Here is a 48176-nt window from a genome sequence, read left to right on the forward strand (position 1 = left end):
ATATCTTACTCTTTCATAGAGTTCTACAAGACGAAAATCAAGAAAATGATTTCTACTTAGCCATTCTGTCACACTTTCATGATGGTAGCGACCTAGACCACGCTGAGCAGAAAGCACCTCTAATTCAAGGATAAGTCTCCTAACCTTTGCTTGTGGGGCTTGTCTTTTCGGTCTTCTCCATTTTGTAGAAGGTGCATGGATCTCTTCAGTAACTGTTGCATATTGATAGACATCCCCAACTACTGCGACTTCCTTTACAAACCTCTTTCTAGCTAAAAAGAATAGGATTACTGCTAAAACAATAGCCCCTAGAATCGCTAAATAAAACCAGTTATCAGAACTTCCAATCATCCCTAAAAAGGGATTTTTATTATCGGTGTCCTCCATGTTCAAGGCTCCGACATTTTCTCCACTCGAGCCTCTAAACGAATCAATATCTTCGACGGCATTAAAAAGTGGCCTTGAAACCCAATAAAGACTAGTTCCTATAATTGATGACACAAAGGCCAATCCCTTAACAAAAAGTATTGGAAAAATAACCGAAACACCAATTGCCCCTACAAATAGCCCACTAAATAAACCTACTACAGACCAGGAGTTGTTTTTAGTGGCGACATTTTTCATAATTAGTGAACTCGTACTTACACTGTTTAAGATCTTCCCAATCATGAAGAAAATCAACCCAGTCACTAGTAAATACAACACGAGATCACTATAGATATATCCTTGGACTTTTGCCGCAAAATAAATAAGTCCACCAAAAAGTAAGCTCCCATTTAAAACAAAAGCCTCTGTTAGTTTTGGATTTTTATGAAAATGAACAATTATTCTGTAACAAACGATAGCCCCAATAACTAGACTCTGCCCGAATGGCAGTCCTATCTCACTGCTAACAAGGGCAAGCAATGGTACAACTAACATAATAAATACATAAGGTGTATTTGATTTCATTAGCGATAACAAGAACGCAATCACGCAAGCCCCAACACCTGTAAGAAACAGAAATGGTAAAATTGGCGGTAGCTGTTCAGTGTGAATATAAAGCAACATTAACAAAATATAGAGAAGGATGACTTCCATTACATATTGGTACGACTTAAGTAAAGATTGACTAAATCGCATGGGAATTCCCCCTCTTCACCGAAAAGGAAGCTTTGTGTAAATAGATCGCATCCTCATTTTCAATAACTTTAAAACAATCGATACCTTTTCTTGCGAAACTTCTTAAAATCAATTGCTCATTTTCTTCAATCTCACCTAACACAATCACATAAGGTGAAAGCTGCTGTTGTCTTTCAATAGCATGGATCATGTAATGAAACGGAATCGTAACACTATGTTTACTTAGTCTCGCAATCAATTCGAGAGCTTTCGCTAAATGCTCCTTCCCCTTTCCAAGAGGTAGATGGATAAATGGCGTTTTACCTGCCCTTCTCACATTGACAAAAACCTCGAACGGAATATTTTTTACGGTTGCTGATTCTAGCAAATACGTTAACCCACTTAAATATTGCTCTAGTTTTCGTTCACGGACATTGATGATAATCGTCCATGAAAACTGAGCCGTTTTATCAAAAAGCTTTGTTTGTAATTGATTGGTACGAGCGCTCGCCTTCCAATGGACGCGGTTAAAAGAATCCGTTGGTACATAACCCCTCGTCCCGACAATCGCAGTCATATCTTCAAAAAATGAACTCCGGATGGGGTACTCTCCTTGATTTTTCGGGACGATTTTTTCAATTCCTCCTACCGTTTCTGGTGAAGAATAAATGATCGTCTCAAAGCTAACCGGCTTCATATATTTGAGATAAGCCTCACCAAAGCCAAATAAATGTGGGATTCTTAACTCGATAGTACGGATTTTCGCAACTCCCCTTTGCTTCCCTTCAAATGGTAGCCTTGTCGTATGAGCTTGTCTCGCGAATAGAGTAAGTGGTAGCGTTAGTTCAATCTGTTCAGTTTCTAATACTTTTCTTTCATTCTTAAATCCTACTACATGATCAATCGTCATCCGGATGTGACCATTAAAGATTGGTAATAACCCTTCTTGACGTAAAGCAAGCGAAAAATCACTTTCTTCACCTTTAAAGAGTCTAACAGTTTCCTTATCAACTGAAACGATGATTTTATTTCCAACGTGCTTTAAATAATATTTGTTAAGGATGACAAATAAAAGAAAAAGCACCCCAACAAACACAAGCAAAAACACCTGTGAAACTATCCCAACTAATATAAATGCGGAAGAAAGAAATATCATATATGACATTTCATTTCCAATCGATATTTGTCGCTGCCAATTCATTATTTCACAGCTCCAGCTTCAACCGGAACAGTTACCGATGAAAGTAGCTCCTGAACAATTTGGCGATTCGTCTTCTTCAATGATCCCTCCATCGTTAGCACAAGGCGGTGTGAAATCACATATGGAGCCATAAACTTAATATCCTCTGGAGTTACAAACATACGTCCTTCTAAATACGCCTTACCTTGGGCTGCCTTCATCAATGCTAGCGTACCCCTTGGGCTCACCCCAACCTCAACATCTGAATGCTTCCTACTGGCATGAACGATTCGTAATAGATATTCCTCAACCTCAACGGAGAGTCTTACTTGCCCGACTTCTGCTTGCATTGCTTGTATTTCTTCTTTTGTAAGTACATCAAAAATTTCCTCAATAGGATTGTTTTGTCGATACGTTCTCATGATTTGCTTTTCCTCTTCAAAGCTTGGGTAGCCAAGATCAATTTGCACAAAGAAACGGTCCATTTGTGCCTCTGGAAGCGGAAAAGTTCCCTGTTGTGATTCGATTGGGTTTTGCGTTGCAATTACGACAAATGGTGAAGGTAGTTTTAATGTTTCGCCATCAATCGTTACCTGGCGTTCCTCCATTACCTCTAGTAAACTTGATTGAGTCCTTGGAGTCGCACGGTTAATTTCATCAGCTAACAAGATATTAGTCATAACCGGACCTGGACGAAGCTGGAATTCTTGCTCCTTCGGGTTAAAAAATTGAATCCCGGTAATATCACTTGGTAGCACATCTGGTGTAAATTGAATACGCTTAAAATCTCCACTAATAGATTTCGCAAAGCTCTTTGCTAGCATTGTTTTTCCTGTACCAGGAACACTTTCTAGTAAAATATGACCTTTATTAATAAGGGAATTTAGTACTAATTCTATTGTCTCATCCTTTCCGATGATGACTTTCCCAATATTCTCTTTAATTTTAATTACATTCTCTTTTGCAGACATAATCGTCCCCCATTTATCAAATTATGTAATTCTATGACAATTTAAATTTATCAAAAATATGAGTATTTTCCAACATAATTCTTTCAAATGGAAAAAAGGAGAGTTTTTAGCTCTCCCTTAGTGATGTCTAACTGGCAAAGTGATGGTTACTTTCGTTCCTAGCCCGACCTTGCTCATAATTTTAAATGTTCCTTTATGGTCTTGAATAATCTTGTTACTCATTGTAAGACCAAGTCCCATTCCTTTTTCTTTTAATGTAAAAAATGGCTCTCCTATCTTTCGAAGTCTTTCTTTCGGAATGCCGATTCCAGTGTCAATTACTTCAATTTTGACTTTGTCACCCGCAACATCCGTACGAATTTTTGTTTTACCACCATTAGGCATTGCATCCATAGAATTTTTGATGACATTGACAAATACCTGAATGAGTTCATTCTTATCCCCATAAAGAATCGCTTCTGCAGCGTGATTCTCAACGATTACTTCGACATTATAAAGGATTGCTTCGTGTGAAGTGAGCTTAATGACATAATCAATGAGTTCTTTAACTAAAAATTCCTTTAAAATTTTACTTTGCGGTTTTGAAAAAACGAGTAACTCACTGACGATTTGATTTATGCGATCAAGCTCAGAAAGGATAATATCTGATATTTGTGAGGTTGCCTCGCTTTTTTCCTTTTGAAGTTGAACAAAGCCTTTAATGGTTGTAAGTGGATTTCGAATTTCATGAGCAATTCCAGCAGCCAATTCTCCAACGACAGAGAGTTTCTCCCTTCTAAGGGCAAGCTCTTCAGCGGCCTTTACATTTGATATATCCCTTCCAATTGTGACAAGACCCGATCTTTTTCCATCTTCGAATAAAGGTACTCGTATGACATCAAAGGTTCTCTGTTCTCCACTTGGAATCGTGATCGTTTGTTCAGTTCGAGTCTTCTTAGTCTTTTTCCATGTTTCTTCATCCAATTGGACATTTTTAATCAAATATTCTTCATATTCTGGATACATCTTCGCAATTTCAAAATCGGTTTTATTTTTAATCATATCCGAATTGAGGTTGTAAAGTTCTTTTGCATACCGATTGATCCGTATCCACCTGCCTTCTCCGTCTTTAAAACAGACGAAGTCAGGCATTGCATTGATTAGTGTCGTCAGCTCATTTTGCTCATCTAATGCTTGAATATAAGCATCATTTTTCTTAATGATAAGATGGATAAGGACGGTTGTAAAAATGACAAAAACGAGTCCTTTTCCAATCTGAAAAAAAGTATCATTCACAGATGGAAATACATCGATGACATATTCAGAAAACGTAATCCAAAACAGGCTTGCCAAAAAATAGATGAGCCACAATCTCTTTTTAAAAACTACTTTAAACAAACAAGCACCCCGTTACGATTTGACAAATAGTATAATTTGATGTATAGTAATCATTTGCTCCCTTAAAACTTTAAACATAATTTTTTATATAGATAAAGTAAGTAAGTTCGTTTTATCTTTTACATTTGAGAAAGACTTATTCAAACTGGACCGGCTTCGGAGCCGAAAGGACGAAAGAGAGGTAGGGCTTTCGTTGTTTAAGATTTTCAAATCTACCGCGGCAATTAAATTATGAAAAGTGAATTACGCTCAAGAAAGTACCAACCGTGCAATTACGGTTGGTTCTTTTTTTATAATTGATAATTTGCTCCGTGAAGGCTTATTTTCTTTCCCAGACTTGGTTCAATACCAATTATGAAGGGTCGTTCTCCTCTTGGTTGATCCCCATTGCAAAAATACACATCAATTGAGTCAAATTGTACTTTTGAAGCCTTTTGTTCAGTGCCTGGTAGACTGGTCTCTGAAACAGTTCCTTTGAATAAATCAGCCCAAAGCTTTGCTGTAATTTCGGGTTCCTTCACCGAGTAACCAATATAAGAAATGCCTTTTGTATCCGGAACATAAATTCCTTTTGAAATAAGGTCATTTTCTCTTACCTCATCCCCTTCTCCCCATTCAATAAAAAATGGCATTGGGTGAGTGTGACTGATAAAAAGCATCGACCATTCAATCGATGTGCCATCTGGTCGATTACGTGATCCTGGAAATGGTCCGAGTGTCTTTGTTACTTTTTTAGTTAGATACTTTTGCACATCTTTAATAGATGAAGTTCGAAACGCAATTTGAGAAAGCCCTTCTCCTAGCTGGAAGTCTTTGTATAGGTGGCGACTAAAAGGATGACTTTCTTCCATTGTGACGTCTAAATTGTTGATTCCGATCCATTCTATATAGGTTAGATTTTTAAAATAACATAATGTATTGTAGGTCCCCCAAATGTCATGGTTTCCACCATTTACGGTATGATAACCTAGCAATTGAAAGGCTACCCTTGTTTCATTTGGATCTTTTACATAATGCACAACATGGTCAAAACGTATATCCAACTCATCATCTCCAAACCCGTTTTTCATTTGATTTTAACATAAAGTGAAACTTCAATCAGTGGGGGTTTCCTCCATCCTCCACTGATTGTCAGCCTGCGGCCCACACGATGTGGGTCACAAAGACGTTGCGACAGGACGTGGCGTTCTTAGTCTTTGTTCTCTTAATCGGGCTTTTACGGGCAGATAGTCCCCCTATGGGGATTTACTGCCCGTTAAATACGGGATAAAAAAAATAAGACCCATTGTGTCGGGTCTTATTTTTGTAATTATGCACCTAGTTGTTGAGTTGGACTTGAATATGTTTCAGTATCCAGTTCGTTTGTGATTCTACTTGTAAGAACACCAGCTGTCATACTGCCGCTTACGTTAAGAGCTGTACGACCCATATCAATTAAAGGTTCAACAGAAATCAATAAACCAGCTAATGCAACAGGTAAATCGAGAGCTGATAGTACAAGGATTGCAGCAAATGTAGCTCCTCCACCAACACCAGCAACACCAAATGAGCTAATTGCGACAATCACTACTAATGTTAAAATAAAGGATGGATCCAATGGATTAATACCAACTGTAGGAGCAATCATCACAGCTAGCATTGCTGGATATACACCTGCACAACCGTTCTGTCCAATGGATAGCCCAAATGAACCGGCAAAGTTGGCAACTCCTTCTGAAACACCTAAATCATTTGTTTGTGACTTGATGTTCAGTGGTAAGGTTCCCGCACTAGAGCGTGATGTGAAGGCGAATGCTAACACAGGGAATGCCTTCTTAAGATAGGTTATTGGATTTAGCCCAGCGAATGTAATCAACAATAAATGGATCGCAAACACAATCAATAACGCAACATAGGATGCAACCACAAATTTTCCAAGCTTATAAATTGCACCATAATCACTAGTAGCTGTTACACGTGTCATAATCGCAAGAACACCATAAGGAGTTAAACGTAAGATGATCGTTACAACGCGCATAATAACTGAATAAAGTGCATCAATAATTTTCGCGAACATTTGAGCATTCTCAGGATCTTTACGACGAACTCCAAGAAAAGCCATCCCGATAAAGGCAGCAAAAATAACAACAGCAATTGTTGAAGTTGAACGAGCACCAGTAAAGTCTAAGAATGGGTTTGCAGGCAGTAAATCAACAATCTGTTCAGGGAACGTTTTATCTTGAATACCCGCATACCGTTCTTCTATTGCTGCCCCTCTAGCTGTTTCTGCTTCTCCAGCCTCAATTTGAATTGATTCTAAATCAAATGCAACTGTTGTACCAATCCCAACTAGTGCCGAGATAGCAGTTGTACCGACTAAAATCCCAAGAATTAGAAAACTAATTTTTCCGATATTATTTGCTAATTTCATTTTCGTAAATGCTGATACGATTGAAATGAAAACTAGTGGCATAACTATCATTTGTAAAAACTTCACATACCCATTACCTACGATGTTATACCAACTAATTGACTCGGAAATAACTTCTGAATCAGCACCATAGATGAGCTGCAGGACAAGACCAAATACAATCCCTAAGCCAAGTGCTGCAAATACTCGTTTTGAAAAAGAAACATGCTTTTTTTGCATATAAACTAATAATAATAGTAATAAGACCATCAATACGATATTTACAATTCCAAGTAAACTCATATGATTTAACCCCCTTTTTTTATGTCAATGTATTAAAATATAATTCAGGTTATACCAATCCGTCAAGTAAGAAATATCCCATTTTAAAATTAAAACGCTTCCAATAAAAATGCCTAGAATCCGATTCATTCTAGGCGTTTTTAAACCATCCTTATGCAACTTTTATCGCCTTTCCAAATGGTACTTTCGGTACATAGTCATCTGGAACAAGCCAAAACACTTCAGCTTGAACATTTAACTCATCGTAAAAATAGCCTGTGACATCTGTTATATAAAACAAGGTGTCAATCTTCTCTTCATCTGCCCACTCCAGCACTTCCGTATAGGAGGACTTTCCATGCGTATAATATTTAATAGTAGGGTTTTGTATGGGTGTGATGCTTCTTATTTTGAAATCAGCTTGGACTAGCTGTGCTTCTGGAACCATTTCACCAAAGAACTTTATGATATTGTTTATCAAAATAGACCGCACCTGGTTTGTCGAAGTGTCAATTGCTAGTGCAATCTTCTTATCTTTTCGATCCTTAAGTAAGCCCATTAGTGACCTTTGCCATCTCACGCAGCACTCAACTCCTCATACTTAATCACCAAAGGCAGAATACCTTGGCTACTCTATTTTGTCACGTTTATTGTCCAATTATTAACCATTCAACTAACAATACTTGGATAGCGTATTCGCATGTTCAAAGGCAAAACTATCAATAATTGGGGGAATGAAAATGTATATTTCAAAGCAAGAATTACTCACAAAACTTAAAGCAAATAACGATATAGGATTTGTTGAGTTAAATGGTGTTCTTCATGAAATCAGACTTCTTCAGGATAATCTAATCGCTTTTTCAGGTGCGTGCTGGAAGTGGGAGCAAACGGAAATGCCTTCTGCGCATGGGGACTATAATGTGTTAACCGATGTTCTAGTTGAAGAAGACCCGATTATACCAAGATTTCCAACACAGGATTCATATGAATTTTACGAAACGGTTCATGATTTTTCATAAGCATCTTAGTGGTATGATTTTCCTTTATCATTTATATTAAAGGCAGGTACAAATTTAGAGGAGGAATACATAATGGCAAACTTAAAACCATGGTTTGATAAAGGCATGAATCAATACGAATACATTAATAGCATGCAAGTTCACAAAGAAAACCTCTTAAAAGTATATAATCAGTTTCGTTTAGACGAATCTGATAAAGAATTACTCCAAGTACTTCAAGAAAAAGAGTTAAAAGCAATCATTTTAGCGGCTGATTGGTGTGGAGATGCAATGGTGAATCTTCCGATCCTCATGAGAATTGCGGACGAGGCATTGCTAGAAACTCGTTATTTAATTCGCGATGAAAATTTAGATCTGATGGATCAATACCTTACAAATGGAAAAGCTCGTTCTATACCTATTATTATTTTTGTGAATAAAGACTTTGAAGAAGTAGGCAAATGGGGGCCAAGAGCACCTGAAGCTCAAGCGATTGCTGATGAATTAAAGGCAAGTGTTCCAGATAAAGAGTCTCCTGAATATGAGGCTGCATTCAAGGCATTTATTAAATCCTTTACTGAACGTATCACAACAGACGAAGCGCTTTGGAATGACATTAAAAATAGCATCATTTCAACTTTGAAGAACGCATAATATCTTGACCCAATAACATATACTATTTCTAAGACCGTCCACCACTTCCAACATCGCTTGTTGCGGGACTAACCAGACCGGAAAGGTGGGCGGTCTTTTTTTGTCATTTATAGAGGTAGAAATAAATGTACAAGGAAAACAAAGGTGAATAGAAAAGCAGTAGTATAATGAAATTTCCGTCGAAACCCAGAGGCCTTTTTATGGCGTAGATACCCAGCAAAGAGAGTCACCGCTAAACAAAGAATAGCTAAAACCCCACTTATGATCTTTGGATTTGTATATCCTACGATTTCTCCGAGTTTTACAAGCATAATTCCCCCATGAAACACAATTAATATCGTTCCAACAATAGCAAGCTTAATATGAGATTTCATCATATGGCGTGACATCTTTGCAAGTGCTATTTTCAGCTTGCGAACCTTCGTCCTGCGGATCACAAGAAAGATAAAATACATATTTACATTTACGATAAAGAGGATGATTGCAAGTTGGGCGAAAACCTGCCCTAAAGTAACAATATGTGAGTCGTGGGTTCTAAAAACCCATATGTAAATAAACGTGCTAATCACAAGTAGTCCATTTAATAATACCCAAATATAATAGGCCATCTCATCCCTACCCTTCTATCTTTTACCTATTTTACCAAATGGGTTTGGAATCTGTAGTGTGGGTTATCACATGGGGTATATTGCAACGTTTTTGTGTAATAGATGGGTTGTGCTACAGGTTACCCTTTTCCTAATATTATCCAAGTGTGAGGATGATACCGCAGTTTGCAGGTTCACTTTTTCCTAATTTCATCCAAATGAGAGAATGATAAAATAGTTTACTGGTTTCATTTTCCCTAAATTTATCCAAATGAAGGCGCGATAACACGGTTTGCTGGTTTACTTCCACCTAATATTATCCAAGTGCAGGCACGATAACACGGTTTACCGGTTTACTTCCTCCTAATATTATCCAAATGAAGGCGCAATAACACGGTTTGCTGGTTTACCTCCTCCTAATATTATCCAAGTGCAGGCTTAGTATCACGGTTTCCTGCCTAAAAATAACCTAAAAAACCAACAATTAAGTACATTATAAATTGTCCCTCCACCTATTCCATATTCATCCTCCTCCAAACATGCTAGAATTGAAGATAGGATCATGAAATGGGGTAATCAAATGTCTACTTGTAATATCGATCACTCAAAAGAGGATGTGGTCAAAAAGCTTCAAAGTCAAGAAAGCTTTTTACCGGAAGAACTTTACAGCAATGCAGTCCAATTTTTAGAAACAGAACGTACCCAGCTTACACTAAACGAATTATTTCACCTCTTAAAAAAGTATGATTTAGCATCTGAAGAAGAACAACAAAAACGTAATCTAGCAATGGAAGAACTCTTCAAAGCATAAGTAAAGGCACCACAAAAAATGTGGTGCCTTTAGCTTTCTATTCTACAACTGCACTTTTTTCCTCTACATAGTTTCGAATGGCGGTTAAAAAGTCATCTCCGTACCGCTCTAGCTTCATCTGGGCAACCCCTTTAATTTCGAGCAACTCTTTTTCATCTGTCGGAGCCACTTCACTCATTTCCCGTAAGGTACTATCTGAGAAGACAATATACGGTGGCACTCCATCACGGGTAGAAATTTGTTTGCGTACCTCGCGAAGGATTTCAAATAATGTATTGTCAGTAACAACTTGCTTTTTCTTCACCTGTTCCTTCTTATAAATTTTGATTTCACCTTTTAGAACAGGTAATGCTTTTGCATCAAGAATGAGCACTGGATATTGAGAGTTTGTCAGTTTGACATACCCTTCTGCAGCCAAAAAGTCGATTAAACCGACAATTTGTTTTTCCGAATACTGCTTTAATAAGCCATATGTGGACAAGGACGTAAATCCAAACTCTTGGATCTTTTTATTTCTTGACCCCTTTAACACCTGAGCAACCAATGTCTTCCCAAAGCGCTCCTTCATCCTCTTGATACAGGAAAACACCATGAGTGCTTCTGTTGTCACATCGGTTTTTTCACGGTCGTCTTTACAGTTGAAACAACGACCACATTCATCGTTTTCCTTTTCTCCGAAATATTCCAAGATGTAGCTTTGCAAGCATTTCTCTGTGTGACAGTAGTCAATCATTTGCTGAAGCTTGTGATATTCCTGCTCTTTTTTCCCTTCATCCATCGTGGATTGCTCGATTAGGAATTTTTGGAGCTGGATATCTTGTGATGCAAATAAAAGATAACAATCACTTTTTTCCCCGTCCCTACCTGCTCGTCCTGCTTCCTGGTAGTACGCTTCAATATTTTTTGGTAAGTTATAGTGAATGACATATCTCACATTACTTTTATCTATCCCCATACCGAATGCATTTGTCGCAACCATAATATTTACTGTGTCAAATAGGAAATCCTCCTGTGCCCTTTTTCGTTCTTCATCCGAAAGACCTGCATGGTATTTTCCTACTAAAAAGCCTTCCCTTTCTAATAATGAATGAAGCTCGTTTACCTCCTTCCGAGTTGCTGCATACACAATTCCCGATTGATTCTTATTCTCTAATAAAAAGCTTTTGACAAAATCGCGCTTGTTTTCACCTTTTAAAATATTAAAAGTTAAATTATCTCTAGCAAACCCTGTAATAAATACAGCATAAGGGTCAATCTGTAGCTGGTTGCATATATCTTCTTTTACCTCAATTGTAGCAGTTGCAGTTAATGCAGCAACAACCGGCTTTGATGGCAGTTCCCCAATCATAAAATGGATATTTCTGTAGCTTGGCCTAAAATCATGTCCCCATTGTGAAATACAATGCGCTTCATCAACAGCAATCATTGAAATGGGTATGGAAGATAAAAGGGATCGAAATTGAGAAGATTCGAGTCGTTCAGGTGCAATATAAATGATTTTATAGCGACCTGCGCGGGCATCCTGCAGTCTTTCCTGAATTTCCTGCATTGAAATACTACTATTAATATAGGTTGCTGAAATACCAACACTGAGCAATGTGTCTACCTGATCCTTCATTAATGAAATTAATGGAGAAATGACAATCGTTGTTCCTTCAAATATCAGTGCTGGGATTTGATAGCATAACGACTTTCCGCCACCAGTAGGCATAATTGCGAGTGTATCATTTCCTTGTAAAATATTCTCGATAATGGATTCCTGTCCCGGTCTGAAGGACGGATAACCAAAATACGACTGTAAAACTTGCTTTGCTTGTTCAATCATAAAAAACACCTTTATCAATTATTTTACTAAATTTGGCAAAAATGTGTGTTTGACGTAGTGTACTACCCCACATGTCCGAGTTACTTCGTGCATACTATACAGTGTGGTGTTAGCTCCTTATTCTTTATCTGTTCGTGTTTGGAAGTGAGAAATCACTTCCTCTTTTTTTGGCCCACACGATGTGGGTCACAAAGACGTTGCCACTCTGATGTGGCGTTCTTAGTCTTCGATCTCTATAGTTAAGTTAATTATAAAGGAAGAAGTTAATGGTGGGAAGGGTGTCCACCTTGTGTTAATATAAATTTAGAAAACTATGTTGAGGATGAAGCAAGTGAGGAACGCAAATCTACAAGTATCACAAACTTATGAAAAAAAATCATTTTTATTCGATTATTCGCTGTCATTTCGAAATAAGCTGCCTGGTGTGGCTCTTGTATTTATTATAGGTGTTTTGGCAAACTCGTTAGGGAAAGATTTCCCATTAATCGGTGGGGCTGTGATTGCCATTATCATCGGTATCCTTGTCCGAAACTTTTTACGCATTCCTGCTGTCTATTCGGAAGGTATCTCCTATACATTAAAGACCTTGTTGAAAACGGCCATTGTGCTTCTCGGTTTTGGTCTTAGTTATGCTAGTATTTTTCAACTCGGTTATGAAGCGATTCTTTTAGTAATAGTCGCAGTTTTAGCGGGAATTCTTTTTACTTTTATTTTGGCCAAACTGTTTAGGCTGGGTGGAAATATTCCTATTCTCGTTTCACTTGGAACCGCGATTTGCGGAGCAACTGCAATCGTGACATCAAGTCCAATTGTTCGTGCTAAAGAGGAAGAAACAGCTTATGCGATCAATACAATCTTTGCTTTTAATGTGTTAGCTGTTTTATTCTACCCTCTAATAGGACAACTTTTTTCGATGCCGGATGATATTTTTGGAATGTGGGCAGGTGTCGCGATACATGATACTTCGTCAGTAGTTGCTGCGGGGTATAGTTATAGCAGTACTGCCGGAGAAACATCCGTGATAATCAAATTAATTCGAACACTCATGCTTGTGCCGGTGGCTCTTATTCTCTCAATCTTTATTTCAATGAAAACAAAAGGTATCACAACAAACAAGGTGAAAATGAGCAAGGTATTTCCAACCTTTATTCTATTTTTTGCTGGAGCCGTAGCAGTAAATACTATTTTCTCACTTCCAACCTCGCTTACGAGTGTAACAGACGGAGTAGCGAAATTCTTAATCCTCATGGTAATGGCGAGCGTTGGACTTGGTACAGATTTTAAAAAGATTAGATCCGTCGGTCTACGCCCTTTATTTGTCGGGTTACTTTCATCTATAATGATGGGACTGTTAACGTTATGCATTATTCTTCTACTGTATTAAAAAGAAGAAGTTGGGAGCTCATTTCCCAACTTCTTTTCGTTCCTCCAAAATATCGCAAATCATTTGAATATGGAATGATGCCCATGCTTTTTCACGAAAGTGTAGTATAACGGTAAAAAAAAGGAGAAAAAAATAAAGGACGGTAAAAAGAATTAAATAAAGATAACCTCTTCCAAATAGAAATTTTTGCACTTGGTTTGCAAAAAGAAACAAAAACCATGGAATGGCTGTGATTAAAATAGGAATGATACCAGATCCATTTTGTTCCTTTAACATGCGGTAATAGATGATTTTTAAGGTTTGTGAGTCAAGCCCTTCATAAAAGCGCTGGATTTTCCGAACTTCTTCCATATCCTTCAGATGTTTAAAGGTTCGATCCTTGCGCGCATGACTTTTTAGCTTTAAATATATTTTATGTGCATCTCCACGAAACGAAAACAAATGTAACACCTCAGAAATTAGACATTATTCTTATCAGTTCCCTTTTTTTGCATAAAAATGCCCCCAAATTTAGATTTGGAGGCAAAGTGTTTATGCTGGAGGATTAATGTCTAAATCATCCTCAATCTCTTTTTCTTGATATTGCGTGTCTTTTCGTGCATTGAAACGTTCGGCTTTTTCAACGTAAACGGCAATGTTGTAATCAGGTATTCCTGCGAATTTTTCATAACGACCTTTTGGTAACAAGAAATTGCCTTCTGGGAAGAATACGCCAAGATTTTGTCTTGCGATATCCGCAAATTTCGCTTTTCCTTGGAAAACACCAAAACCATTGTGAACAACGATTGCTTCACCTTCTGTAATCCGAAGGTCTGCAGCGTCCTGAGGATTGATTAGAACATCATAGCGACCTGCGCCATTAAATGGATCAACCTCATTATAAACCATCGAGTTAAATTGCTTACCGCGACGGGTGGTTAACACAAATTGCTCTTCTTTTTTACCTAGGTCAGGAATTTCAACTGGTATTAAGCTGCCTCTCCCATCTGGAGTCGGACAAATTCCACCTTCACAAAGCCATGCTCCACCCCATTGGAACACATCCCCTTTTTTCTTGAGATGTTGAATTCCATTGTAGTTTGGATTCGCAATTGCAATTTCATCGCGAATTTCCTGGCCACTCTTAAAATCAATTAAATGGGCCGTTTCAGGCTTAACCCGCTTGGCGAGATCAACATAAATTTTCCACTCCGCACGTGCTTCTTTAATTTCATTTTTATTTCCTTCAATTTCTGGTGAAAAATAAACCATACGCTCAGTAGAGGTTGAAGTTCCTCCACCCTCTTGTTCGTAACGTGTTTTCGCAGGTAAGACAATGACAGCTTCTTTCGCATCTACAAGTGTTGATGTATTTAGAATAATGTCCTGATGTACGCGAATATCAAGCTCTGACAATGCTTTTTCAACAAAATCAGGATCTGGCATTGTTTCTAGAAAATTCCCACCGGACATATAATAGAGCTTTACTTTTCGTTCATGGTCTTCTGGAAGCACGATATTTTCAAGTGTAACTCCGACAATATCCCCCTGCCATTTTTCAATCTCAAAGCCCCATACCTTTTCCATGCGCTTGATATTGCTTTCATCAAATTCCCCACCGGGTAGAACAAATGGATCTGCTCCCATTTCTCCTGAGCCTTGTACAGAAGAGTGGCCACGGAATGGCATTAATCCGTTGTGTTTACGACCTAAGTGGCCACGTAGAAGTGCAAGATTTGCTACCTGTGAAATATTATCGGTTGCAAATGAATGCATCGTTAAGCCCATAGCCCATGTGTACACTACATTTTTACTCTTTGCTAAAAGCTCCGCAAGCTCAATGATTCTCTCTTTTGACACTCCGGATGATTTCACAATTTCATCCCAGTTTTGCGCTCTAGCATGTGTCATTAACTCTTCGTACCCATTCACATGTTCCTTCACGAACTTGTGATTGATTGCAGAACCATGTTGTTTTTCTTCCATGTCAAACCAGTGTTTCATAATTCCAAACATGAAGGCGATATCTCCACCGATGCTTACCTGGTAAAAATCATCCGCAACCTTTGTTCCAAATAGTGCAGATTCCAGATTAGACGGAATCCAATATTCATCCATTGCCGGTTCTCTATGTGGGTTAATCACGATAATCTTTGTACCGCGTTTTTTCGCTTCAAGCATATATTTTGTTGAAACAGGTGAGCTGTTAGATGCCACACTACCCCAAAATAATAAAACGTCTGCTCCCATCCAATCCTGGTAATTTGCAGTTGAAGCTCCAACACCAACAGAGCGCTTCATGGCTGTTTTACTAGGGGAGTGACATATACGGGAAGCGTTATCAATATGGTTCGTTCCTAAGAAACGAGAAACCTTGGCAGCTACATAATACGATTCATTCGTAATTCCACGAGAAGTTAGATAAAATGCATATTGCTTCGGATTTAACTTCTTCATCTTATTAGCAATCATATCCATCGCTTCATCCCAGGAGATTTTAGAGAACTTTCTTTCCCCTTTACGGCGTATCATCGGATACGGAATTCTTCCTAGCTTTCGTAGCTCTGTACTGTTATATTTACGCAATTCATCAATGTCAGCATGAAGAATCTCTGAGTCGATCTCTGGCATCGTACTTAGACGAAGCACATTGAGACGAGTTGTACACATATGTGGCCCCTTCAAGGTTTGATCATAAAGACCAGAAACTCCTAGGGCACAGCCGTCACAAACACCCTGTGTTAAAATACGCGTTGCATATCCGATATTGTCCTTATTTTCCCAAGCAACTTTCATCGTGTCTCGAATATGCTTTGGCTTCACCTTTCCTAAACCAAAGGGAATCGGACTGACCCAGTGCTTTGGTTGTGGCATTTTCGTAGATTTAATTGGTCCCTGATGTTTTGTTTCTCCCATGATTAATCCCCCTCTTCCTACTCGTTATTATTATGTGTATGGTAAAAGTCAACTTATATTCAATTACGCCTTGGCGTATTTGTGCCCGATTTTTTTCGAGCTTTCCTCGAAAAATTTCCTTTGAAAAATCGTGGCATCCGCCGGAGGCTTTAACTTTGATTAGCAGAAGCGCTGGCTTCTGCTAAATAAAGTTAACTATGCTTTCAGTATTCAAACTGCTGATTCCTTCTAAAATATCCTGAATTATAGAAAAAACCACCGAAACATGATTCTATGATGTTAGAAAAATGAAACGGTGGTTAGTCTTTAGCAGGGTCGCTACCAAGTGCCAACACGGCGTATTGTTATTTAATTGAGAACTTTTTTTCTAGATTTTGATCAAAAACAAAGACGGACATACCAAAATCTCGATCAATATCAATATCAACAAAAAGGTCTACTAGCGTTGAACCTAGAAATTCTTCCATTTCAACAGGCTTGTTTCTTCGATACATTTCTTTTACCATTTCAGTTCTTGCCGCACGAAGCATTTGTTTTCCTTCATCCGCACCGGCAATAAACTTTTCCACTGGAGATAGGTTTCCTTCCATCTCACAAATGGCCCAATTTTTACAAAAGGTTGTTGTGATTTTACTAGGTCCTTTCCCCATATGTTTTTTGCGAAAAGACCTTACTAGATTGCTAAACTCTGCTTCGTATTTATTCATTTGACGTCTACCTCTTGACTTGATACTTCATTACCTTTAAGTTAATCAAGATTACCAATGAATGTCAACTAGCAAGCTCAGCACCTTCAGATTGTTGCTTTCGCAGTCTCTTAATATCCAAGCGGATAAGAAGTGAAATTGCCAATGCGACTGCAAATAGTGCTGTAAATACAGTTAGGCTTTGTGTATAGCTTCCAGTTGTGTCACGGATCCATGATGCAAACATTGGACCTGCAAGACCAGCAGCCGCCCATGCTGTTAAAATATAACCGTGGATTGCACCAAGCTGTTTTGTTCCAAACAAGTCCCCGATATAAGCTGGGATTGCAGCGAACCCACCACCATAACATGTGTAAATAAGTGCTAATAATACCTGGAATAATAATGGATTTGATATATACGGTAGCATTGGAAACGCGATGACTTGGATGGCAAAGAATACCGTATATGTATTAGGTCTCCCTAAGTAATCTGACACTGATGCCCAACCGATACGACCAAGGCCGTTAAATGCCCCTAAAACTCCGACTAATGCTGCAGCTGCAACTGGAGTTAAACCGACACTTTCTTGTGCCAGCGGAGAAGCAGCAGAGATAATTGCTATGCCACATGTAACGTTAATAAAGAGCATGAGCCATAAATAATAAAAGCGTTTTGTTTTTACTGCTTGATTCGCTGTTAATTGTGATAAATCCTGCTTTACCTGCTTAGCTCCACTCGCAACCTTTTCTTTAAATCCTGCTGGTAACCAGCCTTCTTTTGGCGGTGCAAGATAAAGCGATGCGGCAATCATGATCACAAAATAGCAGACTCCTAGAATATAAAACGTATTTGCAATCCCAACAGATACAATCAAATTTTGCATGATTGGGCTACTAATTAATGCAGCAAACCCAAACCCCATGATTGCAAGCCCCGTTGCCATTCCGCGTCTATCCGGAAACCATTTTACAAGGGTAGAAACCGGAGCAATGTATCCAACGCCTAGACCAATTCCACCTAAAACACCATAGAATAAATATAATAATGGCAGTGATTCTAACGTGATAGCAAGTCCCGAACCTGTGATTCCGATACCAAAGAAAATGGCTGCAAGAATACCAGATGCACGAGGGCCGTATTTCTCAACGAAATGCCCTAGGAAGGCTGCAGATAATCCTAAGAAAAGAATCGCGATACTAAAGGTCAAGCTAATGTCGGTTAAATCCCAACCAAACTCCGTTTGAAGTGGCTTTGTAAATACACTCCATGCGTAAACAGAACCGATTGATAAGTGAATCCCTACTGCCGAGGCTGCAATAAGCCAGCGATTTTTAGTCTTTTCCATTTCATCTCTCCTTTATTTTGAAGTTGTGGTGTTCCTTTTGCAGTAACCTTATTAAAAACAAAAAACCGCCAGCAGCCTCATGCTTGAATAAGCATAAAAAGGATGATGACGGTTAATTTACCTAGCAGGATCGCTACTACAAAATTAACAGTAATCGCTTCCATCATTTCACCTTTTGTACCAGAGACAGGTTCGCTATCCTGTAACAAAAATGTGGCAATAATGTGAACTATTTGTTACGATAGTATCAAAACTAGCAAAATAATACAATAGTTTTTTGTAAAATTGTTTCGAATTGTGAAAATTTTAAATGTTGTTTTACCAATAAAAGTATGATTATATATTAGTAATCAATTAAGGATTAACGTCATTGTTCAGTTTAAAAGAAAAGTGAGGTGTATAGATTGTGGATTCTATTACCGTTCGAAAAGATATTATCAAATTTGAAGATGGTCAATTAATTGACGAAGAAGATCAGATCGTCGTCGAATTTCCTTTGACCATTATCTTGAACCAACAGGAATTTGCGACTATGGTTTGTACCCCATCAGAGCTAGATGAACTTGTGATTGGCTTTTTGGCTTCGGAAGGTGTCATTCGCTTCCGAGACGAAATAAAGAGTATCCATATTGACGAGGGACAAGGTTATGCATATGTTGATACGACCACAGAAGTAACAACAAGCCAGGAATATTATTCGAAGCGTTTTATCGGTTCCTGCTGTGGGAAAGGTAGACAATTTTACTTTGTGAATGATGCAAAAACGGCCAAAACATCAACATCGGCCATTACCCTTACACCTGAAGAATGCATCACCTTAATGAATGAAATGCAGCAAAATAGTCTTGTCTTTAAAGATACGGGCGGTGTGCACAATGCTGCACTTTGTACGCCAAAGGAAATGATTGTGAACCGGACCGATATTGGCAGACATAATGCCCTTGATAAAATATACGGACATTGCTTAATCAATAAAATTCCTGTTCGAGATAAAGTGATTGTCTTTAGCGGAAGAATTTCTTCAGAGGTCTTGTTAAAGGCCGCTAAAATCGGAGTCGGCATTGTACTATCAAAATCAGCACCTACCGATTTAGCAATCAAAATGGCGGAAGAACTCAATATTACTGCAGTTGGCTTTATCCGCGGTGGCAAACTTAATGTCTATTCACATCCGGAGCGAATCGTGCAGGAGTCGTTTGAAAGCTCTTTCTAAAATGAAAGAGATTAGTAGAATTTTGTCTACTAATCTCTTTTTTTGTAACCTGTGATTTTTGCCTATGGCCGTATAATTTATAAGCAGTAACGTTCTTTTTTACATTTTCTGAAACAGATCTTGAACGTTTTTCATAAATTCATCTGATTGTTTATTGCTCGAGCCCTTCATAAAAATCTCTCCAACCTTAGCTAATTTGCCGGTCATTTCAAAATCCATTTCATATTCGACTAGGGTTTTCTCAGGTTCAATGGTCTTTAGGTTCGCCGTAAGCGTATTTGTAAAGGAGCCAGCAAGTGAAACAGGTTTCCCCTTCATTTCAACGACAATTTTTTCATTTTCAATCGACTCTTTTAGCTCCCCTACCCCTTGAATTTTAATTGGGACAAATTGAACCTTAACCTCAACCAATGTTTCATATTTAGTTGGACTTAATTGTTTGACTTCTTTACAGCCAGGGAAACATGGCCCTAATTTTATTGGGTCCGTAAAAACAGAATATACACTTGCTCGGTCTGCATGTACGATAAATTGATCAGCCTTTTTCAAAATCCCACTCCTAACGAATTTTTCTAAGATGATGTTACAAGTTTATTAGGGTATTTTGAATGTAGAACAACAAGTTGTTATAATTAGTCCTTAATTGTACTATAGCTTCTCACTATAATCGATTTCGAAAATGTATTGGCATATTGCCCTGGCAACCCCATCTTTTTCGTTTGAGGATGTAATCACATCTGCAGCATTTTTGACCTCAGTAGCCGCATTCTCCATTGCGACTCCTAACCCAGCAGATGTTATTAACTGCAAGTCATTAAAACTATCCCCGATAGCCATTACATTCTCTAATTCTATATCTAACAAACTGCATACCTTTCGAATACCATACTCCTTTGTAATCCCTTTTGTTGAAATCTCCAGATTATTATCCTCGGACTGAGTAACTTCAAGATGGCCCCAACTTTCTAATTCAAGCTTTAGTTTTTCGATTAAAGTTACATTATTATTTAATAAACTAAATTTCATCCATTTTTCATTTACGTCTTCATCCTGCCAGTCAGGTTTTCGAATGAAGCGATCTTCAGTATGGCCCCAAAACCAGGAATCGGTTTCGGTAGCAAGTCGGTGAAGTTCAAGGATGTCTCGAGTCTTTAAATAATGTCTTTCAAATAGATCATCCTGTGTTTTCCATATCTCTGCACCATTTAAAAACACCATCGGTGAACTAAGGGCTAATTCATTTCTAATCACCTCTGCAGTTAGTCGACCCCTACCAGTTGCAATAGAAACAATAACCCCATTCTCGACTGCTTTTTTTACCCAGTATTTAGTTAAAGGTGTGATTTCCTTGTTATCATTTAAAGTTGTTCCGTCTAGATCTAAAGCAAGTAAACGATATGGAAGCAAAATTCAAACTCCTTTCGTTATAATATTCACTCATTAGGTCTAAATTGCAATTCAAACCCTACCTCAAACATGCGTTTCCATGGGGAATACACATTATTCAAGATGATTTTCCCTTCAGATAGATTAGATAAGTGATTCTCAATAAAAACGGAAAGCTGTTTTGCTATAAGGTTTTGGATTTCGTCTAATTGGTTTGAAATATCAAAATAGGTTCCCCCAAGACGAGTTACATCATGAGTAGATACATACTTTCTAGCAATTGTTTGGTAACCCCAGTCCTCTACAAGCCTAGAATAATAGAATTCTCTACTCATGCTTTTTCTAGCTTTATATACTAGACTTTGCTTATTAAAATAAGATTCAATAATCGTATGGGAAATGACAGTTCCTAATGTATTTCCTGATGTATTCCATCCTGCATAGGCATGAACTCGTTCAAGTAATCCTACTTTTTTTATATAATTCATCAGGGTTTGGTCACTTCCATTACACGTCGCAACATCTGCTAATCCTATAACTTTTCCTTTTTGCACATAATATTTTAAAGCATGAACAAATTCACGATAGTTAACCTCTGAAAAATAAGATTTATGCCTTTCATGAAATGCTTGATTCGGTTCGGCGATACCTGATTGACTTACTGAAGGTGAATGTGTAAATAAGATTGCATCAGCATCATTTGAATTGTCAGCCACTATCCCCCCCATTGCGGTTATATGAGACTTTATACTTTCATTTAAACTTCGATCCTCGTATTTTGGAATGATAAACGGTCCCTTTGTGGAGGAATATCTAATGTAAATGGATGGTGTATAATTATGAATTTCACAAAAAACCTTTGCAAACAAATTACAGCCTATTTCATCTGCACCCGGGTAAATCGCGATCTTATCAAATAAATTCAATTGTTCTACTTTGGATACGAGTTCATTCTGTTCAATCGAACTAAAACCAAATTCGGCATTATCATCAAGTGGAATAATTAATGAATCAATCAACCCTTCATCAACTAATTCGATTGAAGCATTATTGATTAAGGAATTTATCTTTCTTCTCTCGATAAAATCGTTTAATACTTCAGGTGGAATCACTGCTTTTAGTTCAGTTATCCTCTGCACATCTGTGTCAAGCAGACCTCTAGCCTCTTTATCAATTAACTTTCCATAGGTAGAGATATTTTCACCGTAAAACTCATAATAATCAGGTTCTTCATCGCTACTATTATAATTTGGAACTCTCATTATTAAATTAAATGCATATATCGTAAGGTTTTTATTCAGTTGTTTTAATTCTCGAATAAGGTCAAGCCTACTCTGACATTCTTCTCTAGATAAGTTGTGTAATCTAGAAGGGACAATACCACCATAGACAAGCATATCCAATGAAATAATTAAGTAATTAGCATCCTTCGTTTCTCGAATTAACCAATTTCGAATATCACTATATGCTGCAGGTAATTTCTTTTTCCCTAAAATTTCTTTATTCGGTACATAAAGGGTAAGATCAGCAGCAGCAGCTAATTGCTGTGGATATACGAGGTTACACGGTCTCTCATCAAGCGGTAAATACACTATTTTCATAAGCAAACTCCTTTGTTTTTATCAAATACGCCTTGGCGTATTTGCGCCCGATTTTTTTTGGCCCACAGGAAGTGGGTCATAAAGACGTTGTCACAGGATGTGGTGTTTTTAGTCTTTGATCTTACTGCGAGATACAGTGAAACTACAATCTGTGAATGCATTTCCCACAGATTGATAGTTAAACCAATCAGTCTTTTACTGGCAATTGCCCTCCATGAGGGCTTAGTGCCAGTTAATGCTGGAAAATTTCCTCTGAAAAATCGTGGCATCCGCCGGAGGCTTTAACTTTATTCAGCCTGGGTTTGAACCCATACTCTTTTTGCATTCATCTCTCTAATATAAGTAGAGAATTCTGCTGAAAAGTTAAATAGCAAAATTATGAAACTTGGATATGGTTCGTTTACAAATATAGTAATTTATGAAACTAATCATACTAAATGCACATAATATAGGTAAGAATGGGACGAATGTACAAATAAAAACAATGATACTGATAAAAAGTAATATGATGATCGGAGTAGCAGGCCGAGTGATAGACAAATAAAAAGATTTTTTTATTAATTCCTTATATGACATCTCGAAATCCACTATCAATGGATAGATATAAAAAGACATAAATAAAAACATCAAAACAAATAATCCAAATATGGAAAGGGTGATATATCGTATTATCCCCTCCAAATTCCACATCACTAGAAGGTCCACTACCAAAACAATTCCAATTAGAAATTGAAACACCCCAACTATACTTGCCTGTTTAAAATGTTTCTTAAAATAACGGTAAAATACTTTTGCTAAAGACGGTTCATTTCCCTCTGATAATTCCTTCATTACTCCAAGCATGGCAGAGGTTGAAGCTGGGATTGTGATGATAGGAAGCGAGAAGATTAGCCATATTATGTTTAAGAAACAGAAGTTTCCGATTACCTCCATTACTTTGAATATCTTTCCATCATAGGAGAACATCTTTACCACCTCTTTCGTGAAGCATGGAATTATTCGCAGGATAAGAACTCTAATCTAAGTATTTATCTTGTAATATTTGTTTTAGATTATAGATAGACTTCTCTGATCCTACCTTTGGATCATCTGTTCCTTCATATTCTACAGATAGCCAGCCATTGTAATTAACACTTTCTAATTCTTCAATTACGTGTTGGAGATCTACACGTCCTTCACCTGCTACTGTTCCTAAAAATTTATCTCCAGAAAGTGAACGAAATGCATGACCTTCGTACTCTTTCCCCATATTAATGAAATCCTTAAAGTGTACATGTGAAACATATTGTTTGAGTGCAGACACAGCGTGCTTTGGATCCTCATCCACTAAAAGGAAATTACCTGTATCAAGAGTGCTTCTCACATGGGTAGACCCAACAGCTTCAATTAATTCAATCACTTGTTCACTTCGACCGGCGAAGTAACCGTGATTTTCAATGGCAAGGATAATCCCTTTTTCTTCTGCATAACTTGCAACTTGCTTTAAGCATTCAATTATCCAAGACTTACCTTGTTCAAAGGAAACGTTTTCAGCTAAATCACCACTAAAAATTCGAATGACATTTGTGTTCAGTTTTTTGGCAACATCTATCCCTTTATTTACTTTTTGAATTTCAATATTTCGTTCCTCTTGACTGGTCTTGACAAAATTATTTGACAGATCATAGGCACTGACCATGAGATTTCTTTCTGATAGCAATAGCTGTACCTTTGGTATTTCTTGCTCCATGTCTTTCCAATACATATCTAAAAGTTCTACTCCATCCAGACCAATGGAAGAAGCATAATCAATAAATCCAAACACATCCAAATCTTCATTCACTGTGTACTTATGTAAACTATACATACTCAAGCTTGTTTTCATTCATTTCACCTCAACACGTTATTTGTTTATATCAACTTATAAAAGAAGATGCAGCAAAAAACTGCATCTATTTTATAGAAGATTTAGTACATTTTATCCAGTACAGCTTTAGCTGTTTGCTCAATTGATTTGAATGTTTGCCCCTTATCCTTTAAGGCAATAACAGTTGTTAAAATATCAAGTAAATGTAGCTGTGCAATCTTAGAAGCAAATGCCCCACCTTGGAGTGGCGATTCCTTAGAGGCGGCTAATAAAATGACGTCTGCATACTTAGTAATTGGCGAACGTGCATGATTTGTTAAGCAAATGACAAAAGCATTATTTTCCTTAGCAATTCGAATTGCGTCGACAACGTCTTTAGTACTTCCAGAGGTGGAGATGCCGAAAACAACATCATCACACGTTGCGAGAGCCGCGTTCATTGCCATAACATGCGAATCGGAAGAATGGATTACATTATAACCGAAACGCATGAACCGGTGATTCGCATCCATTGCAGTAATACCAGATGAACCAATACCAAAGCAAAACAATCGATTTGCCGAGACAATTGCATCGGCAGCTTTATCGAGTGCTTGCGTTTGTAATAAGTTTAGCGTATTTTCTAATGCATGTGTGTTTTGAGTTGTTATTTTTCTTAAAATTACTTCTAGTGTGTCATTTTCTTCTATTTTCCCATGAACATGTTCTTCAGGGCTAACAAGGTTTTGTGCAACAGCCAACTTAAACTCCTGATACCCGCGAAAACCAAGCTTCCGACAAAATCGAATAACGGTTGTCTCTCCTACTCCTGACTTTTCGGCAAGATCTGTTACGGAGGAATATACAGCTTCTTCTGCATCGATCATTACGAAATCTGCTACCTTTTGTTCTGCCTTTGTTAGTGATTTATATATACTAGTAATCATGATAATGGGGTTCGATTTCGTCATCGTATTCATTTCTTACTCCTTTCTTTCACGATTTGGAGGAAAGTATAACATACTTTTTCCTAAGGATTAATCAATTTATTTTCTAAATTAAACTTTAAAAGTGAATTTCTTCACCCTTTTTACTAGATTCATAAATCCCACATAAGATTTTCATCATCTCAACCCCATCCTCCACAGGGCTGATTGTTTCTTTCCCAGTACGGCAGCATTCAATAAAATAATCAATTTCTGATTGAAAGGCCTTAACAAAATCAAATGACAAATTATCGATTTGAGGATTCAGATTGATTATTGTATCGTACTTTTCAGAAACGATTAGAAGTTCTGGTTCAATTTCTGCTCCTCCCTTTTCTCCAAATAATTTAACAGAGATTTCATCCTTCTTTGCATGAAGAGAAAAGCTTACATCAACAAACAATGATGCACCGTTTTCAAAACGAATAAGAGCATTTGCAAGGTCCTCTACTGTATTTTTAGTAGCATCGAAATCTGATGCCTTGTAATAGGATAAATTTTCCACATTTGATCTGTTCCCGAGTTTTTGATATGTGTTGCCACTTATAGACTTTACCTTTGGTCTTCCCATTAGATACCAGCAGATATCAATCATGTGGACACCTAAATCAATCAATGGTCCACCACCTGAACGTTCCATGTCAGAGAACCAACCGCCGGGATTACCTAATCTTCGAATACAAGAGGCCTTAGCATAATAAATATCTCCTAATTCATCGTTTTGAATAAATTTTTGGAGAATGGCAGTGTTACTTGCATACCGTCGGACAAACCCAACCTGGAGAAGCTTACCCTTTTCCTTAACCGTTTTTTCGATTTCCAATGCCTCGTCAACAGTTTTGCACAAAGGCTTTTCTACGAGTACGTTTTTGCCAGCCTTAAGTGCAGCGATGCTAATTTCTGCATGGCTATTATTCCATGTACAAATGCTTACTGCATCAATATCGGGATTAGCTAAAAGCTCACGATAATCAGTGTAAACAAATTCTGCACCATAAGTCTTTGCTTTTTCTTTCGCCCTTGCTATATTAAGGTCACAAACAGCGACTATTTTGGCATGATCATTCTTGTCATAAGAGCCAAAATGAAGATCTGAAATACTTCCTGCACCGATAACTCCAATCCTGATCTTTTTCATTTTCATCACCCCTCGATTTTAGAATCAATTTGTAATTCAGGCTTCTGTTCAGACATATTCTTAGTTACTTCGTCTCCATACACCCACGGTTGAATAGCTGCACCTATAAGCCCTGCATCATTACCAAGCTGGGTCCCTTTAATATCGACTGGATCAACAAGGGAACGGATTCCTATAGTAGCTACCCTTTCTCTTATCTTTTGGATAAACCATTCACCATCACGTAAAACGCCACCACCAAGTATGATCATCGAAGGATTGAAAGTGTGGACCATGCTAACAATCGCATAGGAAAGAGCATTGATAGCGGTATCCACCACTTTCTCCGCTACTTCATTCCCTGAGTTCAGTAATTCAAACACAAGTCTGCTTGACACTTCTTCGGGATGTTTTTGATAATATAATAGTTCACTATTTCTTACACTTTCACTATAAGAATCTAATTCTTCTCTCATCATTCTTGCGATTCCAGTTCCTGACGAATACACCTCAACACAGCCCTGAAACCCGCAGTTACATAATGGCCCATTCATATCAACTGTTATGTGACCTAACTCAGCACCGCCACCCCATGCACCACGCAATAACTTACCTCCTGTGATGACACCGCCACCAACACCAGTACCTAGGGCCAGGCATATAAGATTTTCCACATTTCTTCCTGCACCAAACTGCTGTTCAGCTAGTGCAAGTACATTGACATCATTTTCAATATAGATTGGCAAATTTGTTTTCTTTGAAAGAATATCCCTTAGAGCGACATCATTCCAATCCTTAATATTTGCTGTTCCTGAAAGAACTTTTCCTTTTTCAAAATCGATTTGTCCTGCAGTACCTATTCCTATTCCAACCAGCCTTTTCCCTTCAGTCTTAGCAGTCTCTGATAAAGAAAAAATTATATTTTCAAGTAAGTGAATGATGGAATCTTTTGTTTCTTGTGGCGTGGAAAATACCTTCTTCAATAAGACATTACCTTCTCTGTTGATAATTCCCGCTGCTATCTTTGTACCGCCGATATCGATTCCGATTGAATATTCCATTGTTAAATCACCCCTACACCTTAAGCTAATGTTAATCGAGTGAAATGTTGAGGTTGCTCTTAATTACAATGCTAATGAAAGGACCTCAAGAAGTTTGTCACTCGTATATGCAGCTGTCAAACCGTTAATACGTTTACTTCGTGTACCATCAAAATACCTCTGATCTGCCTGATCTGTACTTAAAAACTTTACTATTAGTTCATAAGGTCCATCTATCTTAACCGGTAGCTTATTATGCCGATTCTCGATTGCTTCTTTTATCAACTCTTTTATTTCTCTATGTACAAGTTTTGGTGGTTTAATGAGTGCTGCATGCCTTCCAAAACCCTCTTTTGTTTCATATGTGTGAACGTTTGGTACTTCTTTCATTGCTTCTGTACATGTTTTTTGATCCCCCGTTACCAAAAGGACGGGTACATTATATAAGCCAAATAATAGGCTATCAATTCCAATCTCACCAATAGGTCTTCCATTAAGGTGAATCGATTGCCAACCTACCGATGTCATCGTATGATCCCTAATTGCGCTTTCAGTTCCACCCATTGCGTGATAACCGATCAACATGGCACCGTCAAATGTAGAATCCAACTTAGGGAAACGCTTGGAAACATTTATTGCTCCCATGCAGTATCTTGCTCCGGGATGTAGTTCTGAAGCAATAAAATTGTACCCTGTACCATGAGCATCCTTCACATAAATGTCGTTTACTCCTGCTTCAATTAATCCTTCTATTACTACATTTACTTCATTTGTTAAAAGCTTTCTAGCCTCTTCATACATTAATTCACCTTTTTTAAGCTGTTCAGGTAGTATTATACCTGAGATTCCCTCCATATCTACACTCACATAGATCTTCATAACAATGCCTACCTTATAAGTAAACTTCTTTTTGTTTTGTAGAAGACTCGTAGATTGCCAGAATTAGATCAACAGCCTTTCTTGCTTCCTCACCAGATACCATTGGGTCTCGATCTTCGATAATGGCTTTAGCCATATCTTCAATAAAATAATAATGGCCAATTGACCTAGCTCCTTCAATTTTTTCCTGGTCAATTTCAATAGTTTTCGTAATATCCCCTTTATCCATGGTAATCCATTCCTGGATTCCATTATCGTCAAAAATAATCGTGCCCTTTTCCCCATATAATTCAATCCTAGTGTTCCTCTCTGGAAAAACGGAGGTGGTACCTTCAATTACTCCAAAAGCACCATTTTTACATTCGAGAACAGAAACAGCTGTATCTTCTACCTCAATCTTTCTCGATAAAGCAGCAGCTCTTGCAAACACTTTTGAGACACCGCCTGTTAACCATAAAAACAAATCAATCCCATGGACTCCTTGGTTCATCAGTGCCCCGCCACCGTCCATTTCCCAAGTACCACGCCACCCTGCACTATCATAATAAGCTTGGTCTCGATGGTATTTTAAGTAGGCATCACATAGTATCAACTTACCAATCTCATCATTAGAGATAGCCTCTTTTACTCTTTTTACAATACCCGTGGCTCTTCGTTGGTAAACACAACCTAACTTTACCCCTTGTTCCCTAGAGGTCTGTATCATTTGCGTCATCCGATCAACCTTTATTTCAAGGGGTTTTTCACAAAGGATATGTTTATTAGCTAAAGCTGCATCAATGGCAATTTGACCATGTGTCCCACTAGGTGTACAGATTGAAACGACATCAATCTCTTCCATCGCGAGAAGCTCCTTATAGTCAGAAACATAGGTTGAGACATGAAAGGCTTCTGCAAACTTCCTTGCTGACTCCAATCGCAAATCCGAAACCGCTACAAGTTCAGTATATGGACATGCATTAATCGCTTCAGCGTGTAGAGGAGAGATTACTCCACATCCTATGATTCCAAACCTAATTTTTCGGGCCATAATTTCCTCCTATAGTTGAATTTTATAGGCTTCAAGTTTTTTACTATTTATTTTACACCCAATGCCTTCTCCTGTAGGTAGTAAAATAGAACCTCTTTCAATAACTCCTTTGTTTTGAATCGGATCATCCGCTAGGAAAAACGGGCCATTCAAATCTGACGGAAGATTGATACCCAAATAATTAAACAAATGGGCACTACTTGTTAGTCCTAATGAAGATTCTGTTAATCCGCCACCGAGTAAACCAAGATTCGCTTCCTTCGCCATTTCTCCGGCTAATTTTGCCCCAGTAATTCCTCCCATTTTGGTGAGTTTTATTACTGCATAATCACATGCTTCAAGTCGAACGGCTTGCAGAACGTCACTTGGACTCCAAATACTTTCGTCTAAAGCTATCGGTAATGAAGTTTTTCTTCTCAATTCTCTATGTCCTAGCAAATCGTTTGCCTTTATGGGCTGTTCAAAAACGTCCACACCGATTTTTTCCATTTTCTTCGCTGCCATTATTGCTTCCGGAAGTGTATAACCTTGATTTGCATCAACCCTAAAAAAGAGATTTGGTGCTTCCGCCTTCACTGTTTCCAAAACTTCCATATCGAGATCAACATTGAAACCGATTTTTACATCAACTGCTTTATAACCATTCTCACTTGCATATTTTGCTTTTTTAGCAGCTTCATCAAGGTTTCTTGTACTAATTAGATACGATAGATCAATTTTTTCATTTGACCTACCAAGCAATATTTCAGACAAAGATTTGTTAGAACTTTTTCCGATCAGATCATAAAGTGCCATATCAACAGCCGCTTTACAAATTGGCTGTCCCTTGGAGAATCCTGAGGAGATTTCCTTGTCAATTATTTCATGAATCGTAGTGAGGTCATCACCCTTCTTTCCAATAATTGCAGGTTTGATATAGTACTGAATGGTTGAAACAACAGTCTCAATTGTTTCATAACTCCACCTATGGCTAGGTCTAGCCTCGCCCCATCCCTCAATTCCGTCTTCAGACACAATTTTCACATAAACATGTGGTGCACCTTGACTACTGTCCCCTACCGTCCCCCCTGAAATTTGAAAGCTTTGTTTCATTGGCAATGATAATGGAAAGACTTCGATGTCCTTAATAATCATTTGCAACACCTCATACATTCTTCATTTCTGCTTTTTTGATTCCATCTACAAATTTTTTCGTTATTTCCTGTGGTCTAGTAATCGCAGATCCTACTACGATTGAATATGCACCATTTTCAAAGGCCATCAGTGCCTCTTCCGGGGTCGCTATTCTCCCTTCAGCAATTATTGGCACTTTACAGTTAGAGGAAAGCTCCTTGATGAGCTCAAAATCAGGTCCTTCAATTTGTGGACTATATGGTGTATATCCCGAGAGTGTTGTAGAAATTAGTTCACACCCTGCTTCAACTGCTGCAAGACCTTCTGCAACTGTAGATACATCAGCCATGATTAGACTAGAACTATGATTTCTTATATACCAAATCAAATCCTTAAAAGTAACCCCGTTTGGTCGCTCACGTAACGTTGCATCAAGTGTAATAACATCTGTTCCAGACTCTATTAGCTCATTTACTTCCTTTAATGTAGGTGTTATAAACACATCGCTTTCCGGATAATCTCTTTTTATAATTCCAATCGTAGGTAACCCAGTAGCTTTTCGAATGGCAATGATATCTTCTTTTCCATTTGCCCGTATCGCTACAGCTCCACCGATTTTTGCAGCAAGAGCCATTTTGGCCATGTACATGGAACCATGTAAGGGCTCATCCTCTAAAGCTTGACACGAAACAATTAATTGTTTATATATTAAGTCCAAAAACTCCTGTTTCTTCATCATTTCCCCTCTTTTTTAATCGCACCAATCCACTGAAAGATTAATCCACCCTCAAAACACCTAAAAGGATTTTTTCTTCACTCTTTTTCAAAAAAAATTAGTGGGTGGAATATTTACATAAAGCTCATTTGGCGCTTGGATACGAATAGAATTTTTTCCAAGGTAAAATTTATCCTTTAACGGCACTACTATAGGCACCTTTAATAAAGTAATTTTGAAATGCAACAAAAACAATTAGTATCGGAATCAAAGCAATTATTGCACCTGCTGATACAAGACGAGTATCCGTTACGAAGGTTCCTTTTAAGTCATATAAGCCTACTGTTAACGGATATGTGTTTGGATCTTGTAAAACAAGTAGTGGCCATAAGAAATTATTCCAAGAACCAATGAAACTTAAGATAGCTAATGTTGCCAACATCGGCTTTACCATAGGGATCATGATATACCACCATATTTGCCAAGGCTTTGCACCATCAATAATGGCGGATTCGTCAATTTCCTTAGGGATCCCCATAAATGCTTGCCTCATCAAAAAAATACCAAATGCCGACACTGCTCCAGGTAATATAACACCGGAAAATGAACCGATTAGGTGGAGTTTTTCCAGAATTAAATAGATTGGAATCATCGTGACCTCACCAGGAATCATCATCGTAGATAGGATCACTAAAAACACAAGATTCTTTCCTTTGAAATTCATACGAGCTAAAGGAAAGGCTGCTAATGAACAGAATAATAATGGTAAAATAACTCCCCAAAAGGCTAAAATCGTACTATTCCATAAATAAAGAGGTATTGGGAGTGTATCCCATACCTTAATAAAGTTATCTAAAGTAATATTTTCAGGAATAAACTGCGGAGGAAATGAAAAGATTGCTTCATTTTGTCCCTTTAATGCTGTTGAAACTGACCATAAAAAAGGAACAATCATACCGACCATTACGACTATCAAAAAGAAATAGGAGATAATCAGGCGAACAATCTTCCTTTTATTAGGTAGATTCCGTAACTGCCCTTTTGGTTTAATTTCTGGTACTGTGTTGTTGTTTGTTTGTGTTGTAGGCTGCATATACTACTCTACCTCCTTAAGACGGGTTATCCAGTGTCCGTTTATTTAACAAGGTCAAAATTAATATGATTATAAATAGAATAAAAGAAATCGCACTCGCATATCCCATTTCCAATTGCCTAAATGCTTTTTCAAAAACGAGGAACACAACGGTTTTTGATGCTCCTATTGGTCCACCATCAGTCATTGTTAACATTAATGTAAATTCCTTGAAAGCTGACATTGTTGAGATGACAGCCGTAAAAAATATAATAGGCTTCAACATAGGAAACGTAATATGAATGTGTTTTTGCCAAAATCCTGCCCCATCTAATTCAGCTGCTTCATATAAATCTGTTGGGACAGATTGTAACCCTGCAAGATAAAAAAGCATATAGTAACCCAAGCCTTGCCATATCGTTACAATTGCAAGACTAATCATGACAAATCCCCTACTAGTTAACCAATCAATAGGACTTATACCAACTAGGCTTAACAAATAATTAAAGATCCCGTCGCTTGCAAATAACCAGTTCCATAAAATTGCTGTAATTACAACGGAAACGAGTGCCGGGAAGTAATATGTTAACCGAAATAGCTTAATTCCAATTAACTGTTGATTAACTAGAATTGCCAGAAAAACTGGGAGCACGACAAGTGCAGGTGTAACTAAAATCCAATAGTACACCGTATTTTTTAATGCATTCCAAAACTCCTCGTCTTTAAATGCTCGAATGAAGTTTTCAAGCCCAACCCAATCTACCGTACCCATGAATACATTGTAGTCTGTAAAACTGAGACCTAGGGCCGCCAACGCTGGAAGTAAGGTAAACGTCGTTAATAAAATACCGGTTGGTAAAAGAAACATCCAAGCGTGTCTTGCTTTATACATACAATCACTCCTACCATAGTCACGAATGCTAGTGGCGTTTCAATAATACTACGAATATCAGCTAAAAATGGTAAATAGTTTTTACTTAGAAAAGAAGGCATTCACTATGCCTAAGCAATCATGAATGCCATAGATAATTTCTATCGTTCTATAATATAGATGAATCCTGGTTAGGTTATATCTTATTTCGTCTTTAGAAGCTCGTTGATTTTAGCTTCGGCATCTTCTATCGCTTTCTGTGGATCTTTATCCTCTAACAAGACCTTGTGAAATTCTTCGTTTACTGCCTTATTAATCTCTGAAATATTCTCAACAGGAGCAAACATATCTTTCGCAATATCTAGCTGTTTTGCAGCATAAAATTTACCTTTTTCTGCAGGGTCATCAGAGTTTTCACCTTGTGTGAAGAATTCATCAGCTGCTGCTTCTTTTACTGACGGTAGAATTGCTACAATCTTACTGAATGCTAATTGGCTCTCAGCATTTGTAACAAACTTAGCGAATTCAACTGCCTCATCAGGTGCCTTCGATTTTGCAGAAACCGCAATATTCATAATGGATACATGTCTAGATCCAGATGCACCAACGATTGCCGGTGCTGCGTCTGATTTTTCATACACTTCCGGTGATAAGTCTTTAACCTGACGATAAAGTTGTGGTCCAGTACCCCACCATGCAATTTTCTCTTGCGCGTACCACTCGTTTGGTTTCGCTTGAGCTAATAAAATTTCCTTAGGTATTAAGCCTTTATCAAAACGCTCTTTAAAAGTTTTAAATACTTCAACTGCTTCAGGCGTATTAATGGCTGCGCTCTTTAAGTCTTCTGAGACTAAAGGAATACCATTTTGAGGTAAAAACAAATGTATTTCAGAAAGCGTTTGTCCATAGACTCCTAACTTTTCATAAAGAACCTCCGACATTTCCCAAGCTTCTTCCTCACTTACAGGTGGATGGTCAAAACCCGCTTTTTCTAATAATTCCTTATTGTATAATGTACCACCAGTCGATAGATACCATGGAAGGGCATATGTTTTATCACCTAAATTTCCAGCATCCCATACTCCTTCAAAGAAATCACCCTTAACATCTGCTGCTTTTTCTGTTAAATCTAAAACAGCACCAACAGCTGCAAGTTTCTTGAGGTAGTCAGTGTTTAAGTTCATAACATCAGCAAGCTGACCAGAAGCAGCTGCAGTTAATGTCTTTTGTTCGACAGTATCAAATGGAATATCCTCCCATATAACTGTCACCCCAGGATTCTGCTCTTCGAACTGATCGACTAAACCATTTATGTAATCATCGAATGTAGGGCTTAGTGAAATCGTCCAAAACTTAATTTCAACATTCTTTTTCTCATCTGTCTTACCGTCGTCATCTTTACCTGTACTTTCGTTGTTCGAACAGGCTGCTGCAACAAAAAGCATTAAAACGATCAGCAACATTGAAAGCCTTTTCAATCTTTTCAATTCGATTTCCCCCTTTTTTTATTGAAGAAGAACTCACATTGCAACGGAAATTTATTCCTTAAATTAAAATGAAAGTGAATATATTCTTCACGTTTTATTCTATTGCAAGAATATTACCCTGTCAATGCAATTATTACAATTTTTAGAAATTTTAATCTATAAGTATAAGATTGCTTTTTATCTGTTAATCTTCCAATGTTACTAATTTTGTCTGTGCTACAAGTTATCTTTCACATAAGCAATTGTTTCATCAATATGTGAGATAATCCCTGGGGCATCATGTCCTGAAAATGGGTAAACAATGATTGATTTTTCCGCATCAATGTGATTGTATACGCCGTAAATCGACTGAGGTGGGCAAATTAAATCCTTGAAGGCTACAGAAACTCTTGTTTTACTCTTAATCCTTGAAGCTAAATTGAGATTGTCAAAATAGGAAAGTGTTTCAAAAACATTTTTACTCTTTTCAGGGTATCTGTGCATAAAATTTTCGATACTAACGAGTGATCCTTCGAATTTTTGTTGAATAGCAAGTTCGATATTACACATATTCGGGACATCAGCCACCACTAATGAAGGACGATTATCTAGTGCAGCAACCGCAAGAGAAATTCCCCCACCCAGGCTTGCTCCATGCAGGCAGATTTTTGATTTATCGATTTCCGTCCGGGTAAACACTACATCGACTGCACGTTTGCAATCTATATAAATCTTTCTATAATAATATTCAAATTTATCAAGGATTCCTTGAGTAGCCCATGTACCAGTAGCACCTATTGAATACAGTGTGTCCTCAGCACTTTCGCCATGCCCTCGACAATCTACCGCCAAAACTGCATATCCCTGAATAATCCATTTCATATAATTAGATATTGAACCTTTGTTACCACCATATCCATGAAATGTAATGATACACGGTAAGCTTTCGGTTTGATTCTTAGGTAAAATATAAAAGGCATTTATAGGTGTTCCTGCAAATCCCTTATAAAACAACTCGTATGCCTCAATCTGATGGATTGGGTAGTCTATCCTTTTCATTTCGATTTGGAGTGGAGTTGAAGTTGATTCTTTTAATGTATCTTCCCAAAATTGTTCAAAATCCTTTGCTTTAGTCAATTCAGGTTTATAATTCTCATATTCTTTGATTTGTTGTTCGTAAAATAACATTTGTTCCCTCAATCCTTTGTTTTTTCTTTATTTAGTTTATTTGCTAGGCTCATATGGAATCTCAAACATGGAGTAATATTCCATCGTAGGCAACCTTTATACCACTTGGAGCAAAGATTTTCTCGAGGTCCTCATGCATTAGACCAATATTATGAGAAAAATGAGTTGCAATTATTTGACCTTCATTCGTCATAATATTTTTTTCAAGAAAAGCTGTCTTTATGTCCTTAACTGCTTCTATATTAAGGTGATTTCTTCTTTCAGGTAGTAGTCCATGTGTACAATCCAAAATGGCTACGTCGATTTTTTTTGTGGATAACCATTCCCACGTTTGTTCAGGAAACCAACCTGTGTCATGGCCATGAAATATCCTTTTTCCATCCTTTTCAATGTAAAATAGAAAACAGGTTTCTAACGGGTTATGATCTGCAGGGAGAGGAGTTACCTCTGCTGTTCCTACCTGATATGTAGTAAACGGATGCATTAAAGTAAATGTGAAATAATTTTCAGTGTGCCATAATACTTCTTTACATTTATAGATAGCTGCGTCATTACCATAAATATGTAGCGGATATGAAAAATCATGAGCAAATCCTGGTGTTCTCATACCCAGATCCTTGGGATTAAAATGATCCATGTGTGTGTGGGTAAATAATAAATGCTCTACTTTTGAAAGGTCGAGATTATTCGTTAAGACATGATGATAGGTGTCTGGTGGAAAATCAATTTTAATGGTATCATCAATAATCGTTGAGGAACGGGTTCTGATATTCTTCCCCCCTAATTCTCTTGCTTTCTTACAGTGGGTGCAATTGCAAAATAACCCCGGAAATCCTTCCGCAGCTGCTGTACCTAAAATTTGTATTTTCATATAGTCTTCCTTTCTCTTTATAAAAGTAGAATATTTCACCATTGCTAATTGAAAAAAAGATATTTACCTAATTTTAGTATATGTTCACTCGCTGTAAAATTCAAACTATTACAAACAATAAGAAAGAGCAGGTTTTTCAGACCCACTCCTCCTTATATATTACTTATCTTCTCGAACCATTTTAAGGAATCCTGGAATATGATGCGGAGCTTGACTAGGCTTTGCAAATTCCTCTTCTACAATTGGCCACCAGTCGAACAATTCTAGATAGATTAAATCAAATATCATAACACCATGTGTTAATTCAATATCCTTGCGAAGTGCCTTACGGAACTGTTCAGGATTATTAATATATTGATTGAGATATAGACTCCCGTAAACAAATGTCGATTCATTAATAACATCCATTGCTAATTCAGCAGAGCCTTCAACACTATGCTCAGCAATTCTACCATTGGCAATTGCTTCTTCTTTTGTTACCTGTTCAAAGTACGTACCTGTCATGATAAAATCCAATGTTTCAGCATAACCCGTTTTGTGATAATCCGGTGAAGTCCAGCTATAATCTGGTTGATGTGTTCTACTTGCCCAGTTTACCCCCTCACTGTAATAATCCGAATACCAAGCACCTACATACGTACTAAAATAAACTTCGTCTTTAATATCATGGATTGTTTTCTCTGCCTTTTTGAAGAAAGACTGGATATTCCCAGCACGCCATTCAATCCATTTTTGGTACAAAGGACCTTCTACAATATTTTGCTGGCCATTCCCGTCAAATTTGATTTCAAAAATATCTTGTGGGAAATTCTCAACCTGTTGATCAATATACTCTTCAAATTTTTCACGGCTTAATTCACTAAAGTCAGCGTAAATATTATTGTATCTTGCTCGGTCTAGAACAATTCCGTCCACTTCATAATTTGTAACTAATTCCTCAATGATACCTAATTCATAATTTTGGACATCGTCACGAATTGGGTTAACAAATGTTGAATGACCTGCTGCTTGGGAAGAAGGCACAAGTTTTGTTTCAGTAGATGAGATATCGATTGCATCCCCAACCTTCACATGATCAAGTAACCAAGTTCTGGCTGTACCGTGACCAGATAAAACGTAACCGTTTTCAGGAATTTCCAAGGCTGGTGTTCCAAATGTGTTCCGGTCAGAAACCTGAGTCACAATTCCATCTGTAATTTGAACTTCTGCACCCCAACGATTAGCAGGAGAAACATCATACTTGTCTGGAGTATACAGAACAAGATAATTTGTATTTCTTGTAGTATTTGAACCATCAATTTTTCTTGTTTCACCGTTAGCCGCTGTGGCCACCCTTGAGCCTTCATAAATAACGGATTGCCATTCTGGGTTCTCATATGCTGGCCCTTCCTGGAAAGTTGTGCTTCCCTCTGAGAATACATTGATAGCCGCATGGACCTTTATTCCGTATTTATGTGCTTCTTCTATCACATTTTCTAATAAATCATAGTTCTCGGGGTAACCTTGAAATTTATCAATCCTTTTAGATGTACTTGCATGAGGAGCTAAATTACTATTGTAGGCAACAAAACCTGTTGAATTTTTTATATCTAGTATAATAGTGTCAATATTTGCTTTAGCCGTTTTGCCAACAATCTCTTTCACTTTTTCTTTTGTATTAAGATATTCGATATTTGCTGACAAGTCATACCAGAGAATTCTAGCTTTTTTATCCGGATCTTTTATTATGTTTTGTAGTACATTCTTTCTAGCAGTATCATTCCCACCTTTAGCTGAAACCGGAACAACCAAAAAAGTTAACAATAAGAAAACAGTAACAATAGCAATAATTTTTTTCATATTTCGCTCCTTTATTCTCCTATTCTTTTCTGTTTACTTTTATGTATTTCAACGTTGCAAGAATGCCTATCCCCCTTTATTTGAATTATCTAAATAATATCACATTTATAGCGAAAGAAGAATATTTTCTCCATTTAATAAAAATAAACAGGAAAAATTATCTATAATTTAGGTTTATATATCTTTTTTCAACAAAATAACCTACGACTAAGGTCCTGCTTTTAAGTGAAAAATTTATCTATCGGTATACAAAATTCACCATTTTTAGCACTAGCCTTCTTTTTGTTATAATATGAGCTAATAGAAAGATTAGATTATGAGGTGAAACTTTATGGCATTTGGCATTAAACGAAAGGAGCTTCTTGAGTGGAAAAAGAAAGTATCTGGGGGGGAAATTGCGTTTCTTACACATTATTGGATAGACGATCGTTTTCCTGGCATGACAACAGTGACAAAGGTTGGCTGTGCAGACCTCGAGAAACTGATTGAATGGGGAAAGCAATATGGAATTCCTTCTAAATACATTCATAACCGGACAGGCTTCCCCCATTTTGATTTATTGGGTGAAAGACAGATTGAAATATTAAGAAATGAAAACATGTTACATCAACTCGAGAGGTTCGAATGATAAGCCATTTGTATCATTTTCTTTTAAATGAATATATGTAAAATAATAGAGGGATTTGAAAGGAGAACAACAAAATGATAAATGAATTTAAAAAGTTTGCCCTAAAAGGCAATGTGATTGACCTCGCAGTCGGGGTCATTATTGGTGGAGCATTCGGAAAGATTGTTACATCACTCGTTAATGATATTATTATGCCATTAGTTGGTTTTTTACTAGGTGGGGTAGACATATCAAAGGCTTCTATCCCCTTTAACGGAGCGGAAATAATGTATGGTGCTTTTCTACAAACAGTTGTGGACTTTTTAATTATTTCATTCTCTATTTTTCTCTTTATCCGCTTTTTTCAGCGCTTTAAGAAAAAAGAAGTGGAAAAACCTGCAGCCTCAACTCCAACCAAGGAAGAACAGCTACTAACTGAAATTCGTGATTTATTAAAAGAACAACGTGTATAAAAGAAAAATGGTTGTCCAATGTCGAAATCGACTGGACAACCATTTTTTATACTTCCCAAGGTAATGCGATGCTGAATTTCGATGCCATTTTTTCGTTTTCTTTTTTGCGTCTCTTGCGGTTTTCGGCACGATCTTTTGCGGATTCATGAAGCATCTTTTCTTCCTCTGATCTCGGGATAACCGTTGGGACGGGCTTTGGTTTGCCATTCTCATCTAACGCTACAAAAGTTAAAAACGATAATGCGCAAATATTCCGTTCTCCTGTGTATAAATCTTCAGCAATTACCTTTACAAATACCTCCATCGATGATCGCCCCGTGTATGTTACATAAGCCTCTAAACAAACTGAACTTCCTTCATGAATTGGGTGAAGAAAATCAACTGAATCTGTTGATGCTGTTACAACCGGAGAGCGTGAATGTCTTACGGCAGCAATAGAAGCAACATCATCAATATAGGCCATGAGCTTACCACCAAACATCGTTCCATGATAATTCGTATCAGGCGGAAATACATTACTTGTCTTCACAACAAAAGATTCCTTGCAATATTTTGCGTTTTCCATATGTAAGTCCCCCTTACTATTTCTATGTTCTATTCTTCACGTATTTTATAATTTCAAACTAACGAGTTTTTCTCCCCAAGGAGCTATTGCCTTCGGTTGAAACCCTGCACGTATATAGGTTCTTTCTGCTTCAATATTTTCTGGATTATAGCCGATGATGATTTCTTTAGCATCTGGTTTTGCTTTGATGTAATCTATCACATTTAAAAGCGCCTTAGTGCCATAGCCTTTTCCCTGATATTTTTCGTCAATCATAATTCGGTAAATCCAATAATTGTTATCATCTTCGTCTAATCCAAACATTGTAAAACCGACCATTATGATGTCTGCATATATCGCAAACGCTTCAAAATTTGGCAAAAACTGTACCTCAGCGATTGAATATAGATTTGAAGCAATAAATCCTTTTTGAGATTTGCCTACCTGTAAATCAATACATTCTTCCCAGTTATCACGCGTGATTTTTTGTAAAGTCACCGTCAAGTGCGTATCCCCCGATACTCTAGTTTAAGGTGGCTCAGGTTGCCCCCTCCATCATCTAATCGTATGCCTTCACATAACGACTTTCAACGATTTTTTCAAAGAAAAAAAGCTAGCTAAGCGGTAAATTTTTGTTCAAGACGTTCAAATGAATATACACGATCTATAAACAGAGCGTAAATCGAAGCCAATAGTTGCTGGAACAGCATTCCGACAACGACTGGGACGGCAACTTCCGCTGGGAAGAACGTAATTGCAATGACTGCCCCCGCACTAATATTGCGCATACCGCCTGTAAAGATTAGGGCTATAATGACGTCTGGTTCTTGCTTCATAAGACGACCGATTCCCCATGCGAGTAAATAACCACAAAACGAAATAAAGAAAACGACGGCACTGATCATAATCAGTTTTAGGTTAACATTTTGTAAATAGGGTGCTATTTCGGCACTATTAATCATGACTACGACTCCAAGACCAATCTTTGAAAAAGGCGCCAAGTTCGGGCTAAGAGTTTTTGTACATTTGCCTTTCGTAAAATTATTAACGAGCATACCAAGAATAGAGGGTAGCACAACCATGAAGAAGAGACCCTGCATAATACTGAGAACATCCATTTCAACATTACTGCCGACAAATAACTTTAAGCTATACGGCACAACGAATGGTGAAATCAATGTATCGATTAAAATGATGGATAGTGTTAATGCAATATTTCCGTGCTTCATCGCAACCCAGATAAAGCTTGAAATTCCAGTTGGAATAACTACTGCCAAAATAATTCCAGTGATCGTAAAGCTATCACCGGGAAAGGTTAAATGCCCAACAACCCAAGCCCATGCAGGCATGATTAAATGTAATGTAAAAAGAGCAATCAAGATTGGAAATGGATGTGTGATTGCTCTTTTTATTGAACTAAAACTTGAACTTAACGCTCCAGAAAAAGTGATGAATGCAAAAATCCACGGTACTAAATATGAAAAAGGAGCTAAGTATGCAGTTAGTAAAACACCCAATACTACACTTGTTGGTGTAATAAGTGGCATGAGTTTTTCTAATTTTTTGTTGAGTTTCTGTAACATCATCATTCTCCTAGTTTATGAATCTACCACAATAAGACCATTATCTAAGTATACTACAATTTTATCATTATAGAGGTTGTCTTATAAAGGGAATCCCAAAACTTGGGTTTTATTACCGCAAAATAAGAAAGCATCATCACCGATGTGATAATGCTTTTTCATTTTAGCTTGGATCATACTCGTCATATGAGAAGTTTGTGACCTGTGTGTAGTCGCCCTTTTCAATTTCTTCCATTGTTGCCTCTTCTTGCAATTCATCTTCTGAGTCCATTCCAACAGCAATTGTTGGCACTTGCTTGTTTTGGCGTTTTTTCATCGGTATTCACTCCTTTCTTTTTAGTATTCCCCAATATTGTTTAGTTTTGGTTGGGGATGCTACAAAAAAAGCTGGTAATAATCAAATACGCCAAGGCGTATTTGCGCCCAGATTTTTTCGAGCAAGCTCGAAAAACTTCCTTTGAAAATCTGTGGCATCCGTCGGAGGCTTTAACTTTATTCGGCCACAGTGCTGAATAAAGTTAATCGTTTTTTCTGAATAGTATTTTTATGCAATTGGAAGCATTTTTATTTAAAAAGACCTCGCATTTTTATGTAATTTATTATAAAGTAGGGTTTGTGACTTTTTAGAATTTTTGAGGTGAAACAACAATGGCAGTACAAAAACAACAAGACAAACCAGCATTCGTTGATTATTTAAAATTTATTATTCCTTCCTTGATCGGAATTATTTTATTTATTGTTCCGTTTCAATTTAATGGTAACTTTACAATCACTGTGGCCATCTTGGCAGGTATTGTTCAAGATTTATTAGGTGATTCGATTCCATATATAATGACTGGATTAATCACGATTACTGGGATTATTTCCGTTATGACAGTATTTTTTAAACCAGCATTTCTTACAAAATCCCCTTTCTTTTCTGGGCTATTTTATGTAGTTCCTGTTTGGGTTGTTGCTAGATTACTCGGGATGATTTTTGCGATTATGACTCTATTCAAGCTTGGTCCATCTGCGATTTGGTCGGATGCAACAGGTGGGACTTTGCTTTTCGATTTAATTCCTGTTTTATTTTCCGTATTTTTATTTGCAGGATTGTTCTTACCATTATTACTTGATTTTGGTCTACTAGAGCTATTCGGAGCATTGCTCACAAAGGTGATGCGCCCACTTTTTAGATTACCTGGACGGTCATCTGTTGATGCCGTTGCTTCATGGTTAGGTGATGGAACTGTTGGTATTCTTCTTACAAACAAACAATATGAGGAAGGCTATTATACAAAGAGGGAAGCAGCAATCGTCGCAACAGCCTTCTCTGTTGTTTCCATTACATTTACAGTCGTTATTTTAGCCCAAATGCGATTGGAAAGTATGTTTGGACAGTTTTATCTTACGATTCTTTTAGCAGGCTTGGTTGCTGCGATTATTACTGCAAGAATTCCACCATTATCAAGAAAGCCTGATACGTATTATGAAGGTACAACACAAAAGGCGGACGAAACCATCCCTGCAAATAAAAGTCGGTTTCAGTGGGGAATGGAAAATGCGGTCATCCAAGCGAGAAAAAGTGGTGACTTTACTAAAGTATTAAAAGGCGGCATGCAAAACGTATTAGATATGTGGATGGGCGTTGTTCCAATCGTAATGGCAATCGGAACAATCGCACTTATTATTGCAGAATTCACTCCAATCTTTAAATATCTTGGAGCTCCGTTCGTACCGATTCTCACCTTATTACAGGTCCCTGAAGCGGTTGCTGCGTCTGAAACAATGGTCATCGGATTTGCCGATATGTTCCTCCCCTCAATTATTGGGGCAGGCATCGAGAACGATCTAACTCGATTTGTCATTGCTGGTGTTTCGATCACTCAGTTAATCTACATGTCCGAAGTCGGTGGCTTAATACTAGGTTCTAAATTGCCTCTTTCGTTTCTAGACTTAGTGATTCTTTTCTTACAACGTACGCTTATTACCTTACCAATTATTGTTGGAATGGCGTATTTGTTTTTCTAAAATGTGTTTTGTTTCATCTTTATGCTAATGGCCATAGAAGTAGGGTTAATAGCCATAGAATTAAAATAATGGCCATAAGCACTGTCTAATGACCATAAGAATAAAATAACGTCCATAGCGCATAAATTAGCCCTACGAAATGACACTTCGTAGGGCTTTTACATCTCAAAATATCAAACTTTCACAGCAACTTCTTCCCTCGCAAAGCCTTCTTGATAAATACGGCTGATGATTGACTCAATTTCTGGCTCTTCTACTGTCAAATCCGTTATATTATGTGTCTGGGTAATTTGGGATATCACATCAGATGCGGAATGATCATCTCGATTGAACCGGATCCACTTGCGGTTCCCTTCCACTTTGCAGATTTCCCCGTTTGAAACCTGTAAGTCAATCCCATTTTCCTCAACATCAACAATCAAAGTCCGCATTTTTCCGTAGCGCGATTTAACCGCAGCAATATCGCCATCATACACCTTTTGGCCATGATCAATCAGGACCATTCGTTTACAAAGCTTTTCAATGTCTTCCATATCATGGGTCGTTAAAATCACCGTTACATTTCGAAGCTTATTGATTTCTTGAATAAATTCGCGCATTTTCTCTTTCGCAACGACATCAAGACCAATAGTTGGTTCATCCAAAAACAAAATATCTGGATCATGTAAAAGGGATGCACCAATATCTGCTCGCATTCGTTGACCTAGTGAAAGCTGGCGAACCGGTGTATTCAAAAACTCACTTAATCCCAAGATATCTGCAAAAGTATCCATATTTTCTTTATAACGCCCATCAGGGACTCGGTATATTTCCTTTAACAATTCAAACGATTCAATAGTCGGCAGATCCCACCAAAGCTGCGTCCTTTGACCGAACACAACACCAATGTTTTTCGCGTTTTCTTTACGATTTTCATACGGGATAATCCCGTTTACTCGGATCGATCCACTTGATGGTACAAGGATCCCAGTTAGCATTTTTATCGTCGTTGATTTCCCCGCTCCATTTGGTCCAATATATCCAACCATTTCCCCTTTTTTAATCGAAAATGAAATATCTATAACCGCTTCCTTCGTTTCAAATTGCCGATTTACAACACTTTTTAAAGCCCCAACGAAACCGGTCTCTCTTTTTGCAATCTTAAACTCTTTCCTTAGATTTTCAACCTCAATAATAGCCAAGACAAGAACCCCCTTATATCAAGAACCAGCACTTTTATATCGACTTAGACCAAGCATCCACACATTATACGCAATTGTAAAAAATACGATTCCCACAAGCGGTGTTAAATACCCAATATAGGATGGAAAATAGGGTGTTTCTTTATCTAAAATCACAGCTGCCGGGAAGTAGTTCACGAACCCAAATGGAATGACAAACGCCGTTACCCATTGAACCAGTTTTGGATAAATGGAAAGTGGATAGTTCGTTAAATTTCGGGCTGGAAACATCACGACCCAATAAAAGCGTTCTGATTTTGTCGTCCAAAAGGCAATTGCCGAAATAAAAACGAGTAGCCCACCCTGAACTAATATCCCTCCGATTATCGCCCCTAGTAAAAATAGGATTTTTCCAATTTGCCAATGAATATCAAGGGCATTGCTCACCCATATAAAGACCATAATACTAAAAATGAACTGACCCGCTGCCCCAATATCAAATTTCATCGCCATAAAATGGAAGAATGGATTGATTGGTCGAACGAGAAACCGGTCAAAGGTTCCATTCACAATATACGTATCCAAGCTTCGGAAATGGAAAAATAGAATAATACAAAACCCCCATGACAACACAGCAAGTGCAAATAAAAAGAGCAGCTCATAGAAATTCCATTTTCCGAGCTCTTTAAATTGATAGAGCATGATCCACATCGTCACTGCAGTACCTGTGTAAGCTGCGATCATTCCGACAATGCGCATAATAAATGCAAAGCGATACTGCATTTGGGCACGGACACCTGCTCCGACAAGTCGAAAATACAATTGTATGTAATCAATTAGTTTTTTCATGATTACCCTCCCTGCACAATCACTTTGTTTGAAGCTTTGCGCCAAACAAAGCGGAGGATTCCATAAGACACTGCCACCCAAAATAACTGAATGCCAATCGATAGAAAGACAGCTTTACCTGAAATTTCTTCTATGAAAATAGCATTCGGAATAAAATAGATTCCTTGAAAAGGTAAATATTCCGCAAACGTTTGCAACCATCCTGGGAAGAACCACAACGGAATGACAGATCCCGATAAAAGTGAAACGGAAAAATAAAAAACATCCTCGATTCCCCCCGTTTCAATGAGCCAAAACGTAAATAAGCCAAATGTCAGCTCGATACAGTACCGGATAAGAAAACCTAAAAACCCTGAAATAACAAATAAAATCCACGTTTGCCATGAGGTTGGCAAGCTCAGATCAACAAAGAAAAACAAGAGAATATATAACGGTACTAAAGCGGTTACCATATAAAATGCGACACTACCAAAATCGGCAAACAAATATCTTAATGGCACATCAAATGGTCGCATTAATTCGAGCGCGATGTCGCCTGTTCGAACCTTTTCTTGTAGCTCCCATAATGGAGTTCCAGCACCATTTACTGCCGTTAAAAACTGGCTAACGACAACATAAGTAAGCATGGCTGTTAAAGAAATTCCACTCGCTTCTTCTTTACCAGCATACAGCGCATACCAAATCGACATCCACATTAATAGAAAGATGATATTTGAGACTAGCCTTGTCCACACATCAAATCGATAGGCGGCCGATCTCATAAAGGCTTTTTTCGTAAAAGCCGTATACATTTTTACCGTATCCATCAAGTCACCTCTATTAACCTTCAACAGTTTAGCCAAAAGCAAATTGCTCATTACAGTTTTTTCCTTTATAGTAGCATAGGTGTCTGCCTTTCGACTAGGCTCTTTCTCTCTTTTTCGAGCCAAGCCTAATGACCGTCTGTTCAATCAAGATGGCGGCAATTGTTCCAAGAACGAGTCCATTGTTTAAAATTGACGTTAATATTGGAGGCACATCCCTAAAAGCACTTGAAGGCACAAACATCGACCCTACTCCAACGAATAGCGAAAAAACAATAATCATTCGAGAACGACTTTTATTAAACAGACTTTCAAATGCAGCTAATGCCGGTAACATGAGATTTGCGAAAATAATAAATACCGTTGCATAGCCAATTGGTGCTGGCAATCCTGAAACAAAGTTCATGATTTTAGGAAAAAAACTAATCCCAACTAAGATAAAACTACCAACAATAAAAGGAAGTCTTGTATTAATTTTCGTAGTCGCGATGAAACCTGCAGCTCCCGAGATCGGTACAGGCGCAACCGCTGAAAAAAGTCCCGCAAGCAATTGATTAACTCCTGCCATAAAACCTGCAGGGCGATATCTTGTTTTCTCTAATTTTATGTTTTGGGATTGTAGCACCTGCTCGACAACCCTTATACTAGCGATTAAATTTGTTAAAAGTAATAGAGTTACAAGGATCGACGTAGCAATCATTCCACTATCAAAAGCCGGAGTTCCAAAGGCAAAAATACGTGGAACTTCAATAAACTGGTTTGATGTAACTTTGATTGGCTGTGTTAGTCCAAAGACGGCAAAAATGATCCAGCCGAGGGCTAAGCTGATAAGGACAGAGTACTGCCTTAAAGCTCGAGGCCCTTTTTCTGCGAAAACAAACGTAAAAAGAATGATAAAAGCACAAATACCTAAGATTTTTAGATTTACCGTTTCTCCGCCACGATAGCCCACTCCGAAAATTCCATTTAAAAACGAACCACTCAGCTGAAGTGAAAGTAAAATTAAATAAGTCCCGGTTACAACTGGTGTAAATAGCTTTGAGAGTCGATCAATAATTCCAAATATGCTGAGAAGCATAAATAGAATCCCACTTACCAAGATACCCGCTTCAATGGCTCGGAGTGTTTCTTCTCCTGATCCGTACAAGGTTGGTCCTAAACCAGCATAAATAATAAATACGCCCCACCACAAACCAGCCGGCCCTTCATTAATCGGCAAACGGTGCCCAAAATACACTTGAACCAAACACGATAATCCGAGTACAAGGAGTGTCCGTGCAACAAAGCTTGCGGTTTGGGCCGGGTCCATTCCGTAAAGGGCCGCAATCGCGATTGGTGCTACAATCGAACTAGCTATGATAAAGGCAAGCCATTGTAATGAACTAAAAAAAACTTTCAATTTTCTCATCCCTATTCCTTAAGCAAATGTGCCTTGGCGTATTTGCGC

Annotated in this window: 47 protein-coding genes (1 of these 47 only partly in view); 8 read left to right on the top strand and 39 right to left on the bottom strand. The window is 37.7% G+C overall.

Features of this window, described 5'->3' with window-relative positions:
* The 7 genes from V7097_RS02075 to V7097_RS02105 form a co-directional block, all read right to left on the bottom strand.
* Positions 1-1122: the 5' portion of a DUF4129 domain-containing protein gene (locus tag V7097_RS02075; protein ID WP_335701921.1), read on the bottom strand. The gene continues 96 nt to the left of window position 1, outside the view; the window shows 1122 of its 1218 coding nt (coding positions 1-1122); the start codon lies at positions 1120-1122; its stop codon lies beyond the left edge, outside the window.
* A complete protein-coding gene (locus V7097_RS02080; protein WP_335701922.1) occupies positions 1112-2302 on the bottom strand; it encodes a DUF58 domain-containing protein in 1191 nt (396 codons plus the stop codon). Before V7097_RS02080 ends, V7097_RS02075 begins: the two co-directional genes overlap by 11 nt.
* Positions 2302-3252, bottom strand: coding sequence for an AAA family ATPase (locus tag V7097_RS02085; protein WP_335701923.1), 951 nt, complete (start codon positions 3250-3252; stop codon positions 2302-2304). Before V7097_RS02085 ends, V7097_RS02080 begins: the two co-directional genes overlap by 1 nt.
* Positions 3253-3369: 117 nt before the next feature.
* A complete protein-coding gene (locus V7097_RS02090; RefSeq protein WP_335701924.1) occupies positions 3370-4629 on the bottom strand; it encodes an ATP-binding protein in 1260 nt (419 codons plus the stop codon).
* Between the two features lie 290 nt (positions 4630-4919).
* Positions 4920-5672 (bottom strand): VOC family protein, encoded by a 753-nt coding sequence (locus V7097_RS02095; RefSeq protein WP_335701925.1) that lies wholly within the window; start codon positions 5670-5672, stop codon positions 4920-4922.
* A gap of 266 nt (positions 5673-5938) precedes the next feature.
* Positions 5939-7321: an L-cystine transporter gene (locus tag V7097_RS02100; RefSeq protein WP_335701926.1), complete on the bottom strand. Its 1383-nt coding sequence runs from the start codon at positions 7319-7321 to the stop codon at positions 5939-5941.
* 151 nt (positions 7322-7472) lie between these two features.
* Positions 7473-7880 carry a VWA-like domain-containing protein gene (locus tag V7097_RS02105; RefSeq protein WP_335701927.1) on the bottom strand — a complete coding sequence of 136 codons (408 nt, stop codon included), beginning with the start codon at positions 7878-7880 and terminating at the stop codon, positions 7473-7475.
* Between the two features lie 160 nt (positions 7881-8040).
* Between V7097_RS02105 and V7097_RS02110 the strand changes: the two genes are divergently transcribed.
* Together V7097_RS02110 and V7097_RS02115 are read left to right on the top strand one after the other, a co-directional pair.
* Positions 8041-8319, top strand: coding sequence for a hypothetical protein (locus tag V7097_RS02110; protein ID WP_335701928.1), 279 nt, complete (start codon positions 8041-8043; stop codon positions 8317-8319).
* Between the two features lie 72 nt (positions 8320-8391).
* On the top strand, positions 8392-8952 hold the full coding sequence (locus V7097_RS02115; protein WP_335701929.1) for a thioredoxin family protein: 561 nt from the start codon (positions 8392-8394) through the stop codon (positions 8950-8952).
* A 107-nt stretch (positions 8953-9059) separates the two neighbouring features.
* On the opposite strand, the gene V7097_RS02120 is transcribed toward V7097_RS02115, so the two are convergent.
* Complete coding sequence (locus tag V7097_RS02120) at positions 9060-9560, bottom strand: hypothetical protein (RefSeq protein ID WP_335701930.1); 501 nt, start codon at positions 9558-9560, stop codon at positions 9060-9062.
* A gap of 559 nt (positions 9561-10119) precedes the next feature.
* Here V7097_RS02120 and V7097_RS02125 point away from each other — a divergent pair.
* Positions 10120-10350: a hypothetical protein gene (locus tag V7097_RS02125; protein WP_335701931.1), complete on the top strand. Its 231-nt coding sequence runs from the start codon at positions 10120-10122 to the stop codon at positions 10348-10350.
* Positions 10351-10387: 37 nt separating this feature from the next.
* Here V7097_RS02125 and recQ read toward each other — a convergent pair whose 3' ends face one another.
* Complete coding sequence (gene recQ, locus V7097_RS02130) at positions 10388-12175, bottom strand: DNA helicase RecQ (RefSeq protein WP_335701932.1); 1788 nt, start codon at positions 12173-12175, stop codon at positions 10388-10390.
* 331 nt (positions 12176-12506) lie between these two features.
* On the opposite strand from recQ, the gene V7097_RS02135 reads away from it, so the two are divergent.
* Positions 12507-13559, top strand: a complete 1053-nt coding sequence (locus V7097_RS02135; RefSeq protein WP_335701933.1) for a YeiH family protein — start codon at positions 12507-12509, stop codon at positions 13557-13559.
* 18 nt (positions 13560-13577) lie between these two features.
* Here the strand turns inward: V7097_RS02135 and V7097_RS02140 are convergent, their stop codons facing one another.
* From V7097_RS02140 to V7097_RS02155, 4 genes are all read right to left on the bottom strand, one after another.
* Positions 13578-14000 carry a hypothetical protein gene (locus tag V7097_RS02140; protein ID WP_335701934.1) on the bottom strand — a complete coding sequence of 141 codons (423 nt, stop codon included), beginning with the start codon at positions 13998-14000 and terminating at the stop codon, positions 13578-13580.
* A gap of 90 nt (positions 14001-14090) precedes the next feature.
* Positions 14091-16454, bottom strand: coding sequence for an FdhF/YdeP family oxidoreductase (locus tag V7097_RS02145; RefSeq protein WP_335701935.1), 2364 nt, complete (start codon positions 16452-16454; stop codon positions 14091-14093).
* Between the two features lie 344 nt (positions 16455-16798).
* Complete coding sequence (locus V7097_RS02150; protein WP_335701936.1) at positions 16799-17161, bottom strand: DUF2294 domain-containing protein; 363 nt, start codon at positions 17159-17161, stop codon at positions 16799-16801.
* Between the two features lie 64 nt (positions 17162-17225).
* Positions 17226-18488 (bottom strand): L-lactate MFS transporter, encoded by a 1263-nt coding sequence (locus V7097_RS02155; protein WP_335701937.1) that lies wholly within the window; start codon positions 18486-18488, stop codon positions 17226-17228.
* Between the two features lie 403 nt (positions 18489-18891).
* Here V7097_RS02155 and fdhD point away from each other — a divergent pair, with 403 nt between their 5' ends.
* Positions 18892-19701, top strand: a complete 810-nt coding sequence (fdhD, locus tag V7097_RS02160) for a formate dehydrogenase accessory sulfurtransferase FdhD (protein ID WP_335702047.1) — start codon at positions 18892-18894, stop codon at positions 19699-19701.
* Positions 19702-19800: 99 nt separating this feature from the next.
* On the opposite strand, the gene V7097_RS02165 is transcribed toward fdhD, so the two are convergent.
* From V7097_RS02165 to V7097_RS02245, 18 genes are all read right to left on the bottom strand, one after another.
* A complete protein-coding gene (locus V7097_RS02165) occupies positions 19801-20250 on the bottom strand; it encodes a CoxG family protein (RefSeq protein WP_335701938.1) in 450 nt (149 codons plus the stop codon).
* A gap of 99 nt (positions 20251-20349) precedes the next feature.
* Positions 20350-21108, bottom strand: a complete 759-nt coding sequence (locus tag V7097_RS02170) for a Cof-type HAD-IIB family hydrolase (protein WP_335701939.1) — start codon at positions 21106-21108, stop codon at positions 20350-20352.
* Between the two features lie 26 nt (positions 21109-21134).
* Positions 21135-22688 (bottom strand): DUF4127 family protein, encoded by a 1554-nt coding sequence (locus V7097_RS02175; protein WP_335701940.1) that lies wholly within the window; start codon positions 22686-22688, stop codon positions 21135-21137.
* A gap of 363 nt (positions 22689-23051) precedes the next feature.
* On the bottom strand, positions 23052-23654 hold the full coding sequence (locus V7097_RS25980) for a YesL family protein (protein ID WP_438824183.1): 603 nt from the start codon (positions 23652-23654) through the stop codon (positions 23052-23054).
* 49 nt (positions 23655-23703) lie between these two features.
* On the bottom strand, positions 23704-24552 hold the full coding sequence (locus V7097_RS02180) for a sugar phosphate isomerase/epimerase family protein (RefSeq protein WP_335701941.1): 849 nt from the start codon (positions 24550-24552) through the stop codon (positions 23704-23706).
* Between the two features lie 83 nt (positions 24553-24635).
* Positions 24636-25484, bottom strand: a complete 849-nt coding sequence (locus tag V7097_RS02185; protein ID WP_335702048.1) for a MurR/RpiR family transcriptional regulator — start codon at positions 25482-25484, stop codon at positions 24636-24638.
* Between the two features lie 94 nt (positions 25485-25578).
* Positions 25579-26637 carry a Gfo/Idh/MocA family protein gene (locus tag V7097_RS02190; protein ID WP_335701942.1) on the bottom strand — a complete coding sequence of 353 codons (1059 nt, stop codon included), beginning with the start codon at positions 26635-26637 and terminating at the stop codon, positions 25579-25581.
* 5 nt (positions 26638-26642) lie between these two features.
* A complete protein-coding gene (locus tag V7097_RS02195) occupies positions 26643-27677 on the bottom strand; it encodes an ROK family protein (protein ID WP_335701943.1) in 1035 nt (344 codons plus the stop codon).
* Positions 27678-27740: 63 nt separating this feature from the next.
* The gene (locus V7097_RS02200) at positions 27741-28535 is read right to left on the bottom strand and encodes a M55 family metallopeptidase (protein WP_335701944.1); all 795 of its coding nucleotides are present in this window, start codon (positions 28533-28535) and stop codon (positions 27741-27743) included.
* A gap of 13 nt (positions 28536-28548) precedes the next feature.
* Entirely contained in the window at positions 28549-29565 is a 1017-nt protein-coding gene (locus V7097_RS02205; RefSeq protein WP_335701945.1) for a Gfo/Idh/MocA family protein, read from the bottom strand.
* Between the two features lie 9 nt (positions 29566-29574).
* A complete protein-coding gene (locus tag V7097_RS02210) occupies positions 29575-30699 on the bottom strand; it encodes a mandelate racemase/muconate lactonizing enzyme family protein (RefSeq protein WP_335701946.1) in 1125 nt (374 codons plus the stop codon).
* Between the two features lie 10 nt (positions 30700-30709).
* The gene (locus V7097_RS02215; protein WP_335701947.1) at positions 30710-31414 is read right to left on the bottom strand and encodes an N-acetylmannosamine-6-phosphate 2-epimerase; all 705 of its coding nucleotides are present in this window, start codon (positions 31412-31414) and stop codon (positions 30710-30712) included.
* A 169-nt stretch (positions 31415-31583) separates the two neighbouring features.
* The gene (locus tag V7097_RS02220; protein ID WP_335701948.1) at positions 31584-32486 is read right to left on the bottom strand and encodes a carbohydrate ABC transporter permease; all 903 of its coding nucleotides are present in this window, start codon (positions 32484-32486) and stop codon (positions 31584-31586) included.
* A 16-nt stretch (positions 32487-32502) separates the two neighbouring features.
* Entirely contained in the window at positions 32503-33357 is an 855-nt protein-coding gene (locus tag V7097_RS02225; RefSeq protein ID WP_335701949.1) for a carbohydrate ABC transporter permease, read from the bottom strand.
* Between the two features lie 182 nt (positions 33358-33539).
* Positions 33540-34823, bottom strand: coding sequence for an ABC transporter substrate-binding protein (locus V7097_RS02230; protein ID WP_335701950.1), 1284 nt, complete (start codon positions 34821-34823; stop codon positions 33540-33542).
* Positions 34824-35039: 216 nt separating this feature from the next.
* Positions 35040-35990 (bottom strand): acetylxylan esterase, encoded by a 951-nt coding sequence (locus V7097_RS02235; protein ID WP_335701951.1) that lies wholly within the window; start codon positions 35988-35990, stop codon positions 35040-35042.
* Between the two features lie 61 nt (positions 35991-36051).
* Positions 36052-36861, bottom strand: a complete 810-nt coding sequence (locus V7097_RS02240; protein WP_335701952.1) for an MBL fold metallo-hydrolase — start codon at positions 36859-36861, stop codon at positions 36052-36054.
* A 159-nt stretch (positions 36862-37020) separates the two neighbouring features.
* Complete coding sequence (locus V7097_RS02245; protein ID WP_335701953.1) at positions 37021-38700, bottom strand: alpha amylase family protein; 1680 nt, start codon at positions 38698-38700, stop codon at positions 37021-37023.
* Between the two features lie 331 nt (positions 38701-39031).
* Here V7097_RS02245 and V7097_RS02250 point away from each other — a divergent pair, with 331 nt between their 5' ends.
* A complete protein-coding gene (locus tag V7097_RS02250; protein WP_335701954.1) occupies positions 39032-39328 on the top strand; it encodes a hypothetical protein in 297 nt (98 codons plus the stop codon).
* Positions 39329-39402: 74 nt separating this feature from the next.
* The gene (gene mscL, locus V7097_RS02255) at positions 39403-39780 is read left to right on the top strand and encodes a large conductance mechanosensitive channel protein MscL (RefSeq protein WP_335701955.1); all 378 of its coding nucleotides are present in this window, start codon (positions 39403-39405) and stop codon (positions 39778-39780) included.
* Between the two features lie 46 nt (positions 39781-39826).
* On the opposite strand, the gene V7097_RS02260 is transcribed toward mscL, so the two are convergent.
* The 4 genes from V7097_RS02260 to V7097_RS02275 all read right to left on the bottom strand — a co-directional run bounded on the left by V7097_RS02260 (position 39827) and on the right by V7097_RS02275 (position 42223).
* The gene (locus V7097_RS02260; RefSeq protein ID WP_335701956.1) at positions 39827-40345 is read right to left on the bottom strand and encodes an acyl-CoA thioesterase; all 519 of its coding nucleotides are present in this window, start codon (positions 40343-40345) and stop codon (positions 39827-39829) included.
* A 45-nt stretch (positions 40346-40390) separates the two neighbouring features.
* Positions 40391-40828 carry a GNAT family N-acetyltransferase gene (locus V7097_RS02265; protein ID WP_335701957.1) on the bottom strand — a complete coding sequence of 146 codons (438 nt, stop codon included), beginning with the start codon at positions 40826-40828 and terminating at the stop codon, positions 40391-40393.
* Positions 40829-40941: 113 nt separating this feature from the next.
* A complete protein-coding gene (locus tag V7097_RS02270) occupies positions 40942-41907 on the bottom strand; it encodes a bile acid:sodium symporter family protein (protein WP_335701958.1) in 966 nt (321 codons plus the stop codon).
* 163 nt (positions 41908-42070) lie between these two features.
* Positions 42071-42223 carry a hypothetical protein gene (locus tag V7097_RS02275; RefSeq protein ID WP_335701959.1) on the bottom strand — a complete coding sequence of 51 codons (153 nt, stop codon included), beginning with the start codon at positions 42221-42223 and terminating at the stop codon, positions 42071-42073.
* A gap of 332 nt (positions 42224-42555) precedes the next feature.
* Here V7097_RS02275 and V7097_RS02280 point away from each other — a divergent pair, with 332 nt between their 5' ends.
* The gene (locus V7097_RS02280) at positions 42556-43917 is read left to right on the top strand and encodes a YjiH family protein (RefSeq protein ID WP_335701960.1); all 1362 of its coding nucleotides are present in this window, start codon (positions 42556-42558) and stop codon (positions 43915-43917) included.
* A 173-nt stretch (positions 43918-44090) separates the two neighbouring features.
* Here the strand turns inward: V7097_RS02280 and V7097_RS02285 are convergent, their stop codons facing one another.
* The 4 genes from V7097_RS02285 to V7097_RS02300 form a co-directional block, all read right to left on the bottom strand.
* Positions 44091-45098, bottom strand: a complete 1008-nt coding sequence (locus tag V7097_RS02285; protein ID WP_335701961.1) for an ABC transporter ATP-binding protein — start codon at positions 45096-45098, stop codon at positions 44091-44093.
* A gap of 18 nt (positions 45099-45116) precedes the next feature.
* Positions 45117-45926, bottom strand: coding sequence for an ABC transporter permease (locus V7097_RS02290; protein WP_335701962.1), 810 nt, complete (start codon positions 45924-45926; stop codon positions 45117-45119).
* A gap of 2 nt (positions 45927-45928) precedes the next feature.
* On the bottom strand, positions 45929-46732 hold the full coding sequence (locus tag V7097_RS02295) for an ABC transporter permease (protein WP_335701963.1): 804 nt from the start codon (positions 46730-46732) through the stop codon (positions 45929-45931).
* A 94-nt stretch (positions 46733-46826) separates the two neighbouring features.
* The gene (locus V7097_RS02300; protein ID WP_335701964.1) at positions 46827-48128 is read right to left on the bottom strand and encodes a purine/pyrimidine permease; all 1302 of its coding nucleotides are present in this window, start codon (positions 48126-48128) and stop codon (positions 46827-46829) included.
* Between the last annotated feature and the right edge of the window lie 48 nt (positions 48129-48176).

This window comes from Bacillus sp. JJ1562 (assembly GCF_036962705.1).
Lineage (GTDB): Bacteria > Bacillota > Bacilli > Bacillales > Bacillaceae_L > Ferdinandcohnia.

What these genes read in the sequence shown, in the direction of transcription:
- V7097_RS02080 (WP_335701922.1), bottom strand. Translation starts at nt 2,302, where the DNA reads ATGAATTGGCAGCGACAAATATCGATTGGAAATGAAATGTCATATATG.
- V7097_RS02085 (WP_335701923.1), bottom strand. Translation starts at nt 3,252, where the DNA reads ATGTCTGCAAAAGAGAATGTAATTAAAATTAAAGAGAATATTGGGAAA.
- V7097_RS02100 (WP_335701926.1), bottom strand. Translation starts at nt 7,321, where the DNA reads ATGAGTTTACTTGGAATTGTAAATATCGTATTGATGGTCTTATTACTA.
- V7097_RS02110 (WP_335701928.1), top strand. Translation starts at nt 8,041, where the DNA reads ATGTATATTTCAAAGCAAGAATTACTCACAAAACTTAAAGCAAATAAC.
- V7097_RS02115 (WP_335701929.1), top strand. Translation starts at nt 8,392, where the DNA reads ATGGCAAACTTAAAACCATGGTTTGATAAAGGCATGAATCAATACGAA.
- V7097_RS02120 (WP_335701930.1), bottom strand. Translation starts at nt 9,560, where the DNA reads ATGGCCTATTATATTTGGGTATTATTAAATGGACTACTTGTGATTAGC.
- V7097_RS02125 (WP_335701931.1), top strand. Translation starts at nt 10,120, where the DNA reads ATGTCTACTTGTAATATCGATCACTCAAAAGAGGATGTGGTCAAAAAG.
- recQ (WP_335701932.1), bottom strand. Translation starts at nt 12,175, where the DNA reads ATGATTGAACAAGCAAAGCAAGTTTTACAGTCGTATTTTGGTTATCCG.
- V7097_RS02145 (WP_335701935.1), bottom strand. Translation starts at nt 16,454, where the DNA reads ATGGGAGAAACAAAACATCAGGGACCAATTAAATCTACGAAAATGCCA.
- V7097_RS02150 (WP_335701936.1), bottom strand. Translation starts at nt 17,161, where the DNA reads ATGAATAAATACGAAGCAGAGTTTAGCAATCTAGTAAGGTCTTTTCGC.
- V7097_RS02155 (WP_335701937.1), bottom strand. Translation starts at nt 18,488, where the DNA reads ATGGAAAAGACTAAAAATCGCTGGCTTATTGCAGCCTCGGCAGTAGGG.
- V7097_RS02175 (WP_335701940.1), bottom strand. Translation starts at nt 22,688, where the DNA reads ATGAAAATAGTGTATTTACCGCTTGATGAGAGACCGTGTAACCTCGTA.
- V7097_RS25980 (WP_438824183.1), bottom strand. Translation starts at nt 23,654, where the DNA reads ATGTTCTCCTATGATGGAAAGATATTCAAAGTAATGGAGGTAATCGGA.
- V7097_RS02180 (WP_335701941.1), bottom strand. Translation starts at nt 24,552, where the DNA reads ATGAAAACAAGCTTGAGTATGTATAGTTTACATAAGTACACAGTGAAT.
- V7097_RS02185 (WP_335702048.1), bottom strand. Translation starts at nt 25,484, where the DNA reads ATGACGAAATCGAACCCCATTATCATGATTACTAGTATATATAAATCA.
- V7097_RS02190 (WP_335701942.1), bottom strand. Translation starts at nt 26,637, where the DNA reads ATGAAAAAGATCAGGATTGGAGTTATCGGTGCAGGAAGTATTTCAGAT.
- V7097_RS02195 (WP_335701943.1), bottom strand. Translation starts at nt 27,677, where the DNA reads ATGGAATATTCAATCGGAATCGATATCGGCGGTACAAAGATAGCAGCG.
- V7097_RS02200 (WP_335701944.1), bottom strand. Translation starts at nt 28,535, where the DNA reads ATGAAGATCTATGTGAGTGTAGATATGGAGGGAATCTCAGGTATAATA.
- V7097_RS02205 (WP_335701945.1), bottom strand. Translation starts at nt 29,565, where the DNA reads ATGGCCCGAAAAATTAGGTTTGGAATCATAGGATGTGGAGTAATCTCT.
- V7097_RS02210 (WP_335701946.1), bottom strand. Translation starts at nt 30,699, where the DNA reads ATGATTATTAAGGACATCGAAGTCTTTCCATTATCATTGCCAATGAAA.
- V7097_RS02215 (WP_335701947.1), bottom strand. Translation starts at nt 31,414, where the DNA reads ATGAAGAAACAGGAGTTTTTGGACTTAATATATAAACAATTAATTGTT.
- V7097_RS02220 (WP_335701948.1), bottom strand. Translation starts at nt 32,486, where the DNA reads ATGCAGCCTACAACACAAACAAACAACAACACAGTACCAGAAATTAAA.
- V7097_RS02225 (WP_335701949.1), bottom strand. Translation starts at nt 33,357, where the DNA reads ATGTATAAAGCAAGACACGCTTGGATGTTTCTTTTACCAACCGGTATT.
- V7097_RS02235 (WP_335701951.1), bottom strand. Translation starts at nt 35,990, where the DNA reads ATGTTATTTTACGAACAACAAATCAAAGAATATGAGAATTATAAACCT.
- V7097_RS02240 (WP_335701952.1), bottom strand. Translation starts at nt 36,861, where the DNA reads ATGAAAATACAAATTTTAGGTACAGCAGCTGCGGAAGGATTTCCGGGG.
- V7097_RS02245 (WP_335701953.1), bottom strand. Translation starts at nt 38,700, where the DNA reads ATGAAAAAAATTATTGCTATTGTTACTGTTTTCTTATTGTTAACTTTT.
- V7097_RS02250 (WP_335701954.1), top strand. Translation starts at nt 39,032, where the DNA reads ATGGCATTTGGCATTAAACGAAAGGAGCTTCTTGAGTGGAAAAAGAAA.
- mscL (WP_335701955.1), top strand. Translation starts at nt 39,403, where the DNA reads ATGATAAATGAATTTAAAAAGTTTGCCCTAAAAGGCAATGTGATTGAC.
- V7097_RS02260 (WP_335701956.1), bottom strand. Translation starts at nt 40,345, where the DNA reads ATGGAAAACGCAAAATATTGCAAGGAATCTTTTGTTGTGAAGACAAGT.
- V7097_RS02270 (WP_335701958.1), bottom strand. Translation starts at nt 41,907, where the DNA reads ATGTTACAGAAACTCAACAAAAAATTAGAAAAACTCATGCCACTTATT.
- V7097_RS02275 (WP_335701959.1), bottom strand. Translation starts at nt 42,223, where the DNA reads ATGAAAAAACGCCAAAACAAGCAAGTGCCAACAATTGCTGTTGGAATG.
- V7097_RS02280 (WP_335701960.1), top strand. Translation starts at nt 42,556, where the DNA reads ATGGCAGTACAAAAACAACAAGACAAACCAGCATTCGTTGATTATTTA.
- V7097_RS02290 (WP_335701962.1), bottom strand. Translation starts at nt 45,926, where the DNA reads ATGAAAAAACTAATTGATTACATACAATTGTATTTTCGACTTGTCGGA.
- V7097_RS02295 (WP_335701963.1), bottom strand. Translation starts at nt 46,732, where the DNA reads ATGGATACGGTAAAAATGTATACGGCTTTTACGAAAAAAGCCTTTATG.